Genomic DNA, 50,763 nt, shown 5'->3' with positions numbered 1-50,763 from the left:
GCTCCGGCTGCACCCGGTAGGTCAGGTTCACCCCGTAGCGCGACCCGTCGCCGAGCAGGCGCTGGAACTGCGGAGCATCCTCGGGCGTGGTGATGATCAGGATGTCGCGGATCCCGGCGAGCATGAGCGTCGAGAGCGGGTAGTAGATCATCGGCTTGTCGTAGACCGGTACGAGCTGCTTGCTCACTCCCAGGGTGATCGGGTGCAGGCGGGACCCGGTGCCGCCGGCGAGAATGATTCCGCGCATTGTTTAGTCCTTCACCTGGAACCCACGCACTTGACTCTGAGTTCGCCTTCCCCCGTAGCGGGTTGCCGCTCGAGCATCGGTGTTTCCCGTTGGCTCCACAGCACATTCCGACATCGCGTAGGCCTGCTCGGTGGCGTCCTTCTGCGGTCGCCACCAGTGCTCGTGGGTGCGGTACCAGTCGATGGTCGCGGCCAGGCCCTCGCGGAAGTCCCGGTAGCGGGGCGCCCAGCCGAGTTCGGTGCGCAGGCGGGTGGCGTCGATGGCGTAGCGCAGGTCGTGGCCGGGGCGATCGGTGACGAAGTCGAAGTCGCCCCGATCCCGGCCGCACAGCTCCAGGATGGTCTCGACGACGGTGCGGTTGTTCGTCTCGCCGTCCGCGCCGATCAGGTACGTCTGGCCGATCTCACCCTTGTCGATGATCGTCCACACCGCCCGGTTGTGGTCGTCGACGTGGATCCAGTCCCGCACGTTCGCCCCGGTGCCGTACAGCTTGGGCCGGATCCCACCGAGGACGTTGGTGATCTGCCGCGGGATGAACTTCTCCACGTGCTGATAGGGGCCGTAGTTGTTCGAGCAGTTCGAAATCGTCGCCTCCACCCCGAACGAGCGCACCCAGGCGCGCACCAGCAGGTCCGAGCCGGCCTTGGTCGAGGAGTACGGGCTCGACGGGTTGTAGGCGGTGGCCTCGGTGAACCGCGCCGGATCGTCGAGCTCGAGATCGCCGTACACCTCGTCGGTGGAGATGTGGTGATACCGCACCGAATGCCGGCGCACCGCCTCGAGCAGGGTGAACGTGCCGATCAGGTTGGTCTGCACGAACGGCGACGGATCGGCCAGGGAGTTGTCGTTGTGCGATTCGGCGGCGAAGTGCACCACCAGATCCGACTCGGCGACCAGCGCGTCGACCAGGTCCGCGTCGGCGACGTCGCCGCGGACGAAGCGGATCTTCTCGGCGACCGGGTCGAGGGAGGCCAGGTTGCCGGCGTAGGTGAGCTTGTCGAGCACGGTCACCCGCGCCTCGGGGCGGTCGGCGACGGTCCGATGCACGAAGTTCGCACCGATGAAACCGGCACCGCCGGTGACGAGCATTTGCATGCCGGAACACCACATTCCTTGATCTCATCTCACCGATTGGCGAGGCCATCACCTCGGAGGCAAAGGACGTTCACCTACTAACTCCCACCGCACGACCAGTTCCGCGCCTACCCTCGGCCGAGCCTCAACGTGGTGCTGGCAAGACCTTCGCCGTATCCCATGCTACTTCTCTGTGGCGTGAAACTCGGACGTCCCAATCCTCTGTACTCCCACCCGGCAGAAATCCAATCTACCGGCGACAAACAGTTGCGCCCGTCGATCATTCGGCGTCCCCTGACGACGCGGTCCAGTTCAGATGGCTGCAAGTTCCTGAACTCGTCCCACTCAGTTAGAACGAGCACAGCATCGGCTCCACTACAGGCCTCCCGCACGCTCGTGGCATACTCAAGTGTTGGGAAAATCTTCCGTGAATTCTCAATGGCCCGGGGATCGTACACGTTGACGGACGCACCTTGAAGCTGAATCTGGCCAGCAATGTTCAATGCGGGCGAATCGCGCACATCGTCGGAATCAGGTTTAAATGCCGCCCCCAGAACTGCAATACGTGTTCCGAGCAACGATCCACCAATGGCGTCGCGCACAAGTTCGACCATGCGGGTCCGTCGACGCATGTTGATGTTGTCCACCTCTCGGAGGAAAGTCAGCGCCTGATCCGCTCCCAGCTCCCCAGCTCGCGCCATGAACGCGCGAATGTCCTTCGGCAGGCAACCGCCGCCGAAACCGACACCCGCGTTGAGGAATCGGCGACCGATTCGAGCATCGTGGCCGATGGCGTCTGCCAGGACGCTGACATCGGCGCCCGCAGCCTCACACACCTCGGCCATCGCATTGATGAACGAAATCTTGGTGGCGAGGAACGCGTTCGCGGAAGTCTTGACGAGCTCGGACGTAGCCAGATCTGTTACGAGGAAAGGGGTTCCGTCGTCGAGCAACTGCGCATACACCTCCCGGGTGACGTCTTCCACGCGGGAGGTACGACTCCGCTCACGCCCGAGCACCAGTCGGTCCGGATGGAGAGTGTCCTGAACGGCATACCCTTCGCGAAGGAACTCAGGATTCCAGCCTAGTTCAGTGTCGTCGCCCGCCGGTGCTTTGCTTCTAGCCTTCTCCGCTAGGCGTGCCGCAGTGCCTACTGGCACAGTCGATTTGCCGAGGATCACGGCCGGCCGCGTCAAGAGGGGGGCGAGGGAGTCAACTACTGCGTCCACATGCGTGAGGTCAGCCGCAAACTCACCCTTCTTCTGTGGCGTGCCTACTCCGATGAAATGCACGTCCGCGAAGTCGGCCGCCTCCTGATAAGACGAGGAGAACCTTAGTCGACCGGCCTGCAAGTTTCGCTTGAGAACCCCTTCCAAGCCGGGCTCGTAGAAGGGCACCTCGCCAGCTTCGAGCTTCGCGAGCTTCCCGGCATCTACGTCGACTCCGATTACCTCATGGCCGAGTTCTGCCATGCAGGCAGCATGCGTTGCGCCGAGATAGCCGGTGCCGAAAACAGCAATGCGCGTCATTGTTTCACTCTCGAGTGTTCGGGTGGTGTCATGGTGTCAGTACGCACCATCGCTGGCGACAACGGCCTTAATGGTCTTCGTGATGATCAGTACATCGCTGATCATCGACCAGTTCTCCACATACGACAGGTCCAGTCGAACGGACTCATCCCACGACAGGTCCGATCGTCCACTCACCTGCCATAGACCCGTAACGCCAGGGCGGACAAGAAGTCTTCGGCGGATCATGCCGTCGTAGTTTTCGACCTCGCGACGCAGCGGTGGCCGCGGCCCGACGACGCTCATTTCCCGGCGGACGACGTTGATGAACTGAGGAAGTTCGTCAATGCTGTAGCGGCGGATGAATCTACCAACGCGGGTGACTCGCGGATCCTCGCGTATTTTGAAGAGGAGGCCAGCGCCGTCGTTGCGCTCCATGAGCGCTGTGACCTGCTCGTCTGCATCAGTGACCATCGACCGGAACTTGATCATGCCGAAGGGCTCGCCGTCGAGGCCGATGCGTTCGGAGCGATAGAACACCGGGCCCTTGCTGTCGAGCTTGATGGCGAGCGCCACCAGAGCGAACATGGGAGCCAATAGCACTAGAGCCGTGAGCGAGAAGGCCAAGTCGAACGCGCGCTTTCCGCTTCGCTTGGCGCCGTGGTAGCTGGGCTTCTCCACATGGATGAGGGGCAGGCCGGCAACGGGCCGCATCTCCATGCGAGGCCCCGCGACGTCCACGACCCCGGTGGCAACGACGAGATCCGCCTCGTACGGTTCGAGTTCCCAGACCAAGTCGCGGATACCCTCGTGCCCGAGGGTTTCGGTTGCCGTCACGACGACCGTGTCCGCGCCCGACTCAGCCAGGGCGTCGACGACCGATCGTTCGTCGCCGTAGATGGCGATCCGGTTTCCGTCCACCTCGATGGACTCACCGCGAGCTCCCGCATAGCGCGGAACGCAGACGCCGACGACCCGGTAGCCGTCGGAAGCCTCGCGCTGGAAGGTCCTCGTCATGAGGCGTACCGCGTGCTCACCGCCGACAACGAGAACGGACGTCTGGAACTCACCACGGCTCCGCTTCTGTGCCACGACGCGGCGCCACATCCATCGGCTGAAGATCAGCATGATGAGCCCGGTCGGCAGAGCGATTGCGAGGTAGCCGCGCGCCAAGTCGAGCTTGAAGACGAGCGAGATGATTGCAATAGCGCCGAAAAGCCTTAGCGTTCCGGCAATCACGCGTTGATACTCTTCGTAGCCACTGCCGATGACGCGGCGTGATCGCGTGCGGAAGAGTACGAGCGTCCCGATCCATGCAGCTGCGAGGCAGACCGATACGACGGCGTAGTTCACTTCGCTGAACGATGTGGCCGCGAGCAAATCCGCTTCTCCGAAGCGCACGACGTGCGCAAGGACGACGGCCAGCACGACCATGATGTTGTCGGTCCAGAACAGGCGCGTGACGTATGCGCTCTGCCACGACCGTCGGGTGTTGCCGGGGCGGTCTCCGACCAGATAGGGCTCACGCCGTGCCGGCGCATCCCGTGCGGAGTCGACCGTGGCTTGCACCCGATCCGACTGACCCACTGCTGCTTTCATTCTGTTCCCTCCCCGAGCCCGATACGGGCGAGGTGCCCATATCGATGCGATCACCTCAGGCGGAACATGCGTATGCCTTCGACGGTATGCGAATACCTCCCCGTACCGCACACATCTCAAACCTTCGCTTGCCCTCGGTAAGGAACATCTTGGGGCATTCGGCAACGACTTGCATCTCGACGGGGACACGACTGGGACTTGCAATTACGCCCCTTGACCAGCGAAGTTTTGCTACTTCTCAGTAACTTCTCAGCAAGTAGCAGGTCAAGCGGTATGTTCCAACCATAAGCGTTCCAGCTGTTCGGATATGGACACTTCAGCGTTACGGTGTGAAACATCACATACCAACCGTTGCCGCACCCGGAAATGTGGCGAGTTGGACGCACGATCAGTTCGTCCGAGCGAACAGCCATTAGGCGGCATACGCTGGTACAGAATCGGTAATTGCCGCGCAAGTTTTCGGATCCCGGGACAGCGGTTCCTAGGTATATTCGCCGGCATGCCGGTGCAGACCGGAACCATGCAGGACGTCCGACGCCGACGATATGACTTGACGTGGAGGAACCTTCGATGAACGTTCGGGGGCGTTCTCGTCCACAGCTCCTCCGTCGCATACAAGTAACGACGATGTCGCGAATTTCGGTCAATGAGTCTAAACTTTGCACAATCGCGCATTCTCGCGGCACATCTCCCACACCGTGACGGTTCGGCGCGTACCAATTCCGACCGACATTCCTGATGGCGCGGGTGCCTTCCTACATATGAGCATCCGATTTGCCCCAATCGAGAGACGAGGTGTCGCCATGGGCGAATTGATCGCCGAGAACGCGAGCGTGTTCAAGACGGCGGTGGTGCCGGCTGCGGGTATGGGCACGCGGTTTCTCCCCGCAACCAAGACGGTGCCCAAGGAACTCCTGCCCGTCGTGGACACCCCCGGCATCGAACTGGTCGCTTCGGAGGCTGCCGAGTCGGGTGCGGGCCGCCTGGTCATTGTCACCGCGCCGGGGAAGGCCGGCGTTGTCACGCACTTCGTCGAGGACCTAGTCCTCGAGAATCACCTGGCGGCGAAGGGTAAGCATCACCTGCTCGAAAAGGTGCGCAAGGCACCGAGGTTGCTCGACGTCGAATCCGTCGTCCAATCGGAGCCGCTAGGGCTCGGGCATGCCGTCGGTTGCGCCGAGCAGGCCCTCGACGAGGACGAGGACGCGATTGCGGTCCTCCTTCCCGACGATCTCGTCCAGCCTTGCGGCGTCCTCGAGGTCATGGCCCGTGTGCGTGCCGAGCGCGGCGGCAGCGTCCTCTGCGCCATCGACGTGCCGAAGGCCCAGGTCAGTTCCTACGGCGTCTTCGAGGTCCAGGAGGTTCCCGGCGTCGCGAACCCGGATGTGATGAAGGTTCTCGGCATGGTCGAGAAGCCGAAGCTCGAGGATGCGCCCTCCACCCTCGCCGCCGCCGGCCGTTACCTCCTCGATCGCGCGATCTTCGATGCGCTGCGTCGCGTGAATCCCGGCGTGGGCGGGGAACTCCAACTCACCGACGCCATTTCGCTGCTCATCGACGAGGGCCACCCCGTACACGTCGTCGTCCACCGCGGCTCGCGGCACGACCTCGGCAATCCCGGCGGGTATCTGCGAGCCTGCGTCGACGCCGCCCTGGCGAGCCCGGAGTACGGCCCGATGCTGCGCTCATGGCTCACGGACCGGCTCAAGCAGATCGATCCCGACGCCGCGGCCGACGCCCTGCAGTAGGGGTCAGCCTCCGGCGGACCTATCGGTTCCTCTTATCGGCCCATGCCGTGATAGCGCCAGCCGTGGGAATGCCAGCGCTGGGCGTCGAGGCAGTTGCGCCCGTCCAGCACGGTGCGTGCTCGAACGACTGTGCCGATCTCGTCCGGATCCATCTCCTTGAAGTCCTGCCATTCGGTGAGCACCAGCACCGCGTCGGCACCCTTGCACGCTTCGGGGATATCGGCCGCGTAGGTGAGGGTGGGGAACAGCCGTCGAGAGTTCTCCATTGCTTTCGGATCGAAGACGGTTACCGCTGCGCCCTGCAATTGGAGCTGTCCCGCCACGTTGAGAGCTGGGGAGTCCCGAACGTCATCGGAGTCGGGCTTGAAGGCCGCGCCCAAGACTGCGATCCGGGCGCCCAGGAGCGATCCGCCGCAGGCTTCTCTCGTCATCTCGACCATCGTGCTGCGGCGCCCCATGTTGATGCCGTCCACCTCCCGGAGCAGGTGCAGAACGTTGTTGGCACCAAGCTCCCCGGCCCTCGCCATGAACGCCCGGATATCCTTCGGTAAGCACCCACCTCCGAATCCGAGGCCGGCATTGAGGAATCGCCGTCCGATCCGGGCGTCGTATCCGAGCGCATCGGCCAGCTCAACCACATCCGCGCCACTCGCGTCGCACACCTCTGCGACGGCGTTGATGAAGGAGATCTTCGTTGCCAGGAATGCGTTCGCGGCGGCCTTCACGAGTTCGGCGGTGGAGATGTTCGTGACCAGAAAGGGCACGCCCTCCGCGATCTGGCATGCGTAGAAGTCACGCAGTGTCGCTTCGGCTCGCCCACCGCGACTGGGGTCGACCCCGATGACCAGCCGATCCGGCGTGAGCGTGTCCTGTACGGCGTACCCCTCGCGAAGGAACTCGGGGTTCCACGCCACCTCGACGTCGTCCCCGGCCGGCGCTGCGCTCCTGGCACGCTCCGCCAGTTGCTCGGCCGTTCCGACCGGCACCGTCGACTTCCCGACGATCAACGACGGACGGGTCAGGAGCGGGGCGAGCGCATCGACGACCGCATGCAGCTGGGACAGATCCGCCGCGAACTCGCCGCTCTTCTGGGGGGTGCCGACGCCGATGAAGTGCAGGTCCGCAAAGTCGGCGGCTTCGGCGTAGGACGTCGTGAAACGCAGCCGTCCGCTTTCGAGATTTCGTCGCAGTACCTCGGAAAGGCCGGGCTCGAAGAAGGGCACCTCCCCCGCCGCCAACTTCGCGATCTTCCCGGGGTCGATGTCGACGCCCAGGACGTCATGCCCCAGTTCTGCCATACATGCGGCGTGAGTGGCGCCCAGGTATCCCGTGCCGAAGACTGTGCAGCGCATGCTCCCAGAGGTACTCAGCGGGCGTGTTCAGCACACCGATGCACGCTGAGTACTGAACCAACAATGCATGAAGAGTTGGCGCTGTCGGCCCACTCAGTTCGACTCCGACGGAACTGGCGGTGTTGCCACGAAGACCGTCGCGTGAGGACTCCTGGCCTGTACAACGAGTTCGGGGTCCGAGCCCGGAACCCAAGCCGCTTCCCCCTGCTCGAGGTTCAGTATCTGATCGCTACACCGCAGCTGAGCTGATCCCTCCACGCAGAGCAGGATCCGCGGCGCTTGGCCACCGAATGCAGCAGAGGTCGGTCTCGAAGTACCCGAGAGCTCCAATTCGGCGCGCACCAACTCGAACTCGCGCACCGGCGGTGCGTACAGGCATTCGTCTCGGTCGATGAGTGCACGTACCCATGGCACGTCCACCGATCCGAAGTCGAGCGCGCGCAGCAGTTCCGGCACGTCCACGTGCTTGGCCGTGAGCCCGCCGCGGAGCACGTTGTCCGAGTTCGCCATGATCTCCACGGCCGTGCCCCGCAGGTAAGCGTGGAGGTTGCCCGCCGGCAGGAACAGCGCGTCGCCCGGTTCCATACTCACCCGGTTGAGCAGGAGCGACGCGATGACGCCCGGGTCCTCGGCGTAGGCCCGGCCGAGGTCGAGGGCGGTGCGTGCGGCGACGGTGAATTCGTCGTCCGAGCCGGCCCGCGCCGCCAGGTAGCGCTCGCATCCGGCCAGAACAGCGTCCGTCAACGCGACGAGGGACTTGGTCGGCAGCGTCATCCACGCGGTGAACAGGGCGCGCAGCCCCGTCGCGTCGAGGTGGTCGCCCAACTCCGACGCGTAGGGAGTCAGTTCGGGGACGCTCAGGTCACGAAGGAACTCGACCGTCTCGGTCGGGGCCCGAAAGCCGGCCAGCGCCTCGAAACGGCTCAGCGCCACGACCATCTCGGGCTTGTGGTTGTCGTCCCGATAGTTGCGGTGCGGTGCGTCCAACGGAATTCCGGCGTCGTTCTCCCGCGCGAATCCCTCCCGAGCCTGAGCCCGGCTCGGGTGCGCCTGCAGCGAGAGCGGCTGGTCGGCCGCGAGGACCTTCAGCAGGAATGGCAGCCGGCCGTCGAATTCTCGGGCACAATCCGATCCGAGCTGGCCTTCGGGATCGCGGGAGATGAGGTCGAGCAGCGACACCGTAGTGCCGTCTTCGTCCACCACGGCCGGTGCCGCCGGATGGGCACCGAGCCACAATTCGGCCTCGGGTTCCTCGGTGGGCGCGGGCCGGCCGGTCAGCTCGGCCAGCGCGGTGTGTGAACCCCACGAATAGTCTCGAACGGCCCCGCGAAGCGGATACATCGAACTCCTCCCCGGAACCGGATCAGCTTGTCCTGCATGTTTCTACACGTCGGTGGAGAACCGGACCCCGCCGTCCGGCAGGACGACTCCCGGCCACACTCGCGCGCCGCGTAGCAGTTCACAGCGGGCACCGACCTCGGCGCCGTCGCCGATCACGGCGTCACGAACGAGTGCCCGCGGCCCGATGCGGGCACCGAATCCCACGATCGAGCGCTCCACCACCGCACCCGCGTCGATGCGTGCCCCGTCGAACACGGCCACACCGTCGAGCCGGGCTCCGCCGCCGACCACGGCGTCGCGGCCGACTACGGTTCCGCCGATCAGCATCGCCCCGGGGGCGACGCGGGCTGTCGGGTGTGTGCGGGCCTCGCCGCGCTCACCGTCGAGCGCCGGGGACGGCGCAATTCCCCGTACCAGGTCGGCCGATCCCTTGACGAAGTCGTCCGGCGTCCCCATGTCCCGCCAGTACGCGGCGTCGACGTGGCCGAACACGCGGGCGCCGTCGACGAGCAGCGCCGGGAATACCTCCCGTTCCACCGAGACGGGACGCCCGGCCGGGATCTTCTCGATCCACTCGCGACGGAAGACGTAGCAGCCGGCGTTGATCTGATCGGTCGGCGGATCCTGTGTCTTCTCCAGGAATGCCGTCACCCGTCCGTCCGCGTCGGTGGGCACGCATCCGAAGGCGCGCGGATCCGGAACGCGCACCAGGTGCAGCGTCACATCGGCGTTGTTGACCTCGTGCGTGTGCAGGATCGCGCGCAGGTCGCTGCCGCCGAGTACGTCGCCGTTGAACACCATGACGTTGTCGGAGCGCAGGTGGGGCAGCACGTTGCGGATGCCGCCGCCGGTACCGAGCGGCTCGGTCTCGGTGACGTACTCGATCTCCAGCCCCATGCTCTCGCCGCTACCGAAGTACTCCTCGAACACCTCGGCCTTGAACGACGTACCGAGCACCACGTGGGTGATGCCCGCGCTCCTGATCCGCGCAAGAAGGTGCGTCAGGAACGGCAGTCCCGCCGTGGGCAACATCGGCTTGGGCGCCGACAGTGTCAGGGGCCGCAGACGCGTTCCCTTGCCTCCCACCAGGACCACCGCATCGGTCGCGGCTCCTCCGCCCATGTCCCTCCCCTATCGAACGCGCGCCCGGATGACCGTGCACGAATGCAACTGCCACTCCCGGATGCACGCGGCGGCGGCATCCCGTGCGGGATGCCGCCTGCGCGCGCCGAAGGTCAGCTCTGCGAGAGGTCCGGCAGTTGATCGCCGAAGAGATCGATCACGAGACCGATCAGCTCTTCGGGGGTGTCGATGACGTCGTCGGTCTCGGGCGCGGCGTCCGCCTGCGGAACGGTCCCCTCCGACTTGGTCGGGGCGGACTGCGCGGCCGGGGCCGCAGGTGCGGGAGCGGCGCCGTCGCCGGCGACGTTCACGACGATCGGGTTCTGGAACGGCGCGCCGGACTTCAGGCCGACGTTGTCCCACTGGGTGCCGGCGGCGTCCTGGCAACCCCAGTACACGTAGTAGGTGCCGGCCGCGATGGGCTGCGGACCCTGGGAGACGGGCTGGCCGTCCTGGACGAAGGTGATGGCGGAGGTGCTGGTGTTCTCGACGGAGAACTTCGAGCCCGGCGCCTGCGCATCGGCGCGGCCCGACGGATCGGCGGCGTCGAGCCCGCTCTGCTTGGTCGACACATAGGTCACGCAGGTGACACCGCCGGCGACATCCACCCCGGCGAAGTCGAAATCGACGGTGATCGAGCCGGGCGTGCCCGACGCCCCTACGGACGGGTTACCTGCCGCGACCGCGGTCCCCGGCACGCACAGCGCCAGCGCTCCCACCCCGACAACGGCCACAGCGGTCTTCTTCAGAACGGATTGCATCAAAGCTCCCTCGAGTACGGCGATTCCGCGAGAAGTCGCGGCGTCCACTTCGACCCCCCGGTCGGAATGTTCCGAAACACCGTAACCCGAGGCGGCCTCACATGCGAGTTGGTCGGTCTGTTTCGAGCGGCGCCGCCCGCGCCTACACGCCGCGCCTCCAATCTGCACTATCGGTGTCGTTTCAGCGGACTATTCCAGTCCGCGTCCGTCGCCGCGAACGAAACGATGGACTCGGTCGGCATCGTTCAGGGTTCGACGCATGGACATCGTCTTGTGCCTGGTGGTCCTGTGGGCAGCGCTGTCGGTGCTGGTCGCGGTTGGGGCCGGTATGCTGTCCGGCTCAGGGAGGAACGGTCCCGCCCGACGCGCGCCGCCGAAGCGCCGGCCGAGCCGACCAAGCCCGAAACGATCGTCCGGACCCCGGTCGGAGTCTGAGCTCGGCAGCGGCGGCTGCGCGCACCGGGATTGTGCACGAAGCTGCCGCGGCTCCCGGTCCCTACTCGGCCACGGTGAGGCGCGTCGACTCGGCAGCGCCAATCACCGCGCCCGGCGTGGGAAGCGGAACGAGCGCGCACTGGCTGGACCCGGACGTGAGGGCACACAGCGCGGCGGGAAGAACGTAAGGAAGCAGATCGGTACTTCCGGTGTCCGCACTTGCGGTGGCCGGCACGGCCACAGTGATCGCGGCACAGCCCAGGACGCCGGCGAGAAGACGCTTCACGAAGACCTCGATTCGACGATGAAAGACCTGACCGTCGGTTGAATCGGGCAAATCTCCGAAACGTTACGTCTGCGAAGAACGGTCCTGCCCTGAGCCGTAGCACCTGCCGTGCGCCCGGCGAGTTCCTGCGCACCCGGGGGTGCAACGACCGGAACGTCGCGAACGCCTGATAGAACGCCGATGTACGGCGTGTCAGCCGGTACCCGAGGTCGGGTGTGAGGTCCCACTTTCGGTGCTCTGCCCTCGACTTCGAGGACCGGGAGTCCGCTCCCGCGAGAAGAAGAACGGAACCACGAGAACGACGATCAGGCCCACTCCGGCCAGGACAGCAGACCCAGCATTCAAACGACCTTCCCGCTCCTCGAATTCGACACTCTGTTGCGCGGATTCCGCTATCGCGTTGTTTCTCTCGAGAACCGCCCGCCGAAATTCGTCCACTTGGATGAGGAACAGTTCGACCGCTCGGGGCTGCAGATCCGGATCTGTCGCGGCCGGCACGGCCGGTGGGGTAGGCATGGCAGGAACTTCGGGAGGGCGCGGACTGCTGACGAAGGGTGCGACGATGAAGATGAGACCCACCGCCAGACTGAGCACACTCGCTTGAATGAAGTACCGCCGCTGCCCCGTCGCTCGATTGACCCACTCCATGAAGAAGATCAACCGCTGCATCTGGTGATTGTGCAGGGTGCCCGTCGGAGGGCGCAGCGTCGAGCGACTCGCAGGCATGAGGAAGGCCAGATAGAACCCGGAAAAGGCGACGGCCATACCCAGAAAGAGCGGGGCAAAGACCCCGCGCAGGGGAAGCGAACTATCGGTCACCGAAAACGACACACCCAACACGCCGATATAGATGGTTCCGATGGCAGCGGCGGCGGTCTGCACGAACTTCGCACTGTCTCTACTCCGCTCGAAGCCGCCCTTCGATGCGTCGTACAGGCTTTGCTGGAACAGCTTCCGCAGTTCGTACTCGGCAGCCCAGCCGGCCAGCTGAAAGTCGGTCGTCGCCTTGTCGAGCGCGGCGCTGCGCTCCGCCTCCTCCGCACGCTCCGCCTCCAGCCGGAGTCTCTCGAGTTCCTGCGAGCGCCTCGCGGCAGGGCTCCACATTCTCACCATCGCGACCGCGGATCTCAATCCGCGTCCTCGGGCGACTTCGTCGGCATCACGTAGCTGTCCGGAATTCCCCACGCTCGCCCCTGGCAGTGCATATGCACGTCGCCTTGGAACTCCTCGGCCGGAAAGAAAGCGTTCTCGACCTCGCACCACTTCCGACCGACAGGCATGGCCCGAGTGTGCTCCGAAATCTGGGGACCGATGTTGCGCAGCCACAACGAGTGGGTATCGATACAGAGCACTGCGTCCGGACGACACGTCGACCAAGCCCGATAACACGAGCACGACCGGAAACTGGCCGGGCAGTTCTGCCGGTACCGGCGCCGGATACGGCCGTAGAAATCCTATTCCTGCGCCCGGTGCGCGGCGTCCCCATGCCCCAGATCCCGCTCTGGATCCACGACGTCCCGCACCCGCTGCTTGAGCGTGACGATGTCGGGAAACCCGCCGTCCGTCTTGCGGTCCCACACCACCCGATCGCCGGCCGTGACGACGAAGATGCCGCCGGTGCCGGGAACGAGCGCGACCTCGCCCAGATCCGTGCCGAAGGTGTTGAGCAGCTCCTGCGCCATCCAGCCGGCACGCAGCAGCCAGTTGCACTGCGTGCAGTACGTGATGGTGATGCGGGGTGCGGTGCGCGGCTCGGTCACCGCCCGAGCGTATCGGTCGGTACGCCGCCCGAAAGGGGTGAGGCCCCGCCGATCGTGGTGGCGAAACGGCGGGGCCTCAGCGCGGGCCGGCGATGGGGGGTTACCGGCCCGCGAGCGTCGCCTTCGCAGGGGGGACAGGAAGGCGACACAGGAACACTAGTCCTCAAGATCGTTACTCGCGAGTACAAACACTAAAGCGCTGGTCAAGAGCGTGTAAAGCGATGTCAGGGCTGGTTGGTGTGACGTTCGCTCTCGCGCTCGGCGCGCTGGATCTCGACGAGGGATTCCTCCATGTCGGCCACGCGCAGCACCTTGCCCAGCACCAGACCGATCACCACCGAGAAGATCAGCCAGGCGACCAGAACCGCCGCAACCCACCACCACATACCCACAGTGTGTACGAACTTGGTCGCCGATGGGTAACACCCGGAGGACTGTGAGCGATATTGCGTCCACGCTATCGCGACGGTGTCGCACTTGTCCCACATTTCGTACCGAACAACCGTAAAGTCCCCGATGTGCCGACCCAGACAATTCGCCGTGCCGGACACGCCATCCTCGTCCCCGCCCTGGCCGCGCTGACCGTGCTCGCCGCGGGCCCTGCCGCCGCGCAGGACCCCGTCGCGCCGCCCGGCGACGTCGTCTTCGGCACGCAGTCGCTGGGATTCGGCGACACGGTTGCCTTCCGCGGCCACAGCGACACCGCGACCCTCACCGTTCCGGTACCGGACGGGCTGCGGCCCGCCGCGCTCGACACGACGGTGCAGATGCCCGCCAACGTCTCCCGCGGCTGGATCGACGTCCAGTCGCAGGGGCTGCTGCTCGCCCGCATCGACCTGCCCGCCGCCGGAACGCTGGTGCCGGTCTCGCTGCCCCTGGATGCGGCGCCGATCGTAGACCGCGCCGTCACCGTCACCCTGACCCTCCACCTGCTGCCGTTCGACGGGATCTGCCCCGAGGACTGGACGGATCGCTCGGTGGTGCTGCGCGACGGACGCGTCCGCTACACCGGGGCGGCGACCCCGCCGGCCGTGGTCGCCGACTTCCTGCCGCCGATCCTCGAGTCGCTGGAGCTGGCACTGCCCGCCGACCCCACCCCCGCCGAGTCGGCCACCGCTCTCGATCTCACCGCGGCCGTCACCGCCCAGTACACGGGCCGGCCGCTGCGGGTGACGGTGCAGACCCTGCCCGGCGACGACGCGGTGCCGCCCGCCCCGGCCGGGCCGTTCACCCGGCAGATCGCGATCGTCGAGACCGACGGCGACGGCGGCGCCGCCCTGGTCCAGGTGCCCGGCGGCGGTCCGGCGCTCGCGGTCACCGGCGACGCCGACGCGCTGCGCAACCAGGCCCGCCTCATCACGAGCGACATCTCGTCGGTCGCGGTGGCCTCGGCGGCGACGGTCGGCACGCTGGGCCGGCCCCCGCGGCTGTCCCCCGACGCGACGACGCTCGCCGAACTGGGCCTCGGCGCCCTCACCGACACCGGGGTCGGCGTGGTGGAGGTGCCGCTCGGCATCGACCAGACCCGTCTGGGACGGCCGTCCCATAATCTGCGGATCAACCTGCAGGGCTCCTACACCCCACTGCCCACCACCGAGGGCGGCCTCGTGTCGGTGACGGTCGGCGACACCGTCGTCGACTCGTGGCCCGCCGACGCGTCCGGCCGCCTCGATCGGTGGATCACGGTGCCGGACAACGTGCTCGGACGGACCACCGACGTGGCGGTGTCCCTGCGCGCCACCGGCGGCACCCACCAGTGCGGCCTGCAGCAGCCGATGACGCTGACCGTCGACGCCGGCAGCCGCGTCACCACCGAGCCGGCCGACCCGCCGCTGCCCGGCGGGTTCCGGTCGCTGCCGCAGGCGCTGCTGCCGAAGGTGAACGTCGCCGCCACCGAGGCCGGGATCGCCGACACCGCCCGGGCCGTCGCGCTCGTGGCCGGGCTGCAGAGCCTGACCTCCGTGCCGCTCGATCCCGACTGGGTGAGCGTCGACGAGGCCGCCACCGGCGGCACCCCCGCCATCGTCGTCGCCGCCGACGGCCGCGTCCCCGACACCCTGGAACTGCCGCTGGCCGGGACGCAGGGCCGCACCCTCGACCTCCTCGACCCGGCCACCGGGAACGCCACCACCGTCACCTTCCCCACCGACATCGAGTTCGCGTCGCTGCAGGTGGCGCGCGACGGCGACCGCACGGTCCTCGTCGCCGCGGCCACCGAGGTGCCCGCCGAACTCGACCGCACCCTCGGCTGGCTCGCCGCGACCCCGCAACGCTGGGCCGAACTCGACGGCGACGTGCTGTTCACCACCGCCGACCGCGACCCGGTCGAACTCGCGCTCACCGACCCGGCCGCCGAGCCCGGCACCGAGGAGTCGCTGGGCCGGGCGACGGGCTGGGTGCTCGCCGGTGGCCTCGCCCTGCTGGCCGTGGGGCTCGTCGCCGCGGGCGTCGCGGCCCTGCGATGGCGTCGCGGCCGGCCGCGCCCGCACTGATCGGATGTCGTCATGAGCACCGTCACGACCGCCGAGCGCGCCGCACTGTTCGCGCACACCAGCGCACGGTGGACGGTGATCGTCGCCGCCACCGTGCTCGGGTACTGGTCGACGTGGGAGCAACTGCTCACGGAGATCTCCCGCGGCACGGGCGGCGGCTACGTCCTGCTCGTGCCGCCGTTCGCGGTGCTCGCCGCCGAGGGCGTCACCCGGCGCCGGCGCGGCGAGCTGCCGATCCACGACCGGCAGACCGACCGGATCGTCGGCGGCGCCGTCCTGCTGATCGCGCTCGCGGTCAAGTGGCTGCTGCTGCCGCGGTACGGGCCGAACTACCAGATGATGCACCTCGACGTGCTGTCGGCGTGGACGTTCGTGATCGGCGCGTGCGTGCTGCTGTTCGGCCTGCGCGTCGCCTCCCGGTACTGGCCGGTGTGGCTGCTGCTGCTGGGCACGTCGCCGTTGTTCTACCGGGCGGTGCTGGTGCAGCTCGGCGGCACCAAGTTCGCCGCCGGTTTCCTGATGGTGCTGCTGGGCGCGATCGCGATCGCCGTCGCGGTCGGCCGCACCCGGCGCCGCGCGCTGATCGGCTTCTCCGCGACGATGCTGCTCGGCCTGGCGCTGCTGTTCGCGGTGACCACCCGCTACCCGGACGCACGGGTCGCCGTCGCGCAGATCGTGCCGTCGGGCACGGCGGCGCTCGTCGTCGGCGGCGCGTTCTACCTGTACCGGTATCGCGGTCTCGCGCCGCGCACGCTGCCCCCGAACCCGGTGTCGCCGCGGGAGGCGACGCGCTCGGCGCTGTTCCTCGTCGTCCCGGCCGCGCTGGTGCTCGCCGTGTTGCCGCTGCCGGATCAGCAGCTCACGCCGGTGTCGGTGGGCCCACCGCCGAGCGGCACCGTCACGCAGGTGGTCCCCACCGGCTGGTACCAGATCGACTCCATCGACTACGACTGGCCGCGACGGTATTTCGGCTCCACCGCGCAGCTGCGCCGGCAGATGATCCGTGCCGTCGAGCCGCGCGCCGACTGGGATCGGCTGTCGCGGCCGCGCACCGTCGCCGTGCAGACCCTGCAGGTGCGGCGAGTGGGGGTGTTCGAGGTGTATCCGGTGCAGACCTCCTACGATCTCGGGCGGGCGCGGGTGAGCCCGAAGATCCGGGTGGACCTCGGCCACGGCGTGCAGGCCGACTTCTTCACCGTCGTCGACGACGAGTTGCTGCTCACCTGGAGCCTGATGAACTTCATCTGGACGCGCGGCGACGCCCTCGCGCAGCGGGTGAGCCTGCTGACCGTCGACAACCACGAACTCGATGCGCCGTTCCCGCAGCCGACGCCGAACATGGCGTCGAACGGCCGGAATCTGCTGTCGGTGTTCCTGCGCGGGCGCGCGTCGGTGGAGGATTCCGATCCCGAGTACAAGGACCTGGACATGCTCACCGAGCTGGGCCGTGATCTGGTGGAGGCGCAGTGGCGCGGAATCTAGTCGACGAGGAGTTCAAGGCCGCCGCGCTGCACGACGCGGTGTACGGGCTGCGGGAGAAGCGGCCGCTGTCGTCGGCGTCGGTGGCGTTCGTGCCGTGGCAGAAGTGGCTGACCCTCGGCCTGGTCGCCGCCGTGATCGTGGCGCTGGTGTTCGCGACGACGCCGACGCTGACCGTGCTGATGGCGGTGTGCACGGCCGGGTACATCGCGACGCTCGCGGACCGGCTGCTGCTGTTCTCCCGCGGCCTGGCGCGCGACGCGATCCTCACCGTCGACGACGACGTGGCGCGCGCCGTGTCCGGGCACGCGCTGCCGACCTACACGGTGCTGGTCCCGGCCTACAACGAGCCGGAGGTGGTGGGTGATCTGATCGCGGCGATGGCCGCGCTGGACTATCCGGCCGAGAAGCTGCAGGTGCTGTTGCTGCTCGAGGAGGACGACGCCGTCACCATCGCCGCGGCCGAGCAGGCCGGTCTCGGCGAGAGCGTCGAGATCCTGCTGGTGCCGGCGGCGGACCCGCGGACCAAGCCGAAGGCCTGCAACTACGGGCTGCACTTCGCCACCGGCGACATCGTCACCATCTTCGACGCCGAGGATCTGCCGGAGCCGCTGCAGTTGCGGCGTGTGGCGGTCGCGTTCGACCGGCTCGGCGACGACGTCGCGTGCGTGCAGGCGAAGCTGGCCTTCCACAACGGCACCCAGAACATGCTCACCGGCTGGTTCACCGCCGACTACGCGTTGTGGTTCAACTTCGTGCTGCCCGGCCTGATGCGCTCGAATTCGCCCATCCCGCTGGGCGGTACGTCTAACCACATCCGGCGCGCCGTCTTCGACGAGATCGGCGCGTGGGATCCGTACAACGTCACCGAGGACGCCGACCTCGGGGTGCGCATCGCCGAGTCGGGCTACCGTACGGCCGTATTGGACTCGACGACACTGGAGGAGGCGAACAGTGATCCGATCAACTGGATCCGGCAGCGTTCCCGCTGGTACAAGGGATATCTGCAGACATGGCTCGTGCACGTGCGACGACCCGTACAACTGTGGCGCGGCATCGGCACGGTGGGAATGCTCCGGTTTACGACCCTGCTCGCCGGGACGCCGATCATCGCGTGCCTGAACATGGTGTTCTGGTTGATCACCATCGCGTGGCTGCTCGGGCAGCCGTTCCTGATCGAGGAGATCTTCCCCTGGTACGTGTACTTCCCCGCGTTGATCTCGCTGGTGTTCGGTAACTCCGCGGTGCTGTACATGAACCTGGTCGCGTGCCGGGAGACCGGGAACTCGGCGCTGTGGCTCGCGTGCCTGACGGTGCCGGTGTACTGGCTGATGATGTCGGTCGCGGCGATCAAGGGCACCTATCAACTGATCCGCAATCCCTCCTACTGGGAGAAGACCTTCCACGGGCTGTCCTCATGAGGGGCGGCTCGGCCCGGGTGTTCTGGCTGTCCTGCCTGCTCTATGCGGCGGTGGGTCTGTACCTGTCGCTGGATGTGGGCTATTTCCAAGGTGATTCGCTCAGCCGCGTCGCGGCCGCGCGCAGCGCCCTGCACAGCCGCGACCCGCACCTGGCGGCCATCGGGTTCGTGTTCACGCCCCTGACCGCGCTGATGCAGTTGCCGCTCGTGGCGCTGTCGGACTGGTGGCCGGCGCTGACCCGGTGGGGCCTCACGGCCGTGGTGATGTCGGCGCCGTTCATGGCCGGGGCCGTCACCCAGGTCCACCTGTTCGCCCGCGATCGCGGCGCGTCGCCGTGGCTGGTGTGGGCGGTGACGGCGCTGTTCGCGCTCAACCCGATGATCGTGTACTACGGCGCCAACGGCATGAGCGAGGCGCCGTTCCTGATGCTGCTGTGCTGGGCGACGCGCCGGCTGGTGCGGTGGATCAGCACCGACGACGTGCACGACCTCGCCGTCGCCGGGATCGCCGTCGGGCTGGCGTATCTGGCGCGGTACGACGCGCTCGCCGTCGGCGCGGCCGTCACCGTGCTCGTCGTCGCGGTGACGTGGTGGCGCACCCGGGTGTGGCGGGCGGCGCTGCTCGACGCGATCCTCGTCGCCGCCCCGGTGGGGTTGGCGTTCCTCGTGTGGGCGGCGACGAGCTGGCTCATCACCGGCGAAGCACTGCAGCAGTTCTCGTCGTCGTACGGCAATGCGGCGATCCTCGAGCAGAGCGGCGGCGGCTCCACCGGGGGCCTGGGGGCGCTGGCGTTCTCCGTCGCCGAGATCCTGGTGCTCGGGCCGGCGCTGCCGCTGCTCGCGCCCGTCGTCGCGGTGCTGGCGTGGCGCCGCCGGGACTTCGAGCCCGTCGTGCCGTTCGTCGTGCTGGGGGCGGTGCTCGCGTTCGCGGCCCTGTCGTACTTCCGCGGCATGACGTTCCCGTTCCTGCGGTTCTACCTCGTCGCGGTGCCGCTGGCGGCGATGTGGGTGGTGCAGCTCGCGCCCCGTCGCGGGCAGCTGCGGGCGCGCCGGCTCGGCGCGCACGCGACGGTGCGTCCGCAGGACCGCGGCACCCTCGCACCCGCCGGGGCGTTCGCGCTCGCGGTCGGGCTGCCGATCACGTTCGTCGCGATGGGCAACGCGACGCTGTCGCAGGAGCAGCACGCGCTGCGCACCGTGCTGTTCCCCGATCCGGACGACACGTCGCAGTTGCGGGACCAGGAGAACCGCATCATCGCGTCGTTCGGCACGGAACGTCGCATCGCGGACCATCTCGACGCGCTCGGCCTGCCGTCGGGTTCGGTGGTGATGGACACCGTGTACGGGTTCGCGGTCCTCACCGCCACCGACCGGCCCGAGCAGTTCGTCATCCCGTCCGACGCCGACTTCACCCGCATCCTCAACGATCCCGCCGCGAACGGCGTGCGGTATCTGCTCACCGTGCCGAACGAGGGCCGCGGCGTCTCGGACGCGGTGAACCGCCGCTACCCCACCGTCTTCGAGACCGGCGCCGACATCGCGACCCTCGATCTGGAGATCCCCAACGACGGCGACAACCAGCCGACCTGGCGTCTGTACCGGATCGGTTGACGGGCCCACTGAGGCCGTGCCACTATCCCAGCACCAACCCCGAAAACGGGGCGACCCCGGCCGGTGCGCCAACACCGAACCGGGGTCTGGGCACACGACAGAAGAGAGCTGTCATGCACCGTGAGGTGGATTGTATCCACACGCCGATTCCAGGCGCGTATCCCCGGGAGTGGCCGGCGCCGCGCGCCGCACACCCCGCCTCCGACGTGGCGTCGCCCGCCACCCTGAGCAGCGCGAGTCCGCCGACGACCTGACCCGCACCCCGCCCCGCACCCGACCACTGGGTCCGGGGCTGTCGGTGTTTCCCTGCGTGCATGCGAGGGCCGTTCCGGTGACCGAGGCGCACGCGGTCACGTCGTTTTCCGTGCGGGTCCGACGCTAACCAACCGCATCCGGCATTCCACCGTCCCGGTGAACGGCACCGGGCACCCGATCGAGTACGGGTCGACACGTCCGACCGGGTCCAGCTCAGCCGCTTGCCCTTTCGGGCACGCGGCCATACGTGCTGGCCGAGACGCGGTATCGGGGCATGGTCCGTGGGTTTGCTTGGGGAAGGGGCCGACAGGTCAGGGACCCGCAGGGTCTCCGTCTGCATTGCCGTCCCGACCTGAGGTGAGACATTTGTGACGAATAGAGAACCGCCCGAGGTTCTCGCCTGCGCATTCACGCCGACGGTGAAGCGGATCGAGACACCAAGCAGATTGGAGCCGGCGGTGGCACTCGTACGCTGTCGCAGACGGCGAAACAACCGACAGATCGAGGACGATAGTCCCAGCATAGTCCGCGTTGTCGTCGTTGCTGCAGAGCATGGCGAGGTCGTCGACTGCCCCACTCGACCGGAGATCCTCATCATGCCCAAATCCCACGCGTTGTTGGCGGCACTGTTCACCTGCGTGTTAGCGGTGAGCGGATGCGTCGCGAACAACGGCGACACTCAGAGCCCACCGGAGACGACCACCGTGTCCTCGACCTCGGCTCCTACCATCACAACCGCCCCGACCACGACGACCAGCGTGCCGCCGCCTCCGACTCCAGGACCCGAGCCTGCGCCTGTTATCGCCCCCACCCCAGCGCCGATTACATTCGAGTGCGGCGACCCAACAATGTACGAGTACGGCACCGCACTATACTCGGACGGCACCATCGGATACGAAGCCAGCTGCGACACACCGCCGGCGGATCGCGTTCTGCGGTACTGCGACTACGGCGGTGTCGCCGTCTATACCGACGGCAGCTACTCGACCACCGACCCCGCGTGCCTGCAATCCGCTCCGGCACCATCGTCCGGGGACTCGGGGTACCCGTACGACCCGAGTCAAGACCGCAACGGAGATGGCGTCGTCAACGGCTACGAGCGCTGTGGCACCGCATGCGGCGAAGCACCCACCAGCGGAGAGACTCAAATGCAGTACGGATGCGAAGAAGGCTGGATCGATCCGCAAACGTGTGCGCAAGCGGGCTACTGGTGATAAAGGCGTCGAGGGGGACTTTGACGTCCTGTCGCTTCCATCGTCGCAGGACGCTGCGGAAGGTGATGTCGGGCAGTCTCGCCGGGGTGCTGTGAAGTCGGGGGCAAGATCGACGGAGACATCGACAACGTTGATCCATCGTCAGTGATTGGAGGGTATAGATGACGCATCGTCGACACGATGGCATTTCGCGACAGTCGCTACCTACGAGAAATCGAATCGTCGGCGCACGAAATACCCTCAGCTTCAATTGATCCGAGGGCATTTCGACCCGAGCGTCAGGATAGCTAGTGGCACTCAGTAGACAATCCTGATTGTTACCACGCGGATGCGTAGTTGAATCCGCCGTAGCTGTTATGGCGCTCGTCCCTCGCGATCAGGGTGTACTGCGGCGGAGCCCCGGTGCTGCCCGAGAACAATGGATAGGAGACCGAGTAGATCGCGGCATATACGTAGTGCGAATGGTCGTTGGCGATTCGGGCCGACACGTACGAATCGGACTCGATGCTGACCTCAACACTTCCGCAGAAGCGGTTTCCTTCGGCTTTGGTGGGCAGGCTGACGAACTTGTTGACCCTGCCGTACCGGTCGTGGTAGGTGATCTCGTTGTTGTGCTGGTTTGCGCTGCAGAACACATACTTGGCCGCGCTACCGGAGACGGTCGCAGCCTGCGCCGCCGGTGCGGTGAGTGCTGCCGAGCCCGTAGCGAGCGTGGCAGCGGCAGCGGCAGCGAGGGTGCCGATCAATTTCTTCATGGTTCCAATCTCCTTGTGTCGGTGTTTTCATGGATCATGCGCATCCGCCTTCATGCCAGTTGCAGTCTGAACATGGGGTGGAAGTGGGGGCGGTTTGCCATAAGACTCGTTCAGCGAACACGCGATACGAACGGGTGGCCGGAAACGAGCGGGTCACAACAAGAATTACGACGGTGGTGATGGCGACGCCGAATCCAGGTCAGGACGAGCGCCGCGCCAACCTCGGCACTTCGAGTTCCGGGCTCGTGGGATCGACAGGCGTCTTCAGGCTGGCCGACGAGACGACCACTAGCGTTCCCAGAGGCAAACAATCAGAGCAGCAGGCAGTCCGATCTCGGCCGGGGTTGGCCGTGCTCGAGATGGTCACCCGACTCCGGCACCCGTTTGCGTCGTCCCGGGTTGCACAATACGCCCACATGTCGGCGGATTGCGCAGTGCCCCAGATGATGTCATCCGGTCGGACGACATGGCGACCTTCTGACCGCAGCCGGTTAGTTCCCGCCACCGATGTTTCGATTCCGAACAGAGGTCACGACGCAGTCCTGCACGAGCGACCCATACTCGTCGCCCGCAGACAAGCCGAGGACGTCGCGCCCGTCGACGGCTGCAGAACGCGATCGCGCGTCACTGGAAAGGGAGAACAGCGCTCCGCTTCGAAGTGCCCAGACATCGGCCGACGACACGCGGTCGCCAGGCGAGTCGTGGATGTTCCCGGCGACATAGGTGACACCGTCCTCACCGTCGACCGTCCATGCGTCTTCGAGGTGCGCGTCCTCGGTGAAGCTACTGTCGACCAGGCTCACCGTTTCCGGTGACGCCGATGAGCACCGGGGGTCTAGGGCGTCGGTCGCCAGTGTGGCGGTCGTGGTTCGGATGGTCGCGGTAGGCCGTTGGGAGGTAGTCGTCGGCCTCGGAACCATGGTCGACGGGGCGGCGGTCGTCGTCGAACTTGCCGCTGTGGTCGAGGCGGTATCGCCCTCCGGGCCTGCAATCGATCCGAGGACCGTCAGGCCAATGACAACTGCTGCTGTGACACCTACGACGACGGGCCATTTCTTCTTGGGTGTCGTCGAGGGAGTGGGCGTTACGACAGACGGAGGAGGTGCAGCAAGGGACCTGCTCTTTGGCGCTGTGGATTGCGTCCATTGCTGACCGTCCCACCAGCGGACAATATCCGGGTCGTGAGGATCGGGATGCCAGCCGACGGGCGGGTTCATGCGCTGTCCGTTCTGTAGGGATTGACCGAGTCGGATGTCGCACGGGTCGGCGTTCTCGTTACAGCGTTACTGCAGGTCACACTTACGGCTGACACGTAGTCACCGTTGACCCGCGCTTCGCACCGGACGGCGACGATACGAATCCGCGCGCCGGAGCTCTCACAAGCACTCCGTCGTTGAGGACCGGGTCGGCACAGGACGAGTACCTTGATACGACTGCGGTGTGCGGACAAGACGACTTCGGTCAACCGAAGCGTGCCGGAGCTGAAGTAGGCCAAGCCCGAGGGTCCACAGGAGGTGGGTAGGCGGGTTAACCGAGAACAACCCGCCGCGGCTGTCTTCCTCGCCGCGAGGTCTGCTGCCAGTTGCCTACGCACTGCCCGCCGATGCTCGGGGGATGGCGGTGGGTTGTTGGTGCGGCGCGCTGGGATGGTCGAGCAGACCGAGGTCGCCGATCTGCCGGGGGCGGTGCACCCACTTGCTGGCACAGGCTCGGGAGATCCCCACCTCGGCGGCGATGTGCGAGATCGGGCGGGTCTGGCAGCGCTGCACGGACGGGGGGCATTACCGTGCGTCACGACGGGCCGTTCCGGTCGGCGGATGGGTGACTTGGCGGTTCTCATCCTGTCGTCGGAAGGCCCGTCTACTTCGCTCAGTGCCTCCCTATGCCGGTGTCTACAACGTCATGACTCCCAACATCCAGCGTGCGCTCTACAATGACGGCTTTCGATGCGTCGAACAGGAGATGAGCGGAGATTCCTACGACTACCCGCAAGGCCCTCCGGCAGAAACCCATGCAGACCGCGGCCCTCGAAAAGATCCAACGTGAGCATCTGCGAGTCGGTACCGAACAGATCCGCGCGAACCTGCGCCGGATCGGCTACCAGGTCCAGGGCCAGACCATCCGCGAGTGCGTGCAGCAGTGGGACGAGCTGGTGCGCGGCAACGACGTCGACAGCATCCGCCGCGTGGTACTCGGCGGCGACGAGGTCGCCGCGGAGATGCGGAATCTGTCGCCGTTGACGATCGTGCTGACAGAACAGGAGAGCCTACAGGTGCTCGAGCAGCTCCGGCAGCGAGTTTCATGAATCAAGATCGAATTACTGAGAAGAGCTTCAGTAATCCGCATCCTTGCGCGTCGGTTCCGGCATGCCGGCTGCCGGTGGGCGGAGCAGGACGTAGCCGACGAGGCCGAGCAGAGCTGCCGTGACGGTGACGACGCCCAGCGGCACCGCGGTCCCCGGGCCGGCCAGGCCGACGAGGGGGGCGGTGACGCCGCCGAATGCGAACCGGGCCAGCCCCAGCAGCGAGGCGGCCGAACCGGCCACCTCGGGATAGTTCTCCAGCGCGAGGGACGTCGACGGCGGGGTCGTGACCGCCACCCCGCTGACCATCGTGAGCAACGAGACGACCATCGCGGCCAGCGGCAGGTGTGCGGTGGCGGTGAGCAGCACGCCACCGGCGCCGGCCACGACCATGATCAGACCGGCGACCAGGGTGCCGTGGACCGACCACCGCTCCGCGATGCGGCCGGCGAGGAATCCGAAGACCATGAATCCCAACGAGTTCAGCCCGAACGCATAGGAGTAGCCCTGCGGCGACAGGCCGTAGATGCCCTGCAACACGAACGTCGCGCCGCTGAGATAGGCGAACAGGGCGGCGTTGACGAACCCCGTGATGAGGACCGCGCCGAGGAAGACCCTGTCCGAGACCAGCCGGCGGAACACCCGCCTACTGTCGGCCAGGCCACCGGCTCGTCGACTACCCGGTGGCAGCGTCTCACGCAACACCCCGGCACTCGCGACGAGGATGGCCACGCCCACGACGGCCAGGAACACGAAGGTGCCCCGCCAGTCGGTGACCGTCGTCAGCTGCCCGCCGACGACCGGACCGATGATCGCCGCCAGTCCGCCGAGGACGGTGAGCCGGCCGTAGTAGCGCAGCAGCCGGGCGCCGGAATACAGATCGCGGCCGGCGGCCTGGGCGATGACGATGCCGACCGCACCGGTCAGCCCCTGCACCAGGCGCGCCGCGACGAGCGTCTCGATGGTCGGGCTCACCGCACACCAGGCGGACGCGGCGATGAAGGCCCCGACTCCGATCAGCAGCGGACGACGGCGACCGAACCGGTCCGACAGCGGACCGGCGACGACCTGCCCGAGCGCGAGTCCGAGCAGGCAGGCGGTGACGGTCAGCTGTGCCGCGGACGTGCTCGCCCCGAGGTCGGCGGTGAGCGCGGGCAGGACCGGCAGGTACAGGTCCATGGAGATGGGACCGAAGACGGTGAGCAGGCTCAGCACTACCCCCAGCGCCCTGCCCCCGGGCCCGGGGCCCGCAACGCTGCCGACCTTGCCCACGGCGACCCGGTGGTCGTCGTGGCGGCCCGAAGTCAGGGAGACAGACATGAACGAACGGCTCCTGATGAGTCGTGAGTCGCCCGTGCGGCAGACTCGAGGCGGTGACCGCCGGCGGGTGACGGTCGAGGTCAGGGGCGGAGCAGAACCTTGATGGCGCTTCGCTCGTCCATGGCCTTGTAGCCTTCGGCGGCCTTCGCGAGGGGCAACTCGAGGTCGAACACCTTGCCCGGGTTGATGGTTCGGCTCCAGATCAGGTCGATCAGTTCGGGCAGGTACTGCCGGACGGGTGCCGGACCGCCGTGCAGGTGGACGTGGGAGAAGAACAGCTCGTCGCCGGGCAACTGCACGTCGTGGGCGACACCGACGTAGCCGACGTGCCCGCCAGGCCGGGTGGACCGGATGGCCTGCATCATCGACTCCTGGGTGCCGACAGCCTCGACGACCGAGTGCGCGCCCAGCCCGCCGGTGAGCTCCTTGATCCGGGCCACGCCCGCGTCACCCCGTTCGGTGACGATATCGGTGGCACCGAACTCGCGGGCCAGCCGCTGGCGCGGTTCGTGGCGGCTCATCGCGATGATGCGTTCGGCGCCGAGTTGCTTGGCCGCCAGCACCGCGAGCAGGCCGACGGCGCCGTCGCCGACGACCGCGACGGTCTTGCCCGGCCCGGCCTCGGCGGCGACGGCACCGAACCAGCCGGTGCCGAGCACGTCGGAGGCGGCCAGCAGGGACGGGATCAGGTCGGGGTCGGGCATGCCCGGAGTGGCCACGAGGGTGCCGTCCGCGAGCGGGACTCGCAGGAACTCGGCCTGGGATCCGAGGCTACCCATGATCACCCGGTGGATACACGAGCTCTGATACCCGGCGCGGCAGATCTCGCAGGTGTTGTCGGACGCGAAGAACGAGCCGACGACGAAGTCACCGACCTCGAGGTTCGCGACGTCCGCGCCGATCTCCTCGACGACGCCGACGTACTCGTGGCCCATGGGGATCGGGCCGTCGTAGGTCTCGACACCGCGGTAGGGCCACAGGTCCGAGCCGCACACACATGTCGCGGACAGCCGGATGATCGCGTCGGTAGGTTCGACAAGCGTCGGACGGTCACGCTCCTCGACACGGACGTCGCCGGGGGCGTACAGGACTGCTCCTCGCATGACGGTGCTCCTTGTTCGCACGAGATCGGATGCTGGTGGCCCAGCTGTTTCCGGGCAGATTCCATGGAACACCGCGCACCACCCGCGCGGGAGGTCGAGTTCATGGGGGGTACCAGCAGAACCTCCCACAACGCCGCACCGGACGTACCGTGGACGGCGTGGACAACCGCGCCGATATCCGCAGCTTCCTCGCAACCCGGCGGGCCCGGCTGACCCCGCAGCAGGTCGGGCTGCCCGCCGGCGGCGGCCGCCGCCGCGTCCCCGGACTGCGGCGCGAGGAGGTGGCCGTGCTGGCCGGGGTGAGCACCGAGTGGTACACCCGTTTGGAGAAGGGCCACATCGGCGGTGTCTCCGAGGACGTCCTCGAGGCGGTCGCCCGGGCACTGCAGCTCGACGAGGCCGAACGCACCTATCTGTTCGACCTCGCCCGCGCCGCCCGGCCCACCCACCGCGCACCCCGCGCCCGCAAGCAGGCCCAGGTGCGGCCGAGGGTGCAATGGATGCTCGACTCGATGACCTCCTCCGCCGCGTTCGTCCGCAACGGGCGCATGGACATCCTCGCCACCAACGCGCTCGGCCGCGCGCTGTACTCGCCGATGTTCGCCGACGACCGCAGGCCCGCCAACATCGCCCGCTTCCAGTTCCTCGATCCCGGCGCCCGCGACTACTTCCCCGACTGGGACGGCGCAGCAAACGTGACCGTGGCACTGCTGCGCGCCGAGGCCGGCCGCGATCCCCACAACAAGGACCTGCGTCAGCTCGTCGGTGAACTCTCCACGCTCAGCGACGAATTCCGCGCCCGGTGGGCGGCACACAACGTCCGCATCCACCATGCCGGGAACAAGCAGTTCAACCACCCGGTGGTCGGCACGCTCGACCTCGTCTACCACTCCCTGGACCTGGCAGCGGACGACGACTGGGTCCTGGATCTGACCATCTACACCGCCGAACCCGGAACCGATTCCGAGGACCGGCTCAAGCTTCTCGCCAGCTGGGCCGCGACCCATCTCCCGGCCCACCCGGCGACCGAACCGTCCAGCTGACACGGACGGACGGCACCCGCGACGTTCGGTCGGTCCTGCCGTCCCCGCCGGCAGACAAGGCCTTCCGCAGCGAGATGGAAAGCGCTCCCGTGGTGTCGGCCTCTACCCGCCCAGGAGCACGCCCGAGGCCGAGATGGGCCGCAGCACGATCCGGACGAGCGCAAGCGGGTTGTCGTCCCCGGCGCAGCGGTTGGCGTCGAGCGTGCCGCAGGCGCGGCACCGGTGGATGATCACCCATTCCCCGCCCCCGCGCACGGTCACCGAGATGGGCTCCATCCGGCCCCCGCAGCCGGCGGCCCGGTCGCCGGGCACACGATCGACGTGTCTACTGGACAGGCAGTGCGGGCAGTGGTTGCGGTGCGCGGTTCCGGGCGCCTGCATCGGCACGTCCAGACCGCATCCGATGCAGCGGAACGATGTTCCGTGCCGCGCGGGTGCGTCGCGATGTGCCGGCTTCGGCCGCTGCACTCGAGCTGTTCGACTGTTCCTGCGGGACACCGAGCGCTCCTACAGTTGCGCGAGATGCTCGAGCGGGAACGGCGGTTGCGCCAGCGGTTTCACCGCGATGCGGAGCAACAGCAACTGGTTGTCGTCCTCGACCACCGGGCACGCGTCGAGACCACCGCAGGCGGTACAGCGGTGGATGAGCATCCACTCTCCGCCCCGGAGCACCGCGATCGAGATCGGGTGCGTGCGTGCTCCGCACCCGGCGTCCGGTCCGGGTCGGTGCTTTCCGGCGAGGCAGTTCGGGCAGTGCGTCCGTGTTGCACCGGCAGGCGTCGCGGCAGGTACCGTCAGCCCGCACCGGATACATGTGAACGTGGAAAGGTGCGATATCGATGTGCCACTGTGGGACACTTGGGTTCTCCTCTGTGAGATCAACTGTGCTGCAATGTGTGCCGAGCACTGTCGATCCCGCGAAGACCTCACACCGGACAGGCGATCCGATGGTGGGTGCGGATCACCGGTCCGAGCGCTTCACGGGATCGTGAAGGAGCTCGGCGGCTGTCCGGGGCATAGTTCACCACTTTCCATCCGAGTTCGACCGGCCTCTCCGCCGGACGCAGCAGACGTTATTCACCACGGGGTGAACGCGCAAACGAATTACTGCGAGCGCCGGGTGCCCGTTCCGTATCCGACTGGCGGACAAGTCCGTTCGAACGGTCCGGCGAACGGTGGTTCGATGCTGGACGACGACCGGGCGCACATCCGCGCACTCGGCGATCGACGCGGCACGGGTCAGTAGCTCCCGTGCCGGGCCAGCACGTCGAACGCCGGATCGCCGGGACCGATGTCGTACGTGCACTCCCCGGTGCGCGGGTCCGGCACGAACGCCCACAGCAACGCGCCGGCGGCCCCGGCCTCGCGGTAGCCGGTCAGGGCCACGTCCACGCGTTCGGCCCGTTCGGTGAGCGGCAGGCAGCTGCCGGCCTCGACGCCGAGTTCGGCCACCAGGATCGGCTTGGTCACCTGCCCGAGCCGCACCGGCAGCCACGCCGCCTCGTCGTAGTCGTGGTACTGCAGCACGTCCACGTACGGCGACCGCGCGAGCTGCGCGTAGCCGTCCCCGGCGCTGCCGCACTGGTCACCGCCGATCAGGCCGAGGGTGATCGGGTGCCGCGGGTCCGTCTCCCGCACGATCCGGCCGACCGCGTCGGTCCACGCCCGCAGCAGCTGCGCCGAGTCCGGTGGGCAGGAGCGCCGCGGCAGGCTGCACGCGGCGTCGCCGCACACGCCGGGCTCGGGCTCGCCCAGCAGGTCCCACGCGGCGAGCGCGGGTGAGACCCGCCACCGGTCCACGGCCAGGCGGACCCAGTCGCGGTAGCTGACCGCGAACGGGGCCCGGCGCATCGTCCATCCGTGCTCGTACCAGGCGCGGTCCTTGTACAGCTCGTTGCCGCACGCGCCGTCCTGCGGGGACAGCACCGGCATGACGAGCTGGCCGTGCCGCTCGGCGGCGGCGAACACGGCGTCGATCGCCGCGAAGTCCAGGGTCCCCGTGGCGCGGTTCAGCGCCAGCGCCTGGAAGGCGTTGAACCGCGTCAGCGACGACGGCGGAAGCGACGAGAAGTACGCGTCCAGGTCCACCTGCGCGCCGCAGCCGCCGTTGACGTCCCAGTCGGAGGCGAGCTGATAGGCGTTGAGCCCGGTCGGCCACCACGGCTTCCCGTCCAGAATCAGGCCCCGGCCGTCCACCGTGACACGCGCCGGCGGCGGCGGCGGTAGGTCCGGCGGCGGCGGGGACGCGCACGCGGCCGCGCCGACCAGACAGGCGACGACGACGGCGGCTGCGCGCATGGGCGAACGGTAGTCCCTGCCCGGCCGGACGGGAAGACGGGTTGGCCACGGCGCACACGTCGGCGAGGTCGGGTGAGCTCGTTGCCCACCGTTCCCCGCCGCGGCGCCCGTCCTAGCCGATCCTGCGGCGGTACGTGACCATGGCGAAGATGTACGCGACGACGAGGATGCCGACACACCAGGCGAGGGCGATCCAGATGTCGGCGCCGACCGGCTGCTGTGTGAACAGGTCGCGGATGGCGTCGACGATGGCCGTCACCGGCTGGTGCTCGGCGAAAGCGCGCACCGGGCCGGGCATGGTGTCGGTGGGCACGAATGCCGAGCTGATGAACGGCAGGAAGATGAGCGGGTAGGAGAACGCGATCGCGCCGTCCGCGGACTTCGCGGAGAGACCGGGAATTACGGCGATCCACGTCAACGCCAGGGTGAACAGGATCAAGATGCCGGCGACCGCGAGCCACGCCGGCGCTCCCGCCGCCGAGCGGAATCCCATGAGGAGGGCAACGAGCACGATGACCACGACCGAGGCCAGATTGGCGACCAGCGAGGTCACCACGTGCGCCCACAGAACGGACGAGCGTGCGATCGGCATGGACTGGAATCGCTCGAAGATGCCGCTCTTCATATCCAGGAAGAGCCGGAATGCGGTGTAGGAGATGCCCGAAGCAATGGTGATGAGCAGAATGCCGGGCAGCAGGTAGTTCACATACGAATTCGACCCCGAGTTGATCGCGCCGCCGAACACGTAGACGAACAGCAGCAGGAAGGCGATCGGCATGATCGTGGTCGTGGTGATAGTGTCCGGGCTGCGCGTGATGTGGCGCAGGGATCGTTTCAGCAGGACGGCGGTGTCGCCGAAGAAGTGCTTGGTCATCATTGTTCCTTACTCGTCCGTGGCGACGCTGCGGTAGTGCCGGCGTCGCCGTCCTTGCCGTCGTCACCGACGAGGGCAAGGAAGACATCTTCGAGTGTCGGCTGCTTTTCAACGTATTCGACCTTGGCGGGCGGGAGCAGCTGCTTGAGCTCGGTGAGGGTGCCGTTCACGATGATCCGGCCCTCGTGGAGGATCGCGATCCGGTCGGCGAGCTGTTCGGCCTCGTCCAGGTACTGCGTCGTGAGCAGCACCGTCGTGCCGTGCTCGGCGAGTTCCTCGACGGCCTGCCACACCTCGAGGCGCGCCTGGGGGTCGAGCCCGGTCGTCGGCTCGTCGAGGAAGATGACCGGCGGATCCCCGATGAGGCTCATCGCGATGTCGAGGCGGCGGCGCATGCCGCCCGAGTACGTCGACACCTTCCGCGCGGCCGCGTCGGTCAGCGAGAAGCGCTCGAGCAGATCATCCGCGATCCTGCCCGGGTCCTCGAGGTGCCGTAGCTGGGCGACCAGCACGAGGTTCTCGCGCCCGCTGAGAATTTCGTCGACGGCGGCGAACTGTCCCGTGAGGCTGATGGACTCTCGCACGTCCGCAGCCTGCGTGGCGACGTCGAAGCCGTTGACGCCGGCAGTCCCCGCGTCGGACTTCAGCAGCGTGGACAGGATTTTCACGATCGTGGTCTTGCCCGCCCCGTTGGAGCCCAGCAGGGCGAAGATGCTGCCCCGCGCCACGTCGAAGTCGACGCCGCGCAGCACCTGCAGGTCCTTGAACGACTTCTCCAGGCCCTCCACGCGGATCGCGGGCAACTGCACCTGATCGGTTGTCATCCGGATATCCGTTCTCCCGTGCGTCACGATTCGGGGCCTGCGACGCGATTGATGGTGTCGGTCAGCCGTTCCCGTTCCTTGCTGATCCACTGACCCTCCGGGTAGTTTCGGAGGAATGCCTCGGCGAACTCCACCGGGTCCTCCCCGACAACCGCGCGGATCGGCGTTCCGTCCGCCGCGCTCTGCTCGAAGAGATCGGCGAGGTCCTCGAACATCGAAGCCGCGCCGGCGGGGTCCCCCGGCCCGAAGTGCATCAGGTACCGCTCGAGCGCATCGATCGCCGTGCGGTAGTCCGCGGGAAGCTGTTTCGTGCGAGCCTTGTATTGCCGCCATCGCCGCTTGTAACCGATCATCTTCGAGATGGACATGGTCATCTGTCTCCTTCGTGGAGCTGTTCGAGCCGTTCTGCGAGGAAGCTCCATGTCCTCCAGAACTCTTCGAGGTATTCCTGCCCCTGCGCGTTGAGCGAATACACCTTGCGCGGTGGCCCTTTCTCGGACGGCACCTTCTCCACGTCGACGAGGCCTCTTTTTTCGATCCTGACGAGCAGGGCGTAGATGGTGCCTTCGGCGATGTCGGAGAAGCCCTGCTCCCGCAACCATGCCGTGATCTCGTAGCCGTACGCGGGCCGGTTGGAAACGATCGCGAGGACGATGCCCTCCAGCGTTCCCTTGAGCATCTCCGTCATCTGCTTGCTCACGGAACACCTCCTCAACTACTCAGTGTTACTGACTACTGGTACATAGTAACGCTGAATAGCGGCGGCGCAAGCCCCACGCGTCGAGACTCTCCGGCCAACGCCGCAACCACTCGATCACCAGGACCTGGGGGAACTGCCCCGGAAACCCAATGTTCAAGTGGCGGCCATGCTGCGGAGATCCGAAGCCACGACACTGGATGAATCGAGTGCCGATCGATGCAGAGGAGGCACTGACAGGACAGAGGTGGCGGCGCACCGCCCCACCGCGCACCCTCTCCGGTATGGCGCTACTGCGCCGAGTGCCCCCGCACGCCGCACCTTGCGGCGGTGTCTCTGCGGGTGCGCCGACGACAGGAGTTCCGTTCGACCACGGTCACAGCACCGCACCAGAACGAGGAGGCCCCAGATGCTCGGACTGAAGTTGCCCGTACCGTCGTTGCCGACGCTCCCGCTGCCGGGCCGCTCCCCGGCGAGCAGGCCACCCGCAGACGTGGTCGTGCTCGACCACGAGCAGGTCGAGGCACTCGGGCGCGAACTCGATGCGCTGCGCGCCCGCATCACCGCGGACCTCGGCGCACAGGATCGCGACTACCTCTTTCGCGTCATCAAGGTTCAGCGGGGCGCCGAGGTGGCCGGCCGAGTTCTGATGCATCTGGGGGTGTTTCCGCCGGCGTGGCTGGCCGGCGTGGGCGCACTCGGGATTTCGAAGATTCTCGACAACATGGAGATCGGGCACAACGTGCTGCACGGTCAGTACGACTGGATGCGCGAGCCCGGCGTGAACTCCCAGGACTTCGAATGGGACATCGTCTGTCCCGCCGACCAGTGGAAATACTCGCACAACTACATGCATCACACCTACACGAACATCCTCGGGCGGGACCGCGACATCGGGTACGGCATCCTGCGGATGGACCCCGGTCAACGTTGGAACCCGTACTACCTGGGCAACCCGCTGTATGCGCTCGTGCTGATGCTCACATTCGAGTGGGGCGTGATGCTCCACAACCTCGAGACCGACCGCGTACTCCGGGGCCAACGCGCGTGGCGCGACATCGCACCTATGGTCCGCGGCTGGTGGCGCAAGGCCGGCCCCCAGGTCCTCAAGGACTACGTGGTCTTTCCCCTGCTGTCCGGGCCGCTGATGCTCCCGACGCTGGCCGGGAACGCCGCCGCCAACGTGGTCCGCAACGTGTGGGCGTTCTCCATCATCTTCTGCGGCCACTTCCCGTCCGGCGTGCAGACCTTCACGGAGGACGAAACCGCCGACGAGACCCGCGGGCAGTGGTACGTGCGGCAGATGCTCGGATCAGCGAACATCACCGGCGGCCCGCTGTTCCACATCATGTCCGGAAACCTTTCACACCAGATCGAGCACCACCTGTTCCCCGATATCCCGGCGCACCGGTACCCGGCGATGGCGCCCGAGGTGCAGGCTCTGTGCGAGAAGTACCGTCTGCCCTACAACACCGGCGGGCTGGGCCGCCAGATCGGCTCCGTCTGGGTCAAGATCGTCGTGCTCGCGCTGCCGCCGGCCCTGACGCCACCGGTCCCGGCACCCGCAGTCACGATCGAGCGGCGCACCACGAGAGTCGGCGCCTGAGCAACGGTTCGCTGCAGGGCGTGTGCTCCAGCCGGCGTGTGGTCAGCCGGCATGGAGCCGACGTACGGCAACATGTCCGGCATGTGCTCGGATGCCGCGGCGAACCTCCTCGACACCATTCCGGGACGCATGCTCGTCCAGTGGTATCTGCGCGCCTACCGTGACGCGGATCCGCGGCCGTCCGTCGCCGCATTCGTCGAAGCCGACACCCTCGAGGACTTCGTCGACGACCTCGTGCTGATCATCGGCGAGTACCTCTACGGCAACGGCGCCAACGATGTCCTGGACATGGCCCTCACCGCACCGGCGACGATCGAGATGGCCGAGGCGATCTGCGCCGCGCTACGTCACCCGAGCCGGAACACCCTCGACTCCCCGCAGACCCACGAGGGCACGATCACCGAACTGAGTCTGCCGCGGGTGCGCAACCGCAGGCGGCCCGGTGCGCTGCCCGACGGCGCGTTCTGGACCGCGACGCCCCTGCACGACGGGACGAGCGACACGTGGAGCGCCAGCGGCGAGAACCTGCGCGGTCTGAAGGACCCCGCCCGCTACACCGTGCACTTCGATCCGGACATCGCGCGGATCGCCCGGATCGACACCGTCGGCGACTGGGCGGCCCTGATCGCCGACCATCCGCTCGAGTTCCGCGGGGCGCGCGTCCCGGACTGGCCGTCGATCGCCGAGAAGTGGGACGCCGTACACCTGTCGGCCCTCGGCCTGCTGTGCGCCCACCCCCTGCTGTCCGAGGTGCCATACGACCGGTACGAGGCCGGCGGCTACCGGCACAGTCAGTCGGGGCCGTGGCCCGGGGTGGGCGACTGGTCGACGGTGAGCACCGCGTGGCTGCGGATCCCCGAACGGTTCGAAATCCGGCCCACCACCCGGTCCGCGCGGTAAACGGCTCGCGGCCGGACCGGGCGCGGCTCTACGGTGGGTCGCGATGACCGAGATACGTCCCGCCGAGCCCGCCGACGTCGACCGCGCGACCCGCACCCTGGCGCGCGCCTTCGCCGACTACCCGTTCACCCGCCACACCGTCGATGCCCGTGACCACCTGCGTCGCGTCGAGGAGTTGCAGCGGCTGTACCTGACCGAGATCGGCCTGCGCTGCGGGCGGGTGTGGGTGGCCGACGACGCGTCGGCCGTCGCGGTGTGGACCACCCCCGAATCGACTCGAATCCCAGAGGCTTTCGAACGCATCGCCGGACGCGTCGCCGAGCTGTCCGGTAATCGGGCCGACGCGGCGGCAGCCGCGGAGGAGGCGCTGGCGCCACTGCGGCCCGTCGGACCGGTGTGGTTCCTCGCGACCGTCGCCGTGGATCCGGACCGGCAGGGCTCGGGCCTGGGCGGCGCGGTCCTCGAACCCGGACTCAGGGAAGCCCGCGAAGCGGGGGTACCCGCGTACCTGGAGACATCGTCGGAGCGGAACGTCGCGTTCTACCGCAGGCTCGGTTTCGACGTCGTCGGATCCGTGACCCTGCCCGACGACGGGCCGCGCACGTGGGCGATGGTCCGCAACCTTACGCAGTAGGGGTATTTGCCGACGAACCGGCCCGAGCTGGCCATCTGCTCGACGAGGGCGCTGACGTCGAACTCGGTGTCGATCCAGCGACCCACACCGGGCGCTGAGTACCACCGCTGCACTTCGTCAATGATCGACTCGGGAACGCAACCAGCTACCGCGAGACGCGATGTCATAGTCATCAACCGTAGGACCCACGTCCGACATACGCGAGGAGGGTCAGAAGCTCCTGGGGATGTCGAGGACCACGATCCCCGCCTCTTCCTCCAGCGCCTCCCACAGGTCCGGGCGGTCGAGCAGGTGCTCGGTACCGAGCACCGCGAAATCGCTGGGCTCCTCGTCTGTGCCGGTCTGATCGCCGCTGGCCGCGAATACCGCGATGCACGCATCGACGTGCTCGAGATCGTGCCGTGCCCAATACCGAATTCCGTCGAACCCCGCTTCGTGCAACGCCTTTGCCCACTGCTGGGTCAGCGGATAGTCGGTGGTGGTGAACATCTCGGAGGTCAATCCGAACTGGATCGCCCGGTTGGAGGTCGCATCGGCGAGACGCAGATCCCTACGAACAATCACCGTTGAAATGTCCCGCTTGGCGAGTTCCGGACGTGGGATGACGTAGATGCCGCTCCACGCCTCGAGCAAGGTGATGAGCTCGGTTTCCGCGGTGTAGCAGGTTCCCTCGGACCCGGTGAGATCGAAACGGCCGCCCCCATTGCTGCTGAACCACAACGCCCCCAGGCCGGCGGCATGACTGCGGTAGATCGTCGTACGGGCAGCCAGCCCGGTCTCAGGGAACCGTCCCCGGAGTGTGTCCGGGGACGGTGGCGGTTTCAGGAGTTGTTGTGCGCGGAAAACATTCACGAAGCGAGCCGTTCCGACGCCTGGCGGGCGAGCTTCTCGACATCAGCAGTGTCACCGTCGAGCAGGGCCTGCCGCGGTGTCCGGCCGTCGAGTTCGGGTTGCGCGCTCGACATCCACGACGCAATCGTCCACGGTTCGACGTCGGCATGGGCCCAGGTGCCCAGGACGTTCTTGATCCCCGCGATCGGTCGGTAGCCGAGGGCAGTCTCGGTGAAGCCCTCCGACCAGTAGCCGGCAGTGCCGTCCTCGGCGGTCAGGCGCAACACGCGATTGTCCCTGACCCCCTGGCTGAGCGCCTGCTTCGACCAGCCGGTCACTTCGAGGGTCTGCTTGTGGGTCAGGGTCGGGCCGATGTGCTTTTCCCACGCTCGGCGCGCTTTGAGGCTCGACAGCATACGTCTCACGCCGTCGGCCACGTACCGCGCGTCGTCGTCGCTGAGCTGCTCCGCGGCCATCCCGCTGGCGTCCAGCTGGTCGTCGACAACCTTCTTCAGTGGAGTGCTCATACCTCGATCGTCCTTGGTCAAGTAGGTCAAGTCAAGTAGGTCAAGAGGACGTGGGCTGCACGTTCGGCGAGGCCGCGCCGTGATCAAGCCCTCACCGAGCCCCCGGCCTCCGTGTCCACTGGTTCAGGGGAATCTCAGGCAGGCCGCCGCGCCGGCGACGCGCGGCATCGGTCCCCCGCGGTCGCTACCCTGACACCGCACTCGCGACAAGCATGGAGGACCAGTGAGGCGCCTGACCGGTCGGTGGCGGATCGTGGAGATGGGCCTGTGGGACCGCGACGCGATCGACCTGGTCGAACCCGGTTTCATCGAGTTCGCCGGCGACGGGACCGGCCAGTTCGGCTTCATCGCCGTCCGCGGCTGGATGGACTGCCGGACCATCGAACGCGACGGCCGCACCGCCGTGGAGTTCAGCTGGGACGGCGACGACGAAGGCGACCAGGTCAGCGGCCGCGGCTGGGCCGCCCTGGCGCAGGACGCCACACTCGAGGGACACCTGTTCATCCATCGGGGAGACGACTCGGGTTTCCGGGCGGAGCCCTACGGCCGCGTCGATCGGCGGGAGGGGCGATGAGTGAGTACCAGCACTACGAGTTCCTCACCGTCGACCGGCCATGGGACGAGCGTCAACAGGCCGAAGTGCGTTCCCTGTCCACCCGCGCGAGGATCACGGCCACCAGCTTCGTCAACGAGTTCCACTGGGGCAGCTTCCGGGGCGATCCGAACCGGATGATGGAGCGCTGCTACGACGCGCACCTGCACCTGACCAGCTGGGGAACACGGCGGATCATGCTCCGCCTTCCGCGCGGCCTGCTCGACCTCGACGTCGTCGGGAACTATTGCCTCGACGAGCGGGTAAACGCCTGGACCACGAGCGAATTCCTCGTGCTGGACCCGACCAGCGAGGACGAGTCCGGCGACTTCGATCCGGACGCCGGTGAATTGCACCTCGTGTCACCGTCACGTCTTCCCGGGGACCGGCAGTTGCGGCCGGGATGCGAACTGCCGCCGATAGACGGTGGGTGAAGTCGCGAAGGCGGAGGTGAAGTTCTGCCGGAAGGTGACGCTGCTGCCGAAGCCGCACGCGGACGCGACGGCGTCGATGCCCCAATCCGTGGTTTCGAGCAGAGCGCGTGCCTCCTGCAGTCGGCGCGTGAGAACCCAGCGTGCCGGCGTGGTGCCGGTGGCCTGCCGGAAGTGCCTGACGAAGCTGCGCCGGCTCATCCGGGCCCGATCCGCGAGTCGATCGACCGTGAGCGGTTCGTCGAGCCGGGTCAGCGCCCATTCGAGCACCTCGGCGATCGCGGTGTCGGTGGCGGGCCGCGCGAGGGGACGTTCGATGTACTGTGCCTGTCCGCCTTCTCGGTGCGGGGCCACGACCAGGTATCGGGCCACCCGGGTGGCGATCGCCGACCCGAGGTGTTTGCGGACCAGGTGCAGACAGGCATCGATCGCCGAGGCCGTACCTGCGGACGTGAGGACGTCGTCGTGGTCGATGTAGAGCACCGAGGAGTCCACCTCGGTGCCGGGACAGCGTTCGGCGAGCAGCGGCATCGCCTCCCAGTGGGTGACCGCCGCACGACCGTCGAGCAGCCCGGCGTCGGCGACGGCGAACGCCCCCAGGCACAACCCGGCGATCACCGCACCCCGCGCATGTGCCTGGCGCAGCTGTCTTTTCAATTCTGCACCGATCGGCCTCGGGGGCATCGGCCACGACGGGACGATGACGATGTCGGCCCAGTCGACCGTCTCGGGTCCGGTCACCTCACCGATCGGGTATCCCTCGGCGGTACAGACCGAGCCGGCCCGGTCCGACCACAGCCGGGTCTGCCAGTCGGGGGCCGGACCGAGACGGCGCACTTCGGCGAACACCAGCAACGGTGCCGCGAGATGGAACATGGTGATCCCGTCGAAGGCGTAGACAGCGATTCGCATCCTGTTCTCCCGGGTTGGCCCGATCTCATCGAAAGTGTGCATTCGTGCCACTTCCGGCCAGGGTAGACCTGCCGAACAATCGGGCGGTGAGGCGCTCACCCCGTGGGCGCGACACCCCCGATCGATTTCCCAGGGAGGAAACCCGTGACCGCACCCCGCCGTGCTCTCGTCGTTGTCGACGTCCAGCAGGAGTACTTCGACGGACCGCTCGAGATCCAGTACCCGCCGCGCGAGCAGTCGCTCGCCAACATCGAGGCCGCCCTCGACGCTGCCGCCGCCCACGACGTCCCGGTCGTCGTCGTTCAGCACCGTATGCCCGACGGAGCCCCCGTCTTCGTCGAAGGTTCGCGAGGATGGTCGCTGCACCCGGATCTCGAGCGGCGCATCGACCCGACGTGCAAACGCGTGCACAAGCAGTACGCGAGCGTGTTCGCCGGCACCGATCTGGCCGGCTGGTTGCGCGCCCGCGAGGTGGACACCATCACGATCGTCGGATACATGACCAACAACTGCGATCTCGCCACCGCCGCGGAGGCCGAGGCGCTCGGATTCGCCACGGAGATCCTCTCCGACGCCACCGGTACGATCCATCTCGCCAACGCCGCCGGGCAGGTCTCCGCGCAATCCCTGCACACCACCCTGATGGTGCTGCTGCAGTCCAATTTCGCCGGGGTCACCACGACCACCCAGTGGATCGAGGCCGTGCAGTCCGGCTCGACGCTACCCAAGAGCAACCTGGTCGAATCCGCCCTCGAGGGACGCTCGGCATCCGCGCTCGCCTGACGACCGCCCCACGTCCCGGGGCAGCCCGGTCGCGGAGGAGACGGCCGGGTTCGGTCGGTTTCGCGTTCACCGGGACGCTGCATCACGTCCGGATCGATCTTCCGCCCCGCGGGGGTGTGCCGGCCGACGAACGCCGGCGCGTCGCGATGGCAACTCACTGACCGGCTCGGCTGACCGGCCCGGGGTGCCGGTGTGCTTCACATGCACCGGCACCCCGGGCTTGCGCCACCGACGTCGTCGCGGCGGATCCCGGACGTTCAGCGGTCCTTGCTGTCCTTCTTGGCTTGCCGGCGCGCCCCGGCGGCGATGGTCGACGCCTCGTACTTCTTGCGGCCGGCCGAGTTACGGGTGGCGTCGACGCGGGTCTTGCCCTTCGACCGCACCTTGCCCTCGGCACCGACATCCTCGGCGGGCGCGGCGGCATCCGAGCGGGCACGAGCGAGCCGTTCCTGCTTCAGCTCCTCGGCCGAGCGGCGGGCCACCGCCCCCAGCTGGCGGCTGACCCGGGCCAGCGCATCCTCGAACACCTCCGCCTTGCCGGCGTTCCGCTCGTTCGCCGACTTACCGGCCGCCCGAGACTTTTTCGCGCCGACCTTCTCGGCACCCTGCCGGCGGTAGAGCTTGACGTACTTGTTGCGGGATCGGCGGATACGGGTGTGCAGGTCGATCAGGCCGTCCTCGTCGAGATCGGCCATCTCCGTCTTCTTCGTCTGCCGTACCAACACGAATTCGTCCTCGGACAGCGACTTCACCAGCTTTGTCATGACCGATTCCGTTCGTCGCACCAGTCCTGCACAGGTGTCGGCATCGTATCCACCTCGGCCCGGCCACCGAGGCCGTTCCAGCCGATCCGCCGCACTCCGGCAGGCGCAGCGACGAGTGCGCGATTACCCGGCCGCGGGCGGGGGTATGCGCGAGGAATGTGGTTCCGGGCGGTGTCCGTGAAGTTCGAGACCGACGGCGGCCCCGGGGCCCGGAGGCGACGGGGACCGATCTCCTCCGTACTGAAGCGTCGGCAGGTGCTCGTCGAAGCGGTGCGCTCCCGGCTGTGGCCCGTCCCGGCGGCCGCGGTGCTGCTGGCCGTGCTGGCCGGCATCGGCGTGCCCGAACTCGACGCCGCCCTCGATGCCCGGCTGCCACCGACGGTGGCGGGATATCTGTTCGGGGGCGGTGCCGAGGCCGCCCGCGAGGTACTGAGCGTGATCGCCGGCTCGTTGATCACCGTCACGGCGCTGACGTTCTCGCTGACACTGGTGACCCTGCAACTGGCCAGCAGCCAGTACTCCCCGCGGTTACTGCGCACCTTCGCCGCCGACCGTATCGTCCAACGCACCCTGGCGCTGTTCCTGGCGACGTTCATCTACGCGCTGACCGTGTTGCGCACCGTCCGCAGCGACACCGACGCCGCCGACGGCACCGCGTTCGTCCCCCAGATGGCGGTGACGACGGCATACCTGCTCGCGGTGGCCAGCGTCGTCGCGCTGGTGCTGTTCCTCGGACATCTGGTCCGGCAGATCCGCGTCGAGGCCGTGCTCGAGCACGTGCGCGCCGACACCTGCGCCACCGCCACCCGTCTCCTGCCTCCCGCACGCCGGGACACCCCTGCCGTGCCGGTGCCCGTGCCACCGCCGCATCGGCACCTCGTCGAGGCGGCCTCGTCCGGATTCCTCGTCGAGATCGACGAACACGCCCTGCTCACCGCGGCGGAGCAGGCCGAGGCGGTGGTGTGGGTGGACCGCCCGGTGGGCAGCCCGGTGCTGGCGGGCACACCGGTCGCGTTCTCCTGGTCCGTCCGCCCGCAGGAGCCGTTGACCGAGGACGCGGCGCACCGGCTGGGCGAACGGGTCCGCGCGGCGCTGCGCACCGGCAGCGAACGCACCGCCGTCCAGGACATCGGCTACGGACTGCGGCAGTTGACCGATGTGGTGGTGCGGGCCCTCTCGCCCGGGATCAACGATCCCACCACCGCCGTGCACGGACTGATCTCGTGCACCGCGGTCCTGGCCGACCTTCTCGACCGTCGGCTCGGCCCGTACACCCAGTGCGACGAGCACGATCGGGTACGGGTGGTGCTGGCGCGGCCGACCTTCGCCGAGCTGCTGGATCTGGTGTGCACCCAGCCGCGGCTCTACGGCGCCGACGATCCGATGGTGCTGGACGCGCTGCTGTCGATGCTGCGGGAGCTGGCATGGAAAGCCGCCACCGGCGAGCAGCGCACGGCGATCACCGACCAGCTCCGTCGCCTCCAGGAGCACGTCACCGACCACGACACCGTGACCCGCCGGCACCTCGACCACCTCGCCCGGCAGGTGGGCGAGGCCCTCGAACGGCGCTGGGCAGGGCGCCGTCCTACCTGACGTGTGCCGTCGCCTCCGCGGCGTCGCTGGTCGCCGCGGGGCCGGCCCGTCGGTGTCATCGCGGCGCTGCGAAGCCGCCGGCCACCTCACAGGAGGCCGCCGCCCTCAGGTGATCCGCCCGCATCGACCGCATTTCGGCCCTCGATTCCACTTCCCGCCCCTCGGGCGAACTGTTACAGTCACCACAGTCATTGATTGATCGCTTGATCAGTAGAGGTAACCGCGCTTCGGCGGTGGGAGGCAGAGCATGACGCACAGCGATGTGCCGGTGGCGGTGATCGATCGCGCCGCCCGGCTGCTGGAGGCATTCCGCGACAGCGAGCGACTCACATTGGCCGAGCTCACCCGCCGGACGGGCATGCCCCGCTCGTCCACGCATCGCCTGCTGACCCAGCTCGTCGAGATCGGCTGGGTGCGACGGGACGCTCCCGCGTACGCGCTGGGCACGAAGATGCTCGAGCTCGGCTCCCTCGTCCAGCACAACGACACCCTGCACCGGGCCGCCCTGCCCGTCATGCACGAACTGCACGGCAACACCGGTCTCGTCGTCCACCTGGCGGTCCTCACCGGCGCCGAGGTGCTGTATCTGGAGAAGGTGGGCGGCCCCTATTCGATGCGCATCCCGTCGCGCGTGGGCGGACGCCAGCCGGCGCACTGCACCGCGTTGGGCAAGGCGCTTCTGGCACAAGGAAGAACCGACCTCGACGCGCTCTTCGCCGAGCGCCCGCCGACGGCCCGGACCCGCCACAGCGTCACCGACCCGAACCGGCTGCGCAGCGAGCTCGCCCGTACACGGGAACAGCACGTCGCGCACGACCGCGACGAGGCTGCCGTCGGAGTCTCCTGCGTCGCGGCGCCGATCGGTCACGCCGGCAAGTGTGTCGGCGCGATCTCCGTCAGCGGCCCCACCTCGTCGATCCGCCCCGCCGCCCTGGCGGGTCCGGTGCGCATGGCCGCCCTCACGACGTGGCGTCGCCTCACCCGGCTCCGGTCGGCGGACTCACAGCACGCCGTCTGAGGCTCCATTGATCGTTTGATCAATTAATGTGCCACAATGGACCGGCCGTCGACGACCGAGTCCCGAGGAGTGCCATGGATCCGCACGAGCGCCGCCGCCAGATCCTCGACAGATCCGCACAACTGTTCGCCACCAAGGGAATCGCGGCAACCACCATCCGGGAGATCGCCGACGAGGTCGGAGTCTACTCCGGGGCGCTCTACCACTACTTTCCGTCCAAGGAAGCGATCGTCACCGAACTGATCCGCGAATACATCGAGGACCTGAGCGGACGGTGCCGCGAGATCACGTCCCGGACCCAGTCCCCGGTGGAGCGGATCGAAGCGCTCGCCCTGCTCGCCCTGACCACCTCGGAGGACTACCGGGGCGCCACGACGATCTGGCAGCGCGAGGGCGAGTACATGCGGGACCGCCTCGTCGAGGCGGACCTGGCCGAGATTGCCGACGAGGTGGAGAAGGCGTGGCGGGAGGCCATCGCCGAGGGTGTCGCCGAGGGAACCTTCCGGGACGACATCGATCCGGACGTGTTCTACCAGCTGATGCGCGATGCCGTCTGGCAGGCACCGCGCTGGCACCGACCGAGCGCGCAGCGCTCCAATTCCGACCTCGCGCACGAGATCACCCGGATCTTCGTCGACGGCTTCCGGCCGCGCACCGGCTGACGACCGCCGCCGGCCCGCGCCGGGCCGGTATGGCTCGGCGCAGGCCGGCGCTCGCGGGTCAGCCGCGCAGTGCCATGGTCTCGTCCACTTCCTTCTGCCAGTTCTCCAGTGCCCGACTGGTATCCACCTCGAATTCGAAGCGCTGCACCATCTCCGGAGTGACGTCCTCGACGTCGACGAAGAACTGGCTGTACCACCGGCGCAGCTGGTACACCGGCCCGTCCTCCTCGATGAGCAACGGATTCTCGATGCGGGTCTTGTGCTTCCAGATCTCGACGTCCTGCTTGAACTGCGTCTCCACGCCCTCGGTGAACATCGTCGCCATCGCGGCGGCCTCCTCGTCCCCGACCCCGTCCACCTTCTTGACGATGGTCCCGAACTGCAGCACGAACGAGTCCTGCGTGACCGGGTAGTGGCAGTTGACGAGCTTGGTTTCGACCGTCACGTCTCCGGCGACCGTGTAGACGGTGTCGAGCATGAAGGACGGTCCGTAGTACATCGCGTCGGAGATCGTCTGCGAATCCGGCAGATCCAGCTGCACACCCGTCTTGATGTCGTCACGGCCGGTCGAACGCATGTGCTGCGCGGCGATGTGACCCTCGAAGACGTTCTTGAAATACTGCGGCATCTGGAAGTGCACGTAGAAGAAGTGCGCCATGTCGACGACGTTGTCGACGATCTCCCGGCAGTTCGACCCCGTCACGTGGAAGGTGTTCCACGTCCACTCGCTCCACGCGTCCGTCCCGTAGTCCGGGATCTCGGGGATGGTCACGTCCGCCGGGGGCGGGTTGCCCTGCGGGTCGTTCCACACGAAGAGCAAGCCGTTGCGTTCCATGTTGATCCAGGACTTCGTCCTGGCGATCTTCGGGGTGCGGCGGGCATACGGCACCTCCGCGCACCGGCCGTCGCCGCCCCACCGCCAGTCGTGGAACGGACACGCGATCGTGTCGCCCTTGATCTCGCCCCGGGCCAGATTGCCGCCCATGTGCCGGCAGAAGGCGTCGAGGACGTGCAGGGCGCCCTTCGAATCCTCGAAGACCACCAGGTCGGTCCCGAATACCTTGATCTGATGCGGCTTTCCGTCGTGGAACGTCTTCGCCAGTCCGAGGCAGTGCCAGCCGCGGGCGTACCGCGTCGGGTTGCTGCCCGTCTCGATGCTCCGAACCTCGATGGTCTCGGGTTCAACAGTCATGAAGTCCTCCAGGTGATGTGCTTCCGGGTGCGGCGACGGACGCCGGACCGACTACGGTTCGACCCGCTGCGAGGGCACGAGCCGGCCGTCACGCACGGCTCGATCGACCGACTCGTGCAGCGCTCCGCAGCGGGGCAGGTAGGTCGTGGTCTCCCCCGCACGGGCCGCCGCGGCGAACTCGCGGCAGGTGTCGCGGGCCGGCCCTGTCCACTGAATGCTCGTGTGCACGGGGCTGTACTTCGCCACGAACACGGTGTTGCCACACGCATGACAGTCGAGCGACTGCATCGATCACTTCCTTCCTCGGGTACCTCGAGCGTAGGAATTTCCCCGCGCTGTGGCTGCGGGGTGTCAGCTCAACGGGACACCTTTTCCGAGGCGGGATTCGGGACCGGGGTCAGGACGCATCGCGTGCCGGTGTGCATGCCGGCGAGGTCGGTGACTCCGCCGAGCAGAACGAGCGGGGCACGCACCACCGCTCACCGGTCTGCGATTTCGCGAAGGTGATGCCCCAACCGGTCACGCTCGGCGTCCGACTGTTCGGCAAGCTCGCACCGAAGGTGTACCCGTATCGGGACCTGTATCTCCTGGAACAGGCTCCGCAGTTCCTGCCCCTCAGACGTCCCGCTGGGGCAGGATCTCGACGTACCCGTCGGTTCCGTTCACGCGGATCTGCTGCCCGTCGCGAATCAACCGGGTGGCACCTTCCACACCCACGACGGCCGGCAAGCCGTACTCCCGCGCGATCACCGCCCCATGGGTCATCAGTCCGCCCACCTCCGTCACCAGGCCCTTGATCGCGACGAACACGGTAGTCCAGCTCGGATCGGTGTAGGCGGTGACCAGGATGTCGCCCGCCTCGAGATCGGCCTGCGCCATATCCGACACGACACGGGCTCGCCCCTCGATACTCCCGGCGGACACCGGCGTACCGGCCAGCGCTCCAGGCGGGACGTCTTCGCGCCGATATCTTCCGGCGACGACCTCGCCGTCCGATGTGAACACCCGGGGCGGCGTGAGCGCCTGGTACGAGCGGAATGCGGCCTTCCTCTCACGGATGAGCTGGTCACACGATCGGTGCGTGAGCACGACCTCGCGCAGCTCGTCGAACCTCAAGTAGAAGATGTCTTCCTTCCGGCGAAGCACGCGCGCCTGCACGAGCCGCTCGGCATCGCCCAACAAGGCTTGCTTGTATACAAAGTAGCGGCTGACCATGCCGTATTTCGGATACTCCCGATACCCGGAGAAGGTGCGGACACGGTCGATCATCCGCTTGGCCTCATAAGCTTTTCGCTCTCCCTCCGGCAAGGCGCGCAGACGCTCCAGCAACTGGTGTTCCTTCTTCCGAGCCTCTCGCCGCCCGTGCTCGAAGCGTCGCTTTCCAGCGCCCGGCCCGAAGTTCCTGATGTTGCTCATGAGCATCGGCACCAAGGTGGTGGGGCGTTCGCTCCAGCGCGGCCTCGTGATGTCGATCTCGCCGACGCAGCGCATGCCGTGCTTGTCGAGGTATGCCTCGATCGCTGCGCGTGCCTGCGGGCCGCCAGCGCGTTTCGCCAGCTCGTCCAGGAAGCTCCCCTCCTCGAAACCCGCGTCCTCGACGTGCTGCAGAAAGGCCACCACGTCCGCGTGCGGCCGGATCGCGTCGGCCACGCCCACAAGCGCCAGGCCCATCTCCGACGTGACGTTGCGCGGGACCGATTGCGTGAGCGTGTCGGCTGCGTTCTTCTCGCCCAGCCAGGCCTGAAGCCGATCGTTGAGCCACCAGGCTGCTTCCATCGCCGCCGTGATCACCTGGTGACTCCGCGGGTCGAAGAGGATCCGCCTCAGCTCCTTGATGTCGGCCGAGATGAAGTCGAGCAGCGCCGCTCCGGACTTGGCCCGGATGTCGCGCTTCAACACCGCGACAGAGGCCTGGCTCTGCGCCATCAACTCGGCGACGATGCCCTCGTCGGCCTCGATCAGGGCAGGGGCATCGCCAGCCGGTACAGCGCCGGCCCCCTCGTCCGGACACCACCTGATGAAGTCGACACGTTCGACGATGGTCTCCAACGCATCCCCGAGAAGCGGATCGGACTTGCCGAGAGCGGCCAGTAGTCCTGTTCTCTTCACCGGCGAAGCCAGAGCCTGGGTGACATCGACGAACAGCCGACCTCCCGCCTCCCTCGTGGGTGCCGGACTCGTCAGTTGCCACAGCGAGATCCCCAGGGGCTTCATTGGATCGGTCATCATCTGCTGGTGGCCGACAGAGACGTACACACGGTTCTCCCCGTCGTTGACCACGGGGACCGGGAACAGCGTGGTGATCGGGCGACTTTGCACGATTCGGAAACCGTCGTCGACCAGGCACCATTCGATGTCCTGAGGACTGCCGAAGTGCGCTTCGATCCTCCTGCCCAGCCGCTCGAGTTGCACAACTTGCTCATCTGTCAGCACCGACCGGTTCTGCTGCTCCTGCTCGATTCCCTGCATGTGCGTGCCCCCGGCCGGCGCTGCTTGGACGGCGCATTGTTTGGTGGCGACGGTCCTATCCGTGACTTTGCCGTCGCGCACTTTGTAGACGTCCGGGTTCACCAGGCCGGAAACGAGGGACTCGCCGAGTCCGAAGCCTGCCTCCACCGACGCGACCTTCCGATTGGAGGTGATGGGATCGGCCGTGACCAGAATCCCGGCCGCCCAGGGGAACACCATCCGCTGGACAACCACCGCCATGTGAACCTTCCGCTGGTCGAAACCATTGCGCAGACGGTAGGTGACGGCTCGCTCGGTGAACAACGAAGCCCAGCACCGGCTCACGTGCCGGAGAATCGCCGCTGGGCCCGACACGTTCAGGTACGTGTCCTGCTGACCGGCGAAGGATGCGGTCGGCAGATCCTCGGTCGTCGCGCTGGATCGGACCGCATAAGCGGCTTGTGCACCGAGCCGGGCGAGAGAGCGGACGATCTCCGACACCACATCGTCAGGGATGACGCACTCTTCGACCGCACGGCGGATCTGCGCACTGAGCACGCGGATCGAATCTCGATCCGCCGCCTCGAGGCGCGACAATCGATCGAGCCGATCGTCGAGGGACGGCACTTCTGCCACGACCCGCCGGAAGGCGTCAGTCGTCACGCAGAACCCCGCCGGCACCCGTGTGCCTTCGATTCGCGACAGCTCTCCCAGGTTCGCGCCCTTGCCGCCGGCTACCGCAACCTGCGTCCGATCGATCTCCCGGAAATCCAGTACATATCCCATTCCCCTGCCCCTCACCTGTAGGTTCCGGCGTTCCGCAGGCGATTATCGGCCACAATTCCGGGCCTCATGAGAGCCTCGAATCGTGTATAACGTAGAAGGGGGCAGGGACAACACACCGCCGTGGCGGGCCGATAAGTCCCGGCATGGTTGATCAGCACGGAACATGCCTTCGGCCTTCTCCGCCTTGATGATTCGATTGCGCACGGCCACGGGACCGAGCCGGTCCGGTGCGAGCACATCGGGAATCTGCACGTTTCCCTCTTCCGCGAAAAGGTACGAGTAGGGATATCCGTCGCACGTATCAGCGCATCAGCGCTTGACCGCCGTCGACGGGGAGCGAGTGACCGGTGATGTACCGTGCCGCCGCACTGCACAGGAAGACCACCGCCGGCCCGATGTCGGTTTCGGGGTCGCCCAGCCGCCCGAGCGGCACGGTGTCGAGATACGCCCGCGCTTCGTCCGGACTCTCCTGCGCCCACACCTCGAGGGCGGACGAATTGGCCAACGGGAGAATGGCATTGACTCGAATCCCGTCGGCAGACCACTCACACGCCGCCGTGCGGGTGAGGACGCGGATCGCCTCCTTGGCGGCCGCGTAGCCGCCGTATCCCGACGGGTCCCAGCGCACCCCCGCCGCGGACCCGAGATTGATGATCGCGCCGCCGCCCGTCAGATGCGGGTGGCATGCCCTCATCAGCCGCAACGTCGCGGTCGGCCCGGAATCCATCCCCCGCTGATAGACCTGTTCGTCGAGGTCGAGCAATCGTCCGTGGACCGTCGACTGGGCGTTGTTCACCAGGATCGACAGACCGCCGAATCGCGCGATCACCCGCTCGACCAGGAGATCGATCCCGCCCGCATCGGTGACGTCGCACACGAAGGCGGCAGCGCGGCCGCCGCGCTCCTCGATCTCCGCCACCACCTTCTCGATCTTGTCGGCCGTCCGCCCCACCACGGCCACCCGGGCTCCGGCCGCAGCCAACGCCAGGGCGATGCCGCGTCCCACCCCCTGACCCGCTCCCGTCACCAGCGCCGTCTCACCGTTCACAGAGTTCACGTCCGTCTTCCTCGCTCGGGACCGCACACACCGCTGCGCGCGCTCATTGAGTAATCGATCAATCAATCGCGACCGATGATGCCGGTTGCGAGCAAATCCCGGGGGCGAACCGGCGAGTAACTTCCGGCACCCGCGGACGCCCTTGCGTTGCGATGAGACCCTGACAGCTGTGGAAATGGTGATCGCGGTGAATCCGGAGCCGGCGTCCAAGCTGGGCTACCTGCTGCGGGTACCCCTCGACGGCGGGCTGGTGTTTCGCACCTCGGGAACCTGGCCGCGCACGAAGGCGCTGTACTGCCATCCGGTGCCGATCGACGAATGGCCCGACGACCCCGAGGTGGTCGAACGCGTGACCGTGCGGTCGTGTGCACGGCGCGGCGCGGCAATCGATCTGGTACTCGACCGGGGCCGGGAGAACCGATCGCAGATCGTGTACACCACCGCGCGCGGACGCGACGTGGTGTTCTGGCAGTCCCCGCGTACCCGCAAACAGGCCCGGCCGAACGTGCGCACACCCACCGCCCGGGCCGCCGGCATCGCCGAGCTGCCGATCGTCGTCGACTCGCACGAGCGCTACGCCTACCGGTTCGCCGACCAGCAGGTCGGTCTCACCAAGCGCGCACTGCCGTGCGGGGACTACGGGGTCTTCCTCGAGGACCGCCTCGTGGCCTCGGTCGAGCGCAAGTCGGTGCCGGACCTGGTCTCGAGCCTGACGAACGGCACGCTGCGCTACGCCCTGGCCGAACTGGCGGCCCTACCGCGGGCCGCGGTCGTGGTCGAGGACCGGTACTCGGCGATCTTCGCGCTCGAGCGGGTGCGGCCGGCGACCGTCGCCGACGGTCTGGCCGAGTTGCAGGTGCGCTGGCCGAACGTACCGATCGTGTTCTGCGACAACCGTGCCCTGGCGGAGCAGTGGACCTACCGCTATCTGGCGGCGGCCTACGTCTGGGCCGAGGCAGAGAGCACGGCGATCGCCCGCATCGCCGCGCCCGCCTCCACGACACCGTCGACGGCCGAGGTTCGAGCCTGGGCCCGCACGCAGGGTCTGCCCGTACCGGATCGCGGCCGGCTCCGACCCGAGGTCTGGCAGGCGTGGCGCGCGGCTCA

At 67.5% G+C, this 50,763-nt stretch carries 49 protein-coding genes and 2 pseudogenes (1 of these 51 running past the window's edge); 18 read left to right on the top strand and 33 right to left on the bottom strand.

All coding sequences use genetic code 11. The annotated features are described in order from the left end of the window. From ACWPOB_RS16820 to ACWPOB_RS16805, 4 genes are all read right to left on the bottom strand, one after another. Nucleotides 1-247, bottom strand: a 247-nt coding sequence (locus ACWPOB_RS16820) for a sugar phosphate nucleotidyltransferase (protein WP_455401530.1), incomplete at its 3' end; no start/stop codon positions are given. Between the two features lie 3 nt (nucleotides 248-250). Beyond that, complete coding sequence (gene rfbB, locus ACWPOB_RS16815; protein ID WP_455401529.1) at nucleotides 251-1,342, bottom strand: dTDP-glucose 4,6-dehydratase; 1,092 nt, start codon at nucleotides 1,340-1,342, stop codon at nucleotides 251-253. A gap of 107 nt (nucleotides 1,343-1,449) precedes the next feature. After that, nucleotides 1,450-2,850 (bottom strand): UDP-glucose dehydrogenase family protein, encoded by a 1,401-nt coding sequence (locus tag ACWPOB_RS16810; protein ID WP_455401528.1) that lies wholly within the window; start codon nucleotides 2,848-2,850, stop codon nucleotides 1,450-1,452. 36 nt (nucleotides 2,851-2,886) lie between these two features. Continuing rightward, on the bottom strand, nucleotides 2,887-4,428 hold the full coding sequence (locus tag ACWPOB_RS16805) for a sugar transferase (RefSeq protein ID WP_455401527.1): 1,542 nt from the start codon (nucleotides 4,426-4,428) through the stop codon (nucleotides 2,887-2,889). 803 nt (nucleotides 4,429-5,231) lie between these two features. Here ACWPOB_RS16805 and ACWPOB_RS16800 point away from each other — a divergent pair. After that, nucleotides 5,232-6,176, top strand: coding sequence for a UTP--glucose-1-phosphate uridylyltransferase (locus tag ACWPOB_RS16800; protein ID WP_455401526.1), 945 nt, complete (start codon nucleotides 5,232-5,234; stop codon nucleotides 6,174-6,176). Between the two features lie 32 nt (nucleotides 6,177-6,208). On the opposite strand, the gene ACWPOB_RS16795 is transcribed toward ACWPOB_RS16800, so the two are convergent. From ACWPOB_RS16795 to ACWPOB_RS16760, 8 genes are all read right to left on the bottom strand, one after another. Beyond that, nucleotides 6,209-7,528, bottom strand: a complete 1,320-nt coding sequence (locus tag ACWPOB_RS16795) for a UDP-glucose dehydrogenase family protein (protein WP_455401525.1) — start codon at nucleotides 7,526-7,528, stop codon at nucleotides 6,209-6,211. Between the two features lie 93 nt (nucleotides 7,529-7,621). Then, nucleotides 7,622-8,869: a mannose-6-phosphate isomerase, class I gene (gene manA, locus ACWPOB_RS16790; RefSeq protein WP_455401524.1), complete on the bottom strand. Its 1,248-nt coding sequence runs from the start codon at nucleotides 8,867-8,869 to the stop codon at nucleotides 7,622-7,624. Between the two features lie 42 nt (nucleotides 8,870-8,911). Beyond that, entirely contained in the window at nucleotides 8,912-9,991 is a 1,080-nt protein-coding gene (gene manB, locus ACWPOB_RS16785) for a mannose-1-phosphate guanylyltransferase (RefSeq protein ID WP_455401523.1), read from the bottom strand. A 113-nt stretch (nucleotides 9,992-10,104) separates the two neighbouring features. Then, complete coding sequence (locus tag ACWPOB_RS16780) at nucleotides 10,105-10,752, bottom strand: hypothetical protein (protein ID WP_203329993.1); 648 nt, start codon at nucleotides 10,750-10,752, stop codon at nucleotides 10,105-10,107. A 496-nt stretch (nucleotides 10,753-11,248) separates the two neighbouring features. Further along, nucleotides 11,249-11,524 (bottom strand): hypothetical protein, encoded by a 276-nt coding sequence (locus ACWPOB_RS16775; RefSeq protein WP_455401522.1) that lies wholly within the window; start codon nucleotides 11,522-11,524, stop codon nucleotides 11,249-11,251. 141 nt (nucleotides 11,525-11,665) lie between these two features. Next, on the bottom strand, nucleotides 11,666-12,577 hold the full coding sequence (locus ACWPOB_RS16770) for a hypothetical protein (protein WP_455401521.1): 912 nt from the start codon (nucleotides 12,575-12,577) through the stop codon (nucleotides 11,666-11,668). A 350-nt stretch (nucleotides 12,578-12,927) separates the two neighbouring features. After that, complete coding sequence (locus tag ACWPOB_RS16765) at nucleotides 12,928-13,233, bottom strand: SelT/SelW/SelH family protein (RefSeq protein WP_455401520.1); 306 nt, start codon at nucleotides 13,231-13,233, stop codon at nucleotides 12,928-12,930. Nucleotides 13,234-13,457: 224 nt separating this feature from the next. Next, nucleotides 13,458-13,619 carry a hypothetical protein gene (locus ACWPOB_RS16760; protein WP_455401519.1) on the bottom strand — a complete coding sequence of 54 codons (162 nt, stop codon included), beginning with the start codon at nucleotides 13,617-13,619 and terminating at the stop codon, nucleotides 13,458-13,460. A gap of 132 nt (nucleotides 13,620-13,751) precedes the next feature. Between ACWPOB_RS16760 and ACWPOB_RS16755 the strand changes: the two genes are divergently transcribed. The 5 genes from ACWPOB_RS16755 to ACWPOB_RS16735 all read left to right on the top strand — a co-directional run bounded on the left by ACWPOB_RS16755 (nucleotide 13,752) and on the right by ACWPOB_RS16735 (nucleotide 21,704). Further along, nucleotides 13,752-15,725, top strand: a complete 1,974-nt coding sequence (locus ACWPOB_RS16755; RefSeq protein WP_455401518.1) for a hypothetical protein — start codon at nucleotides 13,752-13,754, stop codon at nucleotides 15,723-15,725. A 12-nt stretch (nucleotides 15,726-15,737) separates the two neighbouring features. Next, complete coding sequence (locus ACWPOB_RS16750; protein WP_263509315.1) at nucleotides 15,738-17,207, top strand: exosortase/archaeosortase family protein; 1,470 nt, start codon at nucleotides 15,738-15,740, stop codon at nucleotides 17,205-17,207. After that, the gene (locus ACWPOB_RS16745; RefSeq protein ID WP_455401517.1) at nucleotides 17,192-18,625 is read left to right on the top strand and encodes a glycosyltransferase; all 1,434 of its coding nucleotides are present in this window, start codon (nucleotides 17,192-17,194) and stop codon (nucleotides 18,623-18,625) included. The genes ACWPOB_RS16750 and ACWPOB_RS16745 overlap by 16 nt, the downstream gene beginning before the upstream one ends. Further along, nucleotides 18,622-20,235, top strand: coding sequence for an ArnT family glycosyltransferase (locus ACWPOB_RS16740; protein WP_455401516.1), 1,614 nt, complete (start codon nucleotides 18,622-18,624; stop codon nucleotides 20,233-20,235). Before ACWPOB_RS16745 ends, ACWPOB_RS16740 begins: the two co-directional genes overlap by 4 nt. A 1,103-nt stretch (nucleotides 20,236-21,338) precedes the next feature. Continuing rightward, nucleotides 21,339-21,704, top strand: coding sequence for a hypothetical protein (locus ACWPOB_RS16735; RefSeq protein WP_455401515.1), 366 nt, complete (start codon nucleotides 21,339-21,341; stop codon nucleotides 21,702-21,704). A gap of 317 nt (nucleotides 21,705-22,021) precedes the next feature. Here the strand turns inward: ACWPOB_RS16735 and ACWPOB_RS16730 are convergent, their stop codons facing one another. From ACWPOB_RS16730 to ACWPOB_RS16715, 4 genes and pseudogenes are all read right to left on the bottom strand, one after another. Further along, the gene (locus ACWPOB_RS16730) at nucleotides 22,022-22,459 is read right to left on the bottom strand and encodes a hypothetical protein (RefSeq protein WP_455401514.1); all 438 of its coding nucleotides are present in this window, start codon (nucleotides 22,457-22,459) and stop codon (nucleotides 22,022-22,024) included. Nucleotides 22,460-22,950: 491 nt separating this feature from the next. Continuing rightward, the gene (locus tag ACWPOB_RS16725) at nucleotides 22,951-23,262 is read right to left on the bottom strand and encodes a hypothetical protein (RefSeq protein ID WP_455401538.1); all 312 of its coding nucleotides are present in this window, start codon (nucleotides 23,260-23,262) and stop codon (nucleotides 22,951-22,953) included. Nucleotides 23,263-23,592: 330 nt separating this feature from the next. Continuing rightward, a pseudogene (locus ACWPOB_RS16720) lies at nucleotides 23,593-23,676 on the bottom strand (DUF2510 domain-containing protein); the annotation flags it as partial. Between the two features lie 393 nt (nucleotides 23,677-24,069). After that, nucleotides 24,070-24,228: pseudogene (locus tag ACWPOB_RS16715) on the bottom strand (helix-turn-helix domain-containing protein); the annotation flags it as partial. 242 nt (nucleotides 24,229-24,470) lie between these two features. On the opposite strand from ACWPOB_RS16715, the gene ACWPOB_RS16710 reads away from it, so the two are divergent. Then, a complete protein-coding gene (locus ACWPOB_RS16710) occupies nucleotides 24,471-24,764 on the top strand; it encodes a hypothetical protein (RefSeq protein ID WP_455401513.1) in 294 nt (97 codons plus the stop codon). Nucleotides 24,765-24,791: 27 nt separating this feature from the next. Here the strand turns inward: ACWPOB_RS16710 and ACWPOB_RS16705 are convergent, their stop codons facing one another. Both ACWPOB_RS16705 and ACWPOB_RS16700 read right to left on the bottom strand, forming a co-directional pair. Further along, nucleotides 24,792-26,081, bottom strand: coding sequence for a multidrug effflux MFS transporter (locus ACWPOB_RS16705; RefSeq protein ID WP_455401512.1), 1,290 nt, complete (start codon nucleotides 26,079-26,081; stop codon nucleotides 24,792-24,794). Nucleotides 26,082-26,161: 80 nt separating this feature from the next. Beyond that, nucleotides 26,162-27,184, bottom strand: coding sequence for a zinc-dependent alcohol dehydrogenase family protein (locus ACWPOB_RS16700; RefSeq protein ID WP_455401511.1), 1,023 nt, complete (start codon nucleotides 27,182-27,184; stop codon nucleotides 26,162-26,164). 149 nt (nucleotides 27,185-27,333) lie between these two features. On the opposite strand from ACWPOB_RS16700, the gene ACWPOB_RS16695 reads away from it, so the two are divergent. Continuing rightward, entirely contained in the window at nucleotides 27,334-28,227 is an 894-nt protein-coding gene (locus ACWPOB_RS16695; protein ID WP_455401510.1) for a helix-turn-helix transcriptional regulator, read from the top strand. 102 nt (nucleotides 28,228-28,329) lie between these two features. Here the strand turns inward: ACWPOB_RS16695 and ACWPOB_RS16690 are convergent, their stop codons facing one another. From ACWPOB_RS16690 to ACWPOB_RS16660, 7 genes are all read right to left on the bottom strand, one after another. Next, the gene (locus ACWPOB_RS16690) at nucleotides 28,330-28,695 is read right to left on the bottom strand and encodes an RNHCP domain-containing protein (protein WP_455401509.1); all 366 of its coding nucleotides are present in this window, start codon (nucleotides 28,693-28,695) and stop codon (nucleotides 28,330-28,332) included. Between the two features lie 39 nt (nucleotides 28,696-28,734). Continuing rightward, nucleotides 28,735-29,085 (bottom strand): RNHCP domain-containing protein, encoded by a 351-nt coding sequence (locus ACWPOB_RS16685; RefSeq protein ID WP_043798385.1) that lies wholly within the window; start codon nucleotides 29,083-29,085, stop codon nucleotides 28,735-28,737. A gap of 381 nt (nucleotides 29,086-29,466) precedes the next feature. Next, a complete protein-coding gene (locus tag ACWPOB_RS16680; protein ID WP_455401508.1) occupies nucleotides 29,467-30,525 on the bottom strand; it encodes a beta-mannosidase in 1,059 nt (352 codons plus the stop codon). A gap of 112 nt (nucleotides 30,526-30,637) precedes the next feature. Then, a complete protein-coding gene (locus ACWPOB_RS16675) occupies nucleotides 30,638-31,399 on the bottom strand; it encodes an ABC transporter permease (RefSeq protein WP_100054726.1) in 762 nt (253 codons plus the stop codon). Further along, the gene (locus ACWPOB_RS16670; RefSeq protein WP_455401507.1) at nucleotides 31,399-32,223 is read right to left on the bottom strand and encodes an ABC transporter ATP-binding protein; all 825 of its coding nucleotides are present in this window, start codon (nucleotides 32,221-32,223) and stop codon (nucleotides 31,399-31,401) included. Before ACWPOB_RS16670 ends, ACWPOB_RS16675 begins: the two co-directional genes overlap by 1 nt. Nucleotides 32,224-32,246: 23 nt before the next feature. Further along, nucleotides 32,247-32,597, bottom strand: a complete 351-nt coding sequence (locus tag ACWPOB_RS16665; protein ID WP_100054728.1) for a DUF1048 domain-containing protein — start codon at nucleotides 32,595-32,597, stop codon at nucleotides 32,247-32,249. Beyond that, nucleotides 32,594-32,923, bottom strand: a complete 330-nt coding sequence (locus ACWPOB_RS16660; RefSeq protein ID WP_100054729.1) for a PadR family transcriptional regulator — start codon at nucleotides 32,921-32,923, stop codon at nucleotides 32,594-32,596. The genes ACWPOB_RS16665 and ACWPOB_RS16660 overlap by 4 nt, the downstream gene beginning before the upstream one ends. Nucleotides 32,924-33,329: 406 nt before the next feature. On the opposite strand from ACWPOB_RS16660, the gene ACWPOB_RS16655 reads away from it, so the two are divergent. The 3 genes from ACWPOB_RS16655 to ACWPOB_RS16645 are packed head-to-tail and all read left to right on the top strand — an operon-like array spanning nucleotide 33,330 to nucleotide 36,060. Next, a complete protein-coding gene (locus tag ACWPOB_RS16655; protein WP_455401506.1) occupies nucleotides 33,330-34,526 on the top strand; it encodes a fatty acid desaturase family protein in 1,197 nt (398 codons plus the stop codon). 51 nt (nucleotides 34,527-34,577) lie between these two features. Further along, nucleotides 34,578-35,426, top strand: coding sequence for a hypothetical protein (locus ACWPOB_RS16650; RefSeq protein ID WP_455401505.1), 849 nt, complete (start codon nucleotides 34,578-34,580; stop codon nucleotides 35,424-35,426). 43 nt (nucleotides 35,427-35,469) lie between these two features. Then, the gene (locus tag ACWPOB_RS16645; protein WP_455401504.1) at nucleotides 35,470-36,060 is read left to right on the top strand and encodes a GNAT family N-acetyltransferase; all 591 of its coding nucleotides are present in this window, start codon (nucleotides 35,470-35,472) and stop codon (nucleotides 36,058-36,060) included. Nucleotides 36,061-36,270: 210 nt separating this feature from the next. On the opposite strand, the gene ACWPOB_RS16640 is transcribed toward ACWPOB_RS16645, so the two are convergent. Then, a complete protein-coding gene (locus ACWPOB_RS16640) occupies nucleotides 36,271-36,780 on the bottom strand; it encodes an RES family NAD+ phosphorylase (RefSeq protein WP_455401503.1) in 510 nt (169 codons plus the stop codon). A gap of 128 nt (nucleotides 36,781-36,908) precedes the next feature. Beyond that, on the bottom strand, nucleotides 36,909-37,418 hold the full coding sequence (locus ACWPOB_RS16635) for a hypothetical protein (protein ID WP_455401502.1): 510 nt from the start codon (nucleotides 37,416-37,418) through the stop codon (nucleotides 36,909-36,911). Between the two features lie 223 nt (nucleotides 37,419-37,641). On the opposite strand from ACWPOB_RS16635, the gene ACWPOB_RS16630 reads away from it, so the two are divergent. Both ACWPOB_RS16630 and ACWPOB_RS16625 read left to right on the top strand, forming a co-directional pair. After that, complete coding sequence (locus tag ACWPOB_RS16630) at nucleotides 37,642-37,992, top strand: hypothetical protein (protein WP_100054734.1); 351 nt, start codon at nucleotides 37,642-37,644, stop codon at nucleotides 37,990-37,992. Next, nucleotides 37,989-38,444, top strand: coding sequence for a hypothetical protein (locus ACWPOB_RS16625; RefSeq protein WP_455401501.1), 456 nt, complete (start codon nucleotides 37,989-37,991; stop codon nucleotides 38,442-38,444). Before ACWPOB_RS16630 ends, ACWPOB_RS16625 begins: the two co-directional genes overlap by 4 nt. Here ACWPOB_RS16625 and ACWPOB_RS16620 read toward each other — a convergent pair. Further along, nucleotides 38,379-39,353 (bottom strand): GlxA family transcriptional regulator, encoded by a 975-nt coding sequence (locus ACWPOB_RS16620; protein ID WP_455401500.1) that lies wholly within the window; start codon nucleotides 39,351-39,353, stop codon nucleotides 38,379-38,381. The genes ACWPOB_RS16625 and ACWPOB_RS16620 overlap by 66 nt on opposite strands. Nucleotides 39,354-39,497: 144 nt before the next feature. On the opposite strand from ACWPOB_RS16620, the gene ACWPOB_RS16615 reads away from it, so the two are divergent. Continuing rightward, entirely contained in the window at nucleotides 39,498-40,136 is a 639-nt protein-coding gene (locus tag ACWPOB_RS16615; protein WP_455401499.1) for an isochorismatase family protein, read from the top strand. Between the two features lie 257 nt (nucleotides 40,137-40,393). Here ACWPOB_RS16615 and ACWPOB_RS16610 read toward each other — a convergent pair whose 3' ends face one another. Continuing rightward, a complete protein-coding gene (locus ACWPOB_RS16610) occupies nucleotides 40,394-40,900 on the bottom strand; it encodes a hypothetical protein (RefSeq protein WP_100054737.1) in 507 nt (168 codons plus the stop codon). A 156-nt stretch (nucleotides 40,901-41,056) separates the two neighbouring features. Between ACWPOB_RS16610 and ACWPOB_RS16605 the strand changes: the two genes are divergently transcribed. From ACWPOB_RS16605 to ACWPOB_RS16595, 3 genes are all read left to right on the top strand, one after another. Next, nucleotides 41,057-42,493 carry a DUF2254 domain-containing protein gene (locus ACWPOB_RS16605; protein ID WP_455401498.1) on the top strand — a complete coding sequence of 479 codons (1,437 nt, stop codon included), beginning with the start codon at nucleotides 41,057-41,059 and terminating at the stop codon, nucleotides 42,491-42,493. A 247-nt stretch (nucleotides 42,494-42,740) separates the two neighbouring features. Continuing rightward, nucleotides 42,741-43,511, top strand: coding sequence for an IclR family transcriptional regulator (locus tag ACWPOB_RS16600; protein WP_100054739.1), 771 nt, complete (start codon nucleotides 42,741-42,743; stop codon nucleotides 43,509-43,511). A gap of 74 nt (nucleotides 43,512-43,585) precedes the next feature. Continuing rightward, nucleotides 43,586-44,173 (top strand): TetR/AcrR family transcriptional regulator, encoded by a 588-nt coding sequence (locus ACWPOB_RS16595; protein ID WP_100054740.1) that lies wholly within the window; start codon nucleotides 43,586-43,588, stop codon nucleotides 44,171-44,173. Between the two features lie 58 nt (nucleotides 44,174-44,231). Here ACWPOB_RS16595 and ACWPOB_RS16590 read toward each other — a convergent pair whose 3' ends face one another. The 4 genes from ACWPOB_RS16590 to ACWPOB_RS16575 all read right to left on the bottom strand — a co-directional run bounded on the left by ACWPOB_RS16590 (nucleotide 44,232) and on the right by ACWPOB_RS16575 (nucleotide 49,656). After that, nucleotides 44,232-45,365: a Rieske 2Fe-2S domain-containing protein gene (locus ACWPOB_RS16590; protein ID WP_455401497.1), complete on the bottom strand. Its 1,134-nt coding sequence runs from the start codon at nucleotides 45,363-45,365 to the stop codon at nucleotides 44,232-44,234. A gap of 51 nt (nucleotides 45,366-45,416) precedes the next feature. Then, entirely contained in the window at nucleotides 45,417-45,653 is a 237-nt protein-coding gene (locus ACWPOB_RS16585; RefSeq protein ID WP_100054742.1) for a hypothetical protein, read from the bottom strand. 327 nt (nucleotides 45,654-45,980) lie between these two features. Next, nucleotides 45,981-48,599: a rifamycin-inactivating phosphotransferase gene (gene rph, locus ACWPOB_RS16580; protein ID WP_455401496.1), complete on the bottom strand. Its 2,619-nt coding sequence runs from the start codon at nucleotides 48,597-48,599 to the stop codon at nucleotides 45,981-45,983. 301 nt (nucleotides 48,600-48,900) lie between these two features. After that, nucleotides 48,901-49,656 carry an SDR family NAD(P)-dependent oxidoreductase gene (locus ACWPOB_RS16575; RefSeq protein ID WP_455401495.1) on the bottom strand — a complete coding sequence of 252 codons (756 nt, stop codon included), beginning with the start codon at nucleotides 49,654-49,656 and terminating at the stop codon, nucleotides 48,901-48,903. Nucleotides 49,657-49,825: 169 nt separating this feature from the next. On the opposite strand from ACWPOB_RS16575, the gene ACWPOB_RS16570 reads away from it, so the two are divergent. Continuing rightward, a protein-coding gene (locus ACWPOB_RS16570) for an ERCC4 domain-containing protein (protein WP_455401494.1) crosses the window boundary here: on the top strand, nucleotides 49,826-50,763 show its 5' portion. 10 nt of this gene lie beyond the right edge of the window; only the first 938 of its 948 coding nucleotides appear in the window; it begins with the start codon at nucleotides 49,826-49,828; the stop codon falls past the right edge of the window.

Source organism: Rhodococcus sp. 2H158 (assembly GCF_053764755.1).
This window is presented reverse-complemented; position numbering and strand designations above follow the sequence as displayed.

Bases quoted from the DNA above. Each gene is read 5' to 3' on its own strand.
- ACWPOB_RS16625 (WP_455401501.1), top strand. From the start codon at position 37,989: ATGAGTGAGTACCAGCACTACGAGTTCCTCACCGTCGACCGGCCATGG.
- manB (WP_455401523.1), bottom strand. From the start codon at position 9,991: ATGGGCGGAGGAGCCGCGACCGATGCGGTGGTCCTGGTGGGAGGCAAG.
- ACWPOB_RS16780 (WP_203329993.1), bottom strand. From the start codon at position 10,752: ATGCAATCCGTTCTGAAGAAGACCGCTGTGGCCGTTGTCGGGGTGGGA.
- ACWPOB_RS16610 (WP_100054737.1), bottom strand. From the start codon at position 40,900: ATGACAAAGCTGGTGAAGTCGCTGTCCGAGGACGAATTCGTGTTGGTA.
- rph (WP_455401496.1), bottom strand. From the start codon at position 48,599: ATGGGATATGTACTGGATTTCCGGGAGATCGATCGGACGCAGGTTGCG.
- ACWPOB_RS16605 (WP_455401498.1), top strand. From the start codon at position 41,057: ATGTGGTTCCGGGCGGTGTCCGTGAAGTTCGAGACCGACGGCGGCCCC.
- ACWPOB_RS16760 (WP_455401519.1), bottom strand. From the start codon at position 13,619: ATGTGGTGGTGGGTTGCGGCGGTTCTGGTCGCCTGGCTGATCTTCTCG.
- ACWPOB_RS16795 (WP_455401525.1), bottom strand. From the start codon at position 7,528: ATGCGCTGCACAGTCTTCGGCACGGGATACCTGGGCGCCACTCACGCC.
- manA (WP_455401524.1), bottom strand. From the start codon at position 8,869: ATGTATCCGCTTCGCGGGGCCGTTCGAGACTATTCGTGGGGTTCACAC.
- ACWPOB_RS16675 (WP_100054726.1), bottom strand. From the start codon at position 31,399: ATGACCAAGCACTTCTTCGGCGACACCGCCGTCCTGCTGAAACGATCC.
- ACWPOB_RS16740 (WP_455401516.1), top strand. From the start codon at position 18,622: ATGAGGGGCGGCTCGGCCCGGGTGTTCTGGCTGTCCTGCCTGCTCTAT.
- ACWPOB_RS16620 (WP_455401500.1), bottom strand. From the start codon at position 39,353: ATGCGAATCGCTGTCTACGCCTTCGACGGGATCACCATGTTCCATCTC.
- ACWPOB_RS16645 (WP_455401504.1), top strand. From the start codon at position 35,470: ATGACCGAGATACGTCCCGCCGAGCCCGCCGACGTCGACCGCGCGACC.
- ACWPOB_RS16700 (WP_455401511.1), bottom strand. From the start codon at position 27,184: ATGCGAGGAGCAGTCCTGTACGCCCCCGGCGACGTCCGTGTCGAGGAG.
- ACWPOB_RS16680 (WP_455401508.1), bottom strand. From the start codon at position 30,525: ATGCGCGCAGCCGCCGTCGTCGTCGCCTGTCTGGTCGGCGCGGCCGCG.
- ACWPOB_RS16590 (WP_455401497.1), bottom strand. From the start codon at position 45,365: ATGACTGTTGAACCCGAGACCATCGAGGTTCGGAGCATCGAGACGGGC.
- ACWPOB_RS16735 (WP_455401515.1), top strand. From the start codon at position 21,339: ATGTACGAGTACGGCACCGCACTATACTCGGACGGCACCATCGGATAC.
- rfbB (WP_455401529.1), bottom strand. From the start codon at position 1,342: ATGCAAATGCTCGTCACCGGCGGTGCCGGTTTCATCGGTGCGAACTTC.
- ACWPOB_RS16670 (WP_455401507.1), bottom strand. From the start codon at position 32,223: ATGACAACCGATCAGGTGCAGTTGCCCGCGATCCGCGTGGAGGGCCTG.
- ACWPOB_RS16810 (WP_455401528.1), bottom strand. From the start codon at position 2,850: ATGACGCGCATTGCTGTTTTCGGCACCGGCTATCTCGGCGCAACGCAT.
- ACWPOB_RS16655 (WP_455401506.1), top strand. From the start codon at position 33,330: ATGCTCGGACTGAAGTTGCCCGTACCGTCGTTGCCGACGCTCCCGCTG.
- ACWPOB_RS16650 (WP_455401505.1), top strand. From the start codon at position 34,578: ATGGAGCCGACGTACGGCAACATGTCCGGCATGTGCTCGGATGCCGCG.
- ACWPOB_RS16600 (WP_100054739.1), top strand. From the start codon at position 42,741: ATGACGCACAGCGATGTGCCGGTGGCGGTGATCGATCGCGCCGCCCGG.
- ACWPOB_RS16705 (WP_455401512.1), bottom strand. From the start codon at position 26,081: ATGTCTGTCTCCCTGACTTCGGGCCGCCACGACGACCACCGGGTCGCC.
- ACWPOB_RS16635 (WP_455401502.1), bottom strand. From the start codon at position 37,418: ATGAGCACTCCACTGAAGAAGGTTGTCGACGACCAGCTGGACGCCAGC.
- ACWPOB_RS16770 (WP_455401521.1), bottom strand. From the start codon at position 12,577: ATGTGGAGCCCTGCCGCGAGGCGCTCGCAGGAACTCGAGAGACTCCGG.
- ACWPOB_RS16710 (WP_455401513.1), top strand. From the start codon at position 24,471: ATGCAGACCGCGGCCCTCGAAAAGATCCAACGTGAGCATCTGCGAGTC.
- ACWPOB_RS16585 (WP_100054742.1), bottom strand. From the start codon at position 45,653: ATGCAGTCGCTCGACTGTCATGCGTGTGGCAACACCGTGTTCGTGGCG.
- ACWPOB_RS16595 (WP_100054740.1), top strand. From the start codon at position 43,586: ATGGATCCGCACGAGCGCCGCCGCCAGATCCTCGACAGATCCGCACAA.
- ACWPOB_RS16665 (WP_100054728.1), bottom strand. From the start codon at position 32,597: ATGACCATGTCCATCTCGAAGATGATCGGTTACAAGCGGCGATGGCGG.
- ACWPOB_RS16730 (WP_455401514.1), bottom strand. From the start codon at position 22,459: ATGAAGAAATTGATCGGCACCCTCGCTGCCGCTGCCGCTGCCACGCTC.
- ACWPOB_RS16800 (WP_455401526.1), top strand. From the start codon at position 5,232: ATGGGCGAATTGATCGCCGAGAACGCGAGCGTGTTCAAGACGGCGGTG.
- ACWPOB_RS16750 (WP_263509315.1), top strand. From the start codon at position 15,738: ATGAGCACCGTCACGACCGCCGAGCGCGCCGCACTGTTCGCGCACACC.
- ACWPOB_RS16805 (WP_455401527.1), bottom strand. From the start codon at position 4,428: ATGAAAGCAGCAGTGGGTCAGTCGGATCGGGTGCAAGCCACGGTCGAC.